At 65.7% G+C, this 55,857-nt stretch carries 56 protein-coding genes (1 of these 56 only partly in view); 28 read left to right on the forward strand and 28 right to left on the reverse strand.

Translation table 11 applies throughout. The features are described 5' to 3' along the window. Positions 1 to 46: 46 nt before the first annotated feature. Genes Rhe02_RS34570 through Rhe02_RS34605 form a run of 8 tightly spaced genes read right to left on the reverse strand, consistent with a single transcriptional unit; the run spans position 47 to position 7,940 of the window. Entirely contained in the window at positions 47 to 973 is a 927-nt protein-coding gene (locus tag Rhe02_RS34570) for a type II secretion system F family protein (RefSeq protein WP_203912661.1), read from the reverse strand. A 1-nt stretch (position 974) separates the two neighbouring features. Next, positions 975 to 2,861: a type II secretion system F family protein gene (locus Rhe02_RS34575; RefSeq protein ID WP_203912662.1), complete on the reverse strand. Its 1,887-nt coding sequence runs from the start codon at positions 2,859 to 2,861 to the stop codon at positions 975 to 977. Further along, positions 2,858 to 4,258 carry a TadA family conjugal transfer-associated ATPase gene (locus Rhe02_RS34580; RefSeq protein WP_203912663.1) on the reverse strand — a complete coding sequence of 467 codons (1,401 nt, stop codon included), beginning with the start codon at positions 4,256 to 4,258 and terminating at the stop codon, positions 2,858 to 2,860. The genes Rhe02_RS34575 and Rhe02_RS34580 overlap by 4 nt, the downstream gene beginning before the upstream one ends. Further along, positions 4,255 to 5,445 carry a CpaE/TadZ family protein gene (locus Rhe02_RS34585; RefSeq protein WP_203912664.1) on the reverse strand — a complete coding sequence of 397 codons (1,191 nt, stop codon included), beginning with the start codon at positions 5,443 to 5,445 and terminating at the stop codon, positions 4,255 to 4,257. Before Rhe02_RS34585 ends, Rhe02_RS34580 begins: the two co-directional genes overlap by 4 nt. Positions 5,446 to 5,457: 12 nt before the next feature. Beyond that, entirely contained in the window at positions 5,458 to 6,192 is a 735-nt protein-coding gene (gene cpaB / locus Rhe02_RS34590; RefSeq protein ID WP_203912665.1) for a Flp pilus assembly protein CpaB, read from the reverse strand. Positions 6,193 to 6,202: 10 nt separating this feature from the next. Further along, on the reverse strand, positions 6,203 to 7,312 hold the full coding sequence (locus Rhe02_RS34595) for a pilus assembly protein TadG-related protein (RefSeq protein ID WP_203912666.1): 1,110 nt from the start codon (positions 7,310 to 7,312) through the stop codon (positions 6,203 to 6,205). Beyond that, a complete protein-coding gene (locus Rhe02_RS34600) occupies positions 7,300 to 7,704 on the reverse strand; it encodes a TadE/TadG family type IV pilus assembly protein (RefSeq protein WP_203912667.1) in 405 nt (134 codons plus the stop codon). The genes Rhe02_RS34595 and Rhe02_RS34600 overlap by 13 nt, the downstream gene beginning before the upstream one ends. Before the next feature lie 26 nt (positions 7,705 to 7,730). Further along, entirely contained in the window at positions 7,731 to 7,940 is a 210-nt protein-coding gene (locus Rhe02_RS34605) for a Flp family type IVb pilin (RefSeq protein WP_203912668.1), read from the reverse strand. Positions 7,941 to 8,318: 378 nt separating this feature from the next. Between Rhe02_RS34605 and Rhe02_RS34610 the strand changes: the two genes are divergently transcribed. The 3 genes from Rhe02_RS34610 to Rhe02_RS34620 all read left to right on the forward strand — a co-directional run bounded on the left by Rhe02_RS34610 (position 8,319) and on the right by Rhe02_RS34620 (position 10,835). Beyond that, a complete protein-coding gene (locus Rhe02_RS34610) occupies positions 8,319 to 8,762 on the forward strand; it encodes an LppU/SCO3897 family protein (protein WP_203912669.1) in 444 nt (147 codons plus the stop codon). Positions 8,763 to 8,772: 10 nt separating this feature from the next. Next, positions 8,773 to 9,255, forward strand: a complete 483-nt coding sequence (locus Rhe02_RS34615) for a DoxX family protein (protein ID WP_203912670.1) — start codon at positions 8,773 to 8,775, stop codon at positions 9,253 to 9,255. Positions 9,256 to 9,416: 161 nt separating this feature from the next. After that, positions 9,417 to 10,835, forward strand: a complete 1,419-nt coding sequence (locus tag Rhe02_RS34620; protein WP_203912671.1) for a glycosyltransferase 87 family protein — start codon at positions 9,417 to 9,419, stop codon at positions 10,833 to 10,835. Here the strand turns inward: Rhe02_RS34620 and Rhe02_RS34625 are convergent. The 5 genes from Rhe02_RS34625 to moaC are packed head-to-tail and all read right to left on the reverse strand — an operon-like array spanning position 10,770 to position 14,024. Beyond that, positions 10,770 to 11,516 (reverse strand): SDR family NAD(P)-dependent oxidoreductase, encoded by a 747-nt coding sequence (locus Rhe02_RS34625; RefSeq protein ID WP_203912672.1) that lies wholly within the window; start codon positions 11,514 to 11,516, stop codon positions 10,770 to 10,772. The genes Rhe02_RS34620 and Rhe02_RS34625 overlap by 66 nt on opposite strands. A gap of 18 nt (positions 11,517 to 11,534) precedes the next feature. Continuing rightward, positions 11,535 to 11,942, reverse strand: coding sequence for a molybdenum cofactor biosynthesis protein MoaE (locus Rhe02_RS34630; protein WP_203912673.1), 408 nt, complete (start codon positions 11,940 to 11,942; stop codon positions 11,535 to 11,537). Next, positions 11,939 to 13,114 (reverse strand): molybdopterin molybdotransferase MoeA, encoded by a 1,176-nt coding sequence (locus tag Rhe02_RS34635; RefSeq protein WP_203912674.1) that lies wholly within the window; start codon positions 13,112 to 13,114, stop codon positions 11,939 to 11,941. The genes Rhe02_RS34630 and Rhe02_RS34635 overlap by 4 nt, the downstream gene beginning before the upstream one ends. Next, on the reverse strand, positions 13,111 to 13,575 hold the full coding sequence (locus Rhe02_RS34640) for a MogA/MoaB family molybdenum cofactor biosynthesis protein (protein WP_203912675.1): 465 nt from the start codon (positions 13,573 to 13,575) through the stop codon (positions 13,111 to 13,113). The genes Rhe02_RS34635 and Rhe02_RS34640 overlap by 4 nt, the downstream gene beginning before the upstream one ends. After that, positions 13,572 to 14,024 (reverse strand): cyclic pyranopterin monophosphate synthase MoaC, encoded by a 453-nt coding sequence (moaC, locus tag Rhe02_RS34645; RefSeq protein ID WP_275412668.1) that lies wholly within the window; start codon positions 14,022 to 14,024, stop codon positions 13,572 to 13,574. The genes Rhe02_RS34640 and moaC overlap by 4 nt, the downstream gene beginning before the upstream one ends. 301 nt (positions 14,025 to 14,325) lie before the next feature. Here moaC and Rhe02_RS34650 point away from each other — a divergent pair, with 301 nt between their 5' ends. Continuing rightward, positions 14,326 to 16,839, forward strand: coding sequence for a putative bifunctional diguanylate cyclase/phosphodiesterase (locus tag Rhe02_RS34650; RefSeq protein WP_239124243.1), 2,514 nt, complete (start codon positions 14,326 to 14,328; stop codon positions 16,837 to 16,839). Next, positions 16,836 to 17,987, forward strand: a complete 1,152-nt coding sequence (locus Rhe02_RS34655; RefSeq protein ID WP_239124244.1) for a glycosyltransferase family 87 protein — start codon at positions 16,836 to 16,838, stop codon at positions 17,985 to 17,987. Before Rhe02_RS34650 ends, Rhe02_RS34655 begins: the two co-directional genes overlap by 4 nt. Here Rhe02_RS34655 and crcB (Rhe02_RS34660) read toward each other — a convergent pair. Together crcB (Rhe02_RS34660) and crcB (Rhe02_RS34665) are read right to left on the reverse strand one after the other, a co-directional pair. After that, entirely contained in the window at positions 17,955 to 18,320 is a 366-nt protein-coding gene (gene crcB, locus Rhe02_RS34660) for a fluoride efflux transporter CrcB (RefSeq protein WP_203912676.1), read from the reverse strand. The genes Rhe02_RS34655 and crcB (Rhe02_RS34660) overlap by 33 nt on opposite strands. Continuing rightward, positions 18,317 to 18,682, reverse strand: coding sequence for a fluoride efflux transporter CrcB (crcB, locus tag Rhe02_RS34665; RefSeq protein ID WP_239124245.1), 366 nt, complete (start codon positions 18,680 to 18,682; stop codon positions 18,317 to 18,319). Before crcB (Rhe02_RS34665) ends, crcB (Rhe02_RS34660) begins: the two co-directional genes overlap by 4 nt. 75 nt (positions 18,683 to 18,757) lie before the next feature. On the opposite strand from crcB (Rhe02_RS34665), the gene Rhe02_RS34670 reads away from it, so the two are divergent. Genes Rhe02_RS34670 through Rhe02_RS34680 form a run of 3 tightly spaced genes read left to right on the forward strand, consistent with a single transcriptional unit; the run spans position 18,758 to position 19,919 of the window. Next, positions 18,758 to 19,318, forward strand: coding sequence for a DUF2975 domain-containing protein (locus Rhe02_RS34670; RefSeq protein WP_203912677.1), 561 nt, complete (start codon positions 18,758 to 18,760; stop codon positions 19,316 to 19,318). Then, positions 19,318 to 19,536, forward strand: a complete 219-nt coding sequence (locus Rhe02_RS34675) for a helix-turn-helix domain-containing protein (protein WP_203912678.1) — start codon at positions 19,318 to 19,320, stop codon at positions 19,534 to 19,536. The genes Rhe02_RS34670 and Rhe02_RS34675 overlap by 1 nt, the downstream gene beginning before the upstream one ends. Positions 19,537 to 19,553: 17 nt before the next feature. Continuing rightward, positions 19,554 to 19,919 (forward strand): hypothetical protein, encoded by a 366-nt coding sequence (locus tag Rhe02_RS34680; RefSeq protein WP_203912679.1) that lies wholly within the window; start codon positions 19,554 to 19,556, stop codon positions 19,917 to 19,919. Between the two features lie 166 nt (positions 19,920 to 20,085). Here Rhe02_RS34680 and dnaB read toward each other — a convergent pair whose 3' ends face one another. After that, positions 20,086 to 21,453: a replicative DNA helicase gene (dnaB, locus tag Rhe02_RS34685; RefSeq protein WP_203912680.1), complete on the reverse strand. Its 1,368-nt coding sequence runs from the start codon at positions 21,451 to 21,453 to the stop codon at positions 20,086 to 20,088. Between the two features lie 324 nt (positions 21,454 to 21,777). Here dnaB and Rhe02_RS34690 point away from each other — a divergent pair, with 324 nt between their 5' ends. Both Rhe02_RS34690 and Rhe02_RS34695 read left to right on the forward strand, forming a co-directional pair. Then, a complete protein-coding gene (locus tag Rhe02_RS34690) occupies positions 21,778 to 22,326 on the forward strand; it encodes a hypothetical protein (protein ID WP_203912681.1) in 549 nt (182 codons plus the stop codon). 126 nt (positions 22,327 to 22,452) lie between these two features. Next, positions 22,453 to 23,847: a vWA domain-containing protein gene (locus tag Rhe02_RS34695; protein WP_203912682.1), complete on the forward strand. Its 1,395-nt coding sequence runs from the start codon at positions 22,453 to 22,455 to the stop codon at positions 23,845 to 23,847. 50 nt (positions 23,848 to 23,897) lie between these two features. Here Rhe02_RS34695 and rplI read toward each other — a convergent pair whose 3' ends face one another. The 5 genes from rplI to Rhe02_RS34720 all read right to left on the reverse strand — a co-directional run bounded on the left by rplI (position 23,898) and on the right by Rhe02_RS34720 (position 26,499). After that, positions 23,898 to 24,347 (reverse strand): 50S ribosomal protein L9, encoded by a 450-nt coding sequence (gene rplI, locus Rhe02_RS34700; protein ID WP_203912683.1) that lies wholly within the window; start codon positions 24,345 to 24,347, stop codon positions 23,898 to 23,900. Positions 24,348 to 24,360: 13 nt separating this feature from the next. After that, on the reverse strand, positions 24,361 to 24,600 hold the full coding sequence (rpsR, locus tag Rhe02_RS34705; protein WP_203912684.1) for a 30S ribosomal protein S18: 240 nt from the start codon (positions 24,598 to 24,600) through the stop codon (positions 24,361 to 24,363). A gap of 17 nt (positions 24,601 to 24,617) precedes the next feature. After that, the gene (locus Rhe02_RS34710) at positions 24,618 to 25,145 is read right to left on the reverse strand and encodes a single-stranded DNA-binding protein (RefSeq protein ID WP_203912685.1); all 528 of its coding nucleotides are present in this window, start codon (positions 25,143 to 25,145) and stop codon (positions 24,618 to 24,620) included. Between the two features lie 98 nt (positions 25,146 to 25,243). Beyond that, complete coding sequence (gene rpsF / locus Rhe02_RS34715; protein WP_203912686.1) at positions 25,244 to 25,534, reverse strand: 30S ribosomal protein S6; 291 nt, start codon at positions 25,532 to 25,534, stop codon at positions 25,244 to 25,246. A 206-nt stretch (positions 25,535 to 25,740) separates the two neighbouring features. Beyond that, positions 25,741 to 26,499, reverse strand: coding sequence for a hypothetical protein (locus Rhe02_RS34720; RefSeq protein WP_203912687.1), 759 nt, complete (start codon positions 26,497 to 26,499; stop codon positions 25,741 to 25,743). A 63-nt stretch (positions 26,500 to 26,562) separates the two neighbouring features. Between Rhe02_RS34720 and Rhe02_RS34725 the strand changes: the two genes are divergently transcribed. Beyond that, positions 26,563 to 27,333 (forward strand): deoxyribonuclease IV, encoded by a 771-nt coding sequence (locus Rhe02_RS34725; protein WP_203912688.1) that lies wholly within the window; start codon positions 26,563 to 26,565, stop codon positions 27,331 to 27,333. Between the two features lie 6 nt (positions 27,334 to 27,339). Then, on the forward strand, positions 27,340 to 29,142 hold the full coding sequence (locus tag Rhe02_RS34730) for a hypothetical protein (protein WP_203912689.1): 1,803 nt from the start codon (positions 27,340 to 27,342) through the stop codon (positions 29,140 to 29,142). Here the strand turns inward: Rhe02_RS34730 and Rhe02_RS34735 are convergent. The 4 genes from Rhe02_RS34735 to Rhe02_RS34750 all read right to left on the reverse strand — a co-directional run bounded on the left by Rhe02_RS34735 (position 29,058) and on the right by Rhe02_RS34750 (position 36,265). Continuing rightward, the gene (locus tag Rhe02_RS34735; RefSeq protein ID WP_203912690.1) at positions 29,058 to 30,521 is read right to left on the reverse strand and encodes a glycosyltransferase family 87 protein; all 1,464 of its coding nucleotides are present in this window, start codon (positions 30,519 to 30,521) and stop codon (positions 29,058 to 29,060) included. The two genes, Rhe02_RS34730 and Rhe02_RS34735, sit on opposite strands and share 85 nt — an antisense overlap. Before the next feature lie 22 nt (positions 30,522 to 30,543). Further along, positions 30,544 to 32,964, reverse strand: a complete 2,421-nt coding sequence (locus Rhe02_RS34740) for a transglycosylase domain-containing protein (protein WP_203912691.1) — start codon at positions 32,962 to 32,964, stop codon at positions 30,544 to 30,546. A gap of 70 nt (positions 32,965 to 33,034) precedes the next feature. Further along, entirely contained in the window at positions 33,035 to 35,788 is a 2,754-nt protein-coding gene (locus Rhe02_RS34745) for a transglycosylase domain-containing protein (RefSeq protein ID WP_203912692.1), read from the reverse strand. 3 nt (positions 35,789 to 35,791) lie between these two features. Continuing rightward, positions 35,792 to 36,265 carry a DUF5318 family protein gene (locus tag Rhe02_RS34750; RefSeq protein WP_203912693.1) on the reverse strand — a complete coding sequence of 158 codons (474 nt, stop codon included), beginning with the start codon at positions 36,263 to 36,265 and terminating at the stop codon, positions 35,792 to 35,794. A gap of 155 nt (positions 36,266 to 36,420) precedes the next feature. On the opposite strand from Rhe02_RS34750, the gene Rhe02_RS34755 reads away from it, so the two are divergent. The 7 genes from Rhe02_RS34755 (at position 36,421) to Rhe02_RS34785 (ending at position 42,689) form a co-directional block, all read left to right on the forward strand. Continuing rightward, positions 36,421 to 37,002, forward strand: coding sequence for a PadR family transcriptional regulator (locus tag Rhe02_RS34755; protein WP_203912694.1), 582 nt, complete (start codon positions 36,421 to 36,423; stop codon positions 37,000 to 37,002). Between the two features lie 20 nt (positions 37,003 to 37,022). Continuing rightward, entirely contained in the window at positions 37,023 to 38,102 is a 1,080-nt protein-coding gene (locus Rhe02_RS34760) for an inositol-3-phosphate synthase (protein WP_203912695.1), read from the forward strand. A gap of 73 nt (positions 38,103 to 38,175) precedes the next feature. Beyond that, positions 38,176 to 38,646 (forward strand): DUF6584 family protein, encoded by a 471-nt coding sequence (locus tag Rhe02_RS34765; protein WP_203912696.1) that lies wholly within the window; start codon positions 38,176 to 38,178, stop codon positions 38,644 to 38,646. 93 nt (positions 38,647 to 38,739) lie between these two features. Continuing rightward, entirely contained in the window at positions 38,740 to 39,237 is a 498-nt protein-coding gene (locus Rhe02_RS34770; protein WP_203912697.1) for a DUF6584 family protein, read from the forward strand. Positions 39,238 to 39,303: 66 nt separating this feature from the next. Further along, on the forward strand, positions 39,304 to 39,798 hold the full coding sequence (locus tag Rhe02_RS34775) for an NfeD C-terminal domain-containing protein (protein ID WP_373320751.1): 495 nt from the start codon (positions 39,304 to 39,306) through the stop codon (positions 39,796 to 39,798). A gap of 3 nt (positions 39,799 to 39,801) precedes the next feature. Beyond that, on the forward strand, positions 39,802 to 41,310 hold the full coding sequence (locus Rhe02_RS34780; RefSeq protein ID WP_203912698.1) for a flotillin family protein: 1,509 nt from the start codon (positions 39,802 to 39,804) through the stop codon (positions 41,308 to 41,310). A 41-nt stretch (positions 41,311 to 41,351) separates the two neighbouring features. Beyond that, positions 41,352 to 42,689, forward strand: coding sequence for an MFS transporter (locus Rhe02_RS34785; RefSeq protein WP_203912699.1), 1,338 nt, complete (start codon positions 41,352 to 41,354; stop codon positions 42,687 to 42,689). Here Rhe02_RS34785 and Rhe02_RS34790 read toward each other — a convergent pair. Continuing rightward, the gene (locus Rhe02_RS34790) at positions 42,634 to 44,064 is read right to left on the reverse strand and encodes a CCA tRNA nucleotidyltransferase (protein ID WP_203912700.1); all 1,431 of its coding nucleotides are present in this window, start codon (positions 44,062 to 44,064) and stop codon (positions 42,634 to 42,636) included. The two genes, Rhe02_RS34785 and Rhe02_RS34790, sit on opposite strands and share 56 nt — an antisense overlap. A 35-nt stretch (positions 44,065 to 44,099) precedes the next feature. On the opposite strand from Rhe02_RS34790, the gene murJ reads away from it, so the two are divergent. After that, positions 44,100 to 45,836, forward strand: a complete 1,737-nt coding sequence (gene murJ, locus Rhe02_RS34795) for a murein biosynthesis integral membrane protein MurJ (protein ID WP_203912701.1) — start codon at positions 44,100 to 44,102, stop codon at positions 45,834 to 45,836. On the opposite strand, the gene Rhe02_RS34800 is transcribed toward murJ, so the two are convergent. After that, entirely contained in the window at positions 45,833 to 47,338 is a 1,506-nt protein-coding gene (locus tag Rhe02_RS34800) for a helicase HerA-like domain-containing protein (protein WP_203912702.1), read from the reverse strand. The two genes, murJ and Rhe02_RS34800, sit on opposite strands and share 4 nt — an antisense overlap. Before the next feature lie 143 nt (positions 47,339 to 47,481). On the opposite strand from Rhe02_RS34800, the gene Rhe02_RS34805 reads away from it, so the two are divergent. The 6 genes from Rhe02_RS34805 (at position 47,482) to Rhe02_RS34830 (ending at position 53,032) form a co-directional block, all read left to right on the forward strand. Then, the gene (locus Rhe02_RS34805) at positions 47,482 to 48,951 is read left to right on the forward strand and encodes a protein kinase family protein (RefSeq protein WP_239124246.1); all 1,470 of its coding nucleotides are present in this window, start codon (positions 47,482 to 47,484) and stop codon (positions 48,949 to 48,951) included. Further along, positions 48,948 to 49,580, forward strand: coding sequence for an RNA polymerase sigma factor SigM (gene sigM, locus Rhe02_RS34810; RefSeq protein WP_275412667.1), 633 nt, complete (start codon positions 48,948 to 48,950; stop codon positions 49,578 to 49,580). The genes Rhe02_RS34805 and sigM overlap by 4 nt, the downstream gene beginning before the upstream one ends. After that, positions 49,577 to 50,434, forward strand: coding sequence for a hypothetical protein (locus Rhe02_RS34815; RefSeq protein ID WP_203912703.1), 858 nt, complete (start codon positions 49,577 to 49,579; stop codon positions 50,432 to 50,434). Before sigM ends, Rhe02_RS34815 begins: the two co-directional genes overlap by 4 nt. An 84-nt stretch (positions 50,435 to 50,518) precedes the next feature. Further along, on the forward strand, positions 50,519 to 51,442 hold the full coding sequence (gene trxB / locus Rhe02_RS34820; RefSeq protein WP_203912704.1) for a thioredoxin-disulfide reductase: 924 nt from the start codon (positions 50,519 to 50,521) through the stop codon (positions 51,440 to 51,442). 31 nt (positions 51,443 to 51,473) lie between these two features. Further along, positions 51,474 to 51,797 (forward strand): thioredoxin, encoded by a 324-nt coding sequence (gene trxA / locus Rhe02_RS34825; protein WP_203912705.1) that lies wholly within the window; start codon positions 51,474 to 51,476, stop codon positions 51,795 to 51,797. 92 nt (positions 51,798 to 51,889) lie between these two features. After that, complete coding sequence (locus tag Rhe02_RS34830) at positions 51,890 to 53,032, forward strand: N-acetylmuramoyl-L-alanine amidase (RefSeq protein WP_203912706.1); 1,143 nt, start codon at positions 51,890 to 51,892, stop codon at positions 53,030 to 53,032. On the opposite strand, the gene Rhe02_RS34835 is transcribed toward Rhe02_RS34830, so the two are convergent. Then, on the reverse strand, positions 53,021 to 53,689 hold the full coding sequence (locus Rhe02_RS34835; RefSeq protein WP_203912707.1) for a GNAT family N-acetyltransferase: 669 nt from the start codon (positions 53,687 to 53,689) through the stop codon (positions 53,021 to 53,023). The two genes, Rhe02_RS34830 and Rhe02_RS34835, sit on opposite strands and share 12 nt — an antisense overlap. Positions 53,690 to 53,819: 130 nt before the next feature. Between Rhe02_RS34835 and Rhe02_RS34840 the strand changes: the two genes are divergently transcribed. Together Rhe02_RS34840 and Rhe02_RS34845 are read left to right on the forward strand one after the other, a co-directional pair. Further along, positions 53,820 to 55,049, forward strand: coding sequence for an aminotransferase-like domain-containing protein (locus tag Rhe02_RS34840; RefSeq protein WP_203912716.1), 1,230 nt, complete (start codon positions 53,820 to 53,822; stop codon positions 55,047 to 55,049). Next, positions 55,046 to 55,857 carry the 5' portion of a D-alanine--D-alanine ligase family protein gene (locus tag Rhe02_RS34845; protein WP_203912708.1) on the forward strand. 127 nt of this gene lie beyond the right edge of the window, so only the first 812 of its 939 coding nucleotides appear in the window; its start codon is at positions 55,046 to 55,048; the stop codon falls past the right edge of the window. Before Rhe02_RS34840 ends, Rhe02_RS34845 begins: the two co-directional genes overlap by 4 nt.

Raw genomic sequence — 55,857 nt, forward strand, 5'->3', positions numbered from 1 at the left:
TGGCTCTCGAGCGGCGCTGCCGCGCGTTGCTTTGCACGCGCCAGAATCATCGCGTTAGCGCGTCCATGATGTTTATTGCTCCGGGGCCGATGATCAGGATGAATAGCACCGGAAAGAGGCAGAGGATCAGCGGGAAGATCACCTTTACCGGGAGTTTGCGTGCCTCTTCCTCGGCTCGCTGACGGCGCTTCACCCGCATCTGGCGCGCCTGTTCGCGCAGCACCTGCGCGGTCGGTACGCCGAGTTCGCCGGCCTGGACGAGGGAGCTGGCCACCGCGCGCAGTTCGAGCACATTGGTACGGGCGGCCAGCGCCCTGAGCGCCTCGCCGCGCTGCTGACCCATCTGCATCCCGTGCAGCAGGCGGGCGAACTCGCGCGACAGCGCCCCCGGCATCGTCACGACGACCTGGGCGGTGGCCGCGTCGAAGCCGAGACCGGCTTCCACGGAAAGGGTGAGCAGGTCGAGCACGTCCGGCAGTTGCCGCCGCACCTGGTCCTGCCGCCGGACCGCCACGTTGTAGACGACGAGGAACGGCAGCCAGAATCCAAAGATCGCCCCCACGACGACGGACACCAGGATGGCCGCGACGGACAGTCCTAACACGAATCCGTAAATACCGCCGAGGATGGCGAAGAGCAGCAATCCCTGGCCCTGCATCTCCATTACCCGCGACGGCGGCCACGCGGGCGGGTTGCCCGCATAGTCGAGCCAGCGGCCCAGCCAGGCGGTGGCACCCTTGGGCGTCAACGACTTGCCCAGGGTGGTGACCTGCTGGACGGCCGGGCTCATTCGGTGCCGCAGGCCTTCTTCGGAGGGGTTGGCGCTGCCGGGCGCGTAGTCACGATCGATCGAGGCCAGCGCTCTGGCGACTCCACGGCGGCCGATGCTTCCGGAGATGAAAATGAAGGCGGCGATGGCGATCGCCACGAATATCAAGCCCGCTCCGACGAGGAGCACCTTGTCTGCCGGCATCTCAGACCTCGACCTTCACCAGTCGGCTTAGCCAGAATCCGCCCAGCGCCACCAGTGCCACTCCCACGATGCTCATCATGATTCCGATCGGATGGGTGTAGAGCGGCCGGACGTATTCGCCGCGGAACCAGAACATGAGGGTGCCGACGATCGCCGGCAGAGCGAGCAGCACCCACGCGGTGAGCCGGCCTTCGGCCGATAGCGCTTGTACATGGCGGCGCACCGATTCCCGGTCGCGGATCGTGTCCACCGTGTTGGAAAGCACCTCGGCGAGATTGCCTCCCACCTCCTGCTGCACGCGGATGGCGACCACCGCCCAGGAGAGGTCCCGGTTGCGGACCCGGGCCGCCATCCGGTCAAGGGCATCCTCGAGATCCATGCCGAGCCGTGTCTCGCCCAGCGCCCGCCCGAAGTCGGTGGCGATCGGGTCCGGCAGCTCGCGAACCATCGCGTCGACCGCCTGGTGCAGCGAGAAACCCGCCCGCAGCGAACCGATGATCAGCTGGAGCGCGTCGGGTAGCAGCTCGCTGAAAGCGTTGGCCCGCTTGGTGGCGCGATTGCGGTGGTAGAGCGAGGTGATGGCCACCCCGAGCACGCCACCGAGCACAAACCCGCCGATCGGGTGTATCAGGATCGCCAGCAGCACCGCCAGGCCCAGCGAGACGACGGCCCGAAGCAGCACCCACTCGTGTGGACGCAGGCGGATTCCGGCCCGGTCCAGCTGTTGCGTGATCCTGCCCTCGGCGTTCGCCGATTTGACGACCTGTGCCGAGAAGGCCAACGCGGCCTGTGCCACCTGATTGGTGTGGTCCATGTCGGAAATGGAGGGCCGCTTGGGTTTCGGCGCGGTGAAGTGGGTGACCTGAGCGAGCCTGCGCCTATGCTCCGCACGGGTGAAGATCGGTGTGACCACGCTCAGGCCGAGCACCAGCAGGGCAACGAAGGCCAGGCCCCCGATCAGCAAAAGGTTGGTCGGGCTGGGCGGAGGCGCGTCGCGGCTGGGCAGCGGTCCACCGCCGCGCATGTCGAGTGCGAACTTCACCGGCACTTCGGTTTTCATCTCGCCGAGGGCGATCTGAAGCTTGCTCTGCTTGCCACTGAATTCCGGGGGGACCGAAACCTGTACCAGCAGCAGCGGACTGAACGACTCCGCCGCCTTGGCGAAGATGTTGTTCAGCGCCGGGGCGGCGGCGGTCGTGTAGATCCGGCCGCCGGTCTGAGTGGCCAGAGCGCCCAGCGGAGCCAGGACTCCTTCGGTTGTCCGGTAGGCGATGAGGTCCAACGGGATGTTCGCGGTGCGGGTGGACTTTGTCAGCACATCATCGGTGGCATCGGAGGCGGTGTCCTCGCCGCCGGCAAGCACGACCACTCGGCGCTGGCTCCAGTTGCCGACGGCCATCATCGAAGTCGCGCTCAGAATGGCATCGTGGACAGACGTTTCGCCCGCGGTGGTGAGCTCTTTGACCTTCTTGATGGCGATGGCGCGGTCGTTGGTCAGCGGCTGCACCACCTGGGGCGGCTGCCCAGCCGACACCACTGCGACAGTGACATCCGACGGCAGCTGGGAAAGATAGGCCACCGCAGCGGTTTTGACCTCCGCCATGGGGTCACCGGCCATCAACGCCGAGGTGTCCAGCACGACGACCGCGGCCCGACCCGGATTGCTGTTGGTGTTGCTGGACTTCCGTTCGGTCTTCACCTCGAGCGCGCGGCCTTCGACCGAGACCGTGATCTGTTCGATCTTCCCGCTGGCCGGAGGATCCTGCGCCGAGACGTAGAACTCCACGAGTCCGGCTTCCTCGCGCAACCCGGAGACGGCCAGGCTCGGCTCCGCAGCCATGTTCGGCGTGGCCAGTACGGCCACGACCATCATTACCGCTTTGATCATCGGCCCCGGCCAAACAGCTCCACCGGCAGCGTGATCCCGTGGTCAGCGAAGGTTTCCATGAACCTGGGCCGCAACCCGGTGCTGCGCAACATCCCCTGGTGCCGTCCCATCTGATCATGGCCGGCCCGCAGGTCGAAGGTGAACAGGTCCTGCATGGTGATCACATCCCCCTCCATCCCGGTGACTTCGGTGATGTGGGTGATGCGGCGGGAGCCATCGCGGAGCCGGGCCAGCTGGATGATGAGGTCGACCGCGCTGGCCACCTGCTCGCGGATCGCCCGCACCGGCAGGTCCATGCCGGCCATGAGCACCATTGTTTCCAGACGGGCCAGCGAGTCACGCGGGGTGTTCGCGTGCACGGTCGTCAGCGAGCCATCGTGGCCGGTATTCATGGCCTGCAACATGTCCAGGGCCGCGCCGTCGCGGACCTCGCCGACCACGATGCGGTCGGGGCGCATCCGAAGCGCGTTGCGGACCAGGTCGCGGATCGTGATTTCGCCCTTGCCCTCGATGTTCGGCGGCCTGTACTCCATGCGCAGCACATGTTCCTGAGCCAGACGAAGCTCAGCCGAGTCCTCAATGGTGATGATGCGGTCGTCGGCCGGAAGGAAGGAAGAAATAACATTCAAAAGCGTTGTCTTCCCGGTACCGGTGCCGCCTGAAACGACGATGTCGAGCCGGCCCTGCACACACGCCTCGAGAAGCTGGGCGACCTGTGGCGGGAAGGTGCCAAGTTTGATCAGGTCGGCGACGGTGAACGGCTCGGCGGCGAACTTACGAACAGTCAGCGCCGCCCCGTCCAAGGCGATCGGCGGAACGACAGCGTTGACCCGGCTGCCGTCGGGCATCCGGGCGTCCACCATCGGCGACGCCTCGTCGACCCGCCGCCCCACCCGGGACACGATCTTGTCGATCACACGACGCAGGTGAGCCTCGTCCATGAAGGCGGCGTCGACCGGATGGATGTGGCCGTAGCGCTCAACGTAGATGCGGTCCCAGGCGTTCACCATGATCTCGGTGACCTCCGGGTCGCGCAGCAGCGGCTCGATCGGGCCGTGTCCGAGGACTTCGTCCAGGATCTGGCGATAGGCCAAGGCGCGGTCGGTGGCGGTGAGCGGGGTTTCCTCGGCGTTGAGAACCCCGGGCAACGCCTCGCGAACCCGCTTGTCCAATTCGGTGTCGCTGTCGACGGTCTCGTAGAGCTGCGGGCCGAGCAACTCCAGCAACGCTTGGTGGGCACGCTTTCGCACCGCGGCGAGCGGATCGTAGGCGCGGCGGCTGTTGCGCCGGCCGACCCCGAGACCGTTGATGGGTACAGAGGAAATCGGCATCGGCAGGGGGCTCACCGAGGGGCCCTCGGGCGCCCCGGTCAGTCCCAGTCGTTCCTGAAGACTCATCGCCCTTTTCCACCTCGCGAGAAGAAGCCGCGTTTGGCGCGCTTGCCGTCGGGCACGAGTCGCTTCTTGGCAAGGTCTTTGATCGCTGCGCTCACGGGATGGTTCGGATGCGAGACCATCAGCGGCACCCCGTTGTTGGCCGACAGCGGAACATCGCGGCTGCTCGGAATGTGCCCGGCGATCGGGACGCGCAGCACCTTCTCGATGTCGGCCATGGTGAGGCCCACTTTGGAGTCCGACCGGTTGAGCACCACCGTGCGTGCCTCGCGCCGATAGTCGAGCAGCTCGAAGGTGTCCAGGGTGACCCGAAGGTTCTTCAGCGAAGGCAACTCGGGCGTGGCCACCAGGACGTAGTGGTGGGTGACGTCCAGCGCGGCGAGAATCTGCTCGCTGAAAGCACTGGCAGTGTCGATCACCACGTAGTCGAACGAGGTGCGGGCCATCTGAATGATCTCAGTGACCAGATCGCGCCCGATCCGTTCCGCGGCCATCGGCTGCACCGGCGCCATCAGCACCTCGATCCCCGGCCGGTACGAAGTGAGCAGCATCCGGAAACCGATGTCGTCCAACCGGTCGGCGACCCCGATGGCATCGGCGATGGTCCGCTCCGGAGCGAGCTGGAGCATGATGGCGACGTCGCCGAAAGCAAGATCTAGATCGATCAGACAGACCCGCCGCTTGCCGCCCTCGGCCAGCGCCACCGCCAGGTTGGTGGCGATGGTCGTCTTGCCACAGCCACCCTTTGCGGAGAAGACCGTGATCACCTGGCCTTCGATCATCACCTGCGGCCCCGAAGCGGCGTCCCCGGATTCGTTGGCGGTAAGAAGTGCCTGGCGCACGATCAGCTGCCGCGAGATGTCCTGCGAGCGCGCACAGGCAGCCAGGATCGCCGGATGGTCACCCGTGCGCACCACCTCACGGATCCCGGCGCGCAGCGCATCGGTCATCAGCTCGACATCGACCTCGTCGCGCAGCAGCACCACGCCGAGCATGGGCCGGCGAATCCGGCACTGATCGGCGAAGCCCAGCGCGTCCTCGATGGAGATGTTGGGGCCGAGCACCACCAGTATTTCTTCGGGGTCGGCATTCACCCGCTCCACCAACGACTCCGGTGTATCCACCAGAACCGCCTCGCCGAGCAGGACAGCTAGATGCTCGCCTTCCAGCATCTCAAAGATGATCGTCATTGCCTTTGTCCTTTACCGCAGCAGGGTAGGCAGGTCCACTCCGGCTCCGGGGCGCACCTCTGAGGTGTCGGTGAGAAGCGCGAGATACAGCTCCCCGACACGGATCGCGTGAATCAACCGCTCCGCGTCGGCCTGGTTTACCGCGACGGTGACCAGCAGGGTCACCGTCCCGTTCGCGAGCGACTCGTCATCGTTCTGGGTCGAGGTGGCGGCGTCCTGCCCGTAGGCCCCGACGGCCAGGGTTTCCACTCGCGGCAGGAGCAGCTTGGTGACCTGTTCCTTGCCGTCGGGCTCAAGCGTGACGAAGATGGCCACCTGGGAGCCGGGCCGGACGAACCCGCCGACCTCCTCCTCCACCGCTGTCTTGATGCTCACCGCGAGCATCTTCTCCGGCAGCGCGACGCCGCCGGAAAGCTTGGTGGCCGCGCCGAACATGCCCTTGAGCAACAGTTGCCGGGGCTGCACGTCGTGGGTCAGGACCAGCTTGTCCAGGTCGCCCGCGACCGCGGTCAGCGAGTCAGCCGGAACCGTGGCCGCGGGCACCACCAGCTCCTCGACGAAACCCTTGGTCTTGATGGACTCGCCCGAGGTGCCGGCCGGAATCCGCTGGGTCGCGACCAGCACGGTGACCGCGGCCTGGCCGTCGACCACCGATTTCCTGGTCTCGTTGACGTAGAACAGCACGGCGCCCGTGCCTATGACGGCAAGGACGAGGGCGAGCAACACGCCGATAATGCGCCGGGTCATCGAGGGTTCCTTATCCGATTGTCTTAATTGCCAAGAGCCCGAGGTCGATGCCGGGGTCAGGTCCCACTTCGCCCGGGAGGAAGTCGAGGTCGATGAAGTAGCCGAAGATGCAGACCTCGTGCGGATCGAGTGGATCGCAGTCCCCGAAGCCTGAGCTCACCGTGGAAGGCGCATGAAATCCGTGCATCGAGTACCCGGTGACCACGAATGCGGCCAGCCGGTACAGGTGATAGCGAGTGCTCGATCCGCTTCCCCGCTCGCCGTCGATGACGGGCAGGGCGATGACTTGACGGCTGGAACGCAACTGGGCCAACCGGTTGCGGCATTCGAGGGACGGCAGATGGGTGTCGTTCCCGTCGTAGGTCAGGTCGGCCTCGACTTGGGTGAAGCACCTTCCGTCGGTGTTGTCGAACATGCCCACGTCGTTTGGCCAGCCCCAGCCGGCAGGCGGCGGCGCCGCACCGCAAAAGTGGGCCGTGTGATCGTGGTCGCCCAGCTGCACCTCGCGGTGCGCGGGCGGATCCGGCGGCCAGGGCGGGCCGGCGACGGTGTTGCCGCGCGTGCGCTCGTACTCGCAGGCCGAAATCGTGAGGCCCAGCTCGAGCCGCGGTGGCCCGTAGGCCACCCGCGAGCACGCCCCGACCGTGGCGCCTTCGCCGATCCCGGCCATGCTCTGCGCAAAGGCGAAGGGCAGCACGAATTCGTCGGTGGCGACCTCTGTCCGGGTGCGCACCTGGACGTAGTTCACGCCGGCGCGGACGTTTCCGATGCAGTCGGCCAGATTGACGGTGCCGTCCGGCAGGCAGGTCGGCACGGTCCATCGGTTGTCCCGGCCACAGAGCTCTTCGATGTTGGCCCGCCCGTCACCAGCGTTGGCGTCGGCCACGTTCTCCGCTTTGGCCAGGGCCTGGGTGGTGCACGCCGAGCGCCGTTTGACGCAGTCCAGCGCCACGGTCATCGCCGCCGAGTCGGCCCCCGACTGCAGTTCCTCGCGTTCGGCGTAAAGCTGGCCGACGTCGACGACCATCGCGGTCATGCCGAGAAGGACCCCGGTCGCCATCAACATCACGACGATCGAGGAGACCGCCCCGCGGTCGCCGTCGGCGCTCAAGCGCGGCATGGCATGACCCCTGTGGCATAGACGTCGACGCTGTCGCCCCACGAACCGCCGCCGAGCATGGACACCAGGCCGCCCAGCGGGGTGAGGAACTCGTACTCGTAGGTCACCACGATCACCGCGTTGTCACCCGGCGCGGGATTCGCGCCGCAGCCGTGGCTGTCCGCGGCGACGATGTTGTAGCTGGAGTCGAAGAGGCGGACTCGGTCCCGCGCGGCGGAAGCGCTGGGGTCGACGGTCGCGGCCCGAGCACCTTCGCGTGCCGCTTCGGTGACACCGATCTGAGCGGTCAGCAACAGCCCGAACTCGATGATCCCGAAAATGAGCATGAGCAGGAGAGGCAAGAGGAGGGCCATCTCAACCGCGGCAGCACCGCGGTCACGCCTATCCGTCATGGCCCCTCCCCTCCAATCGCCGCGAATCAGCAGCTGTTCCCGGACTTGGCGGTCTTGGACGCGATCTTGTCGCACGTTTCGTCGAACATCGCGCTGATCTCGCTGCCCAGGGTCACCACGACTGCGAAGATCACGGCGGCAACCAGGGCGATAATCAGGCCGTATTCCGCGGCTGTCGCGCCGCGGTCCTTGACGATGGCCAGGCGGACCTGGGCCATGGTGAAGAGCTTGAGCATTGTGCGGGTGCACCCCCTGTGACAGCCGGCGCGAGAAACGCGACCGGTCCACGGCAGAATCCGGCCGACTGGCCGACGTTTTCCGAGCTTGCCGACCTAGCGCTGTCCCGTCACTCAGATGTCATGACATGCTGGCGCTTCACTTGACGAGATGATCTAACCGGGCGGAGAGATCAATTGACGTCGCCGCGACACGGTCCGTGACATGTTGATCGCCCGATCAGCCGATGACAGGTGCCCTCAAGAGCGATCAATTCGGGCAATGTCGAGCTGCCGCCGGGCGCAAGAATCGGGGCACAAGCCAATTGATCACGTCAAGTCGCCTTACCGACAACACCCCGCTTGGAGATCGCGACGACGCGCTACGGTGCTACCACCATGGCAGATCAGGATTTTGACCCACCCCGCCCACGCCTCGGTGGCGCCGGGCCCGCCATTCTCGGCATCGTCGGCTTCGTGGCCGCGTTGCTGATTTTCTCCTTGGTACTGGTGCTGCTCGACGTGTTGCCCAACCCGCTGAGTAAGAGCAGCCGGGCCGAGCCTCAGCCCGTCGCGCCGGCCACCTCCGGCCCGGCCAAGCTTGCCCAGTCGGCCCGGTTCGCCAAGCCCGGTGAGTGCGTGCTCAACCAGGGGACGGACACCAAGCCCGACCTGATCATGGTCAAGTGTGAGCCCGGCTCGCTCGAGGTGCTCGAGCGCAAGGAGGGCACCACCAACGTCGAGGAATGCCGCAGCGTTCCGGGGTACCGATATCACTATTTTTATGACAGCGATCTCGGGGACAGTTTCGATTTTGTCCTGTGTATGCGGAAACGCCCCTGATAATGGCTGAATGAGACCTGTTCGAGGCCTGGCTCGGGCCTTGCTCGGCGGCTTGTTCGTCGCGGCCGGTGCGCACGCGATACTTCATGCCAAGCGATACGCAGCCCAGGCTGAGCCCCTGGCCGACCAGGTGGCGCCGCTTCTGAAGAGCATCGACTCCCGCCTGCCCACCGAGGCGAAGTCGCTGGTGCAGATCAACGGGGTGGTCCAGGTCGGCGCCGGCCTGATGCTCGCCACCGGAACGGCCCCTCGCCCGGCGGCCGCGGTCCTGGCCGGCACCCTCATTCCGGCCACGGTCGTGAACTATCCATTTTGGACGATGTCTAACGGCACGGCCCGGCGTGAGGCACAGCTGCATTTCGCGAAGAATCTCGGATTGCTCGGAGGTTTACTGCTCGCCGCCGCGGATACAGCTGGTTCACCGAGTTTGAGCTGGCGCACCCAGCGGGCTCTCAGGAATGCCAAGAAGAAGGTCACTACCAGCGAAAATTAGCGGATGCCCCAATTGGCCCGACGCCGTTAACCAGTTAGAAATGTCGCAAATCAGTGTGGGATGAGACACGGTCGGGTAACACGGGACCTAACCATCTGCCGGGCAGATCTAGGCTGGTTGGCAGAAGTGATCGGGACAAGTTAGACGGAGGTATCGGCTCCATGCCGGTGATCGGCGGGCGCAGAACTTCCAGCCCATTGCGAATGTTTGCCCGGCTCGGCATCGTAGCCGTGGCCTGTTACGCCGCCTGGCTGGCGGTCAAGGCTTTCGGGCGGCCGTATGACTTCTTCGACATGAAGATTTATCACGGCGCAATGGCCTGGTGGACACAGGGCGGCGAGCTCTACGAGTACATCGCTCCTCGCACGACACTCGGCTTTACCTACCCTCCATTCGCGGCGCTGACCATGCTGCCGATGGCCGCGTTCACCACCATCGACGCGGCGTGGCTTAACGTCGTTTTTGGACTGGCGACGCTCGTCTTCGTGTGCGCGGCTTTGTTGCGCCCCTTGGCCACCCGGCTTCGCTGGCCGAGCTGGTGGGTCGTGGCGCTGGCCGTGCCCGCGCTGGCCGCCATCGAGCCGGTACGCGAAAGCCTCGGCTTCGGCCAGGTGAACCTTCTCCTCTTCGGCCTGATCATCGCCGATCTCATAGCGTTGCGGCGTGGCTGGCGCTGGGCCGGCATCGGCATCGGGCTGGCCACCGCCATCAAGCTCACGCCCGCGCTGTTCATCATCTATCTGCTGGTGAGCAAGCAGTGGCGCACCTCGCTCACCGCGGGCGCGACCGCCCTGGGTGCGACGGTCTTTACCCATTTCGTGGTACCAGAGGAGTCCGCCACCTATTGGGGAAGCGTGATCTGGCAGACCGAGCGGGTGGGCGTCGCCGACATGACGCCGAACCAGTCGCTCGCGGGCGTGCTCGCGCGGCTGCACGACACCGCCCACGCCCCCGGTTTGCTGTGGATCAGCTTCACCCTGGTGCTGCTCGCGATCGGCCTGTCCCGTGCCCGCGCCTCGCACGCGGAAGGCGATGAGCTGACGGCCTTCACCCTGGTCGGGCTGACCTCCAATGTGGTCAGTCCGATCTCCTGGTCACACCATCTGGTCTGGGTCATCCCGGCGATGATCGCCCTTCTCGATCAGGCGATCCGCCGGCGCAGCGCCAGCCGTGGCATCATCGCCCGCGGCAGCGCGACGCCGGGCTTGCGGGAGCCCATCTGGTTCCCCGCGCTGACCGGTGCCCGGCATGCCGCCGGTGCGCTTGCGCTCTATGTCCTTTTCCTGGTCTCGCCCATCTGGCCCTACGAGCACCAGTTCCCGGCGGTCTCGCACTACGCCGACGGCATGTTCGGCGTGATCATGGAGAATTCGTTCGCGATCGCGCTGATCGTCCTGGTGGTCGTCCTGCCCTACCGGCCCGGAGCCGACCCCGCGTTCGGCCCCCAGCTGGCGCTGCAGATTCCGGGAACCCGCCGCACCCCGATTCCCCGCCGGGTGGTCAACCTGCCCCCGCTAATCCAGCATCGCCCCGCAGGAGATGTTGACAAAGGTTCCGGTCAGGGTGCGTCCCTGGTCTGAAACGACGAAGGCGGCCACGTTGCCCACGTCGGCCAGGCTGGCCGTGCGCTTGAGCAGCGTGTCGCCTTCCAGGGTGGCGGCGATCTCCTCCCGGCTGGCCAGGTCAGCCGGGATCGTCTCGGGGATGCCACCCGTCTTGAGGGTGATCACCCGGACGCCGTGCTGGCCAAGCTCGACAGCCCACTGTCTGCGCAGGCTCTCCATGGCATCCAGCGACACCTTGAAGCCGCCCATGTTGGCGATGGTCTGGGTGCCGCCTCCGCCGAAGGTGAGGATCACCCCGGCGCCCTGACGGATCATGTGGCGTGAGGCGGCTCGGGTGGTCAGGAACTGCGACCGCAGCGCAATCGTGATCGGCTGAAGGAAGTCGTCCACCGAAATGTTGATCAGCGGCTGCTGAACGTCTTCCACCCCGATAACGCAGAAAGAGACGTCGAGCCGGCCCGCTTGGTCAACGATCGAATCGACGCAGCGATCGACCGACTGCTCGTCAAGCGCATCAACGGTAATCGTCTCGATCGAGCCACCGTCGGAGCGGATCTGTTCGGCTAGGCTGTCGAGCTTGCTCTGGGTGCGGCCGGCCACAAAGACGGTCGCCCCCTCACGCGTGAACGCGCGGGCCACCGCGCCACCGATCGGGCCGCCGCCGTAGATCGCTGCGACTTTCTTTTCGAGCAACATGACCCATTCCTACCCCTATCAGGGGCAGTTGACCCACTCTTCCGTCCCATCCGCGAATACCTGGTGCTTCCAGATGGGCAGCCGCTGCTTGACCGTGTCCACCAGGCGGGCGCACGCGGCGAAGGCGGCGGCGCGATGGGCGGTCGACACCGCCGCGGCGAGCGCGACCTCCCCAATCCCCAGCGGCCCGTACCGATGCGAGACCGCGATCTCGTACACGTCCGGGTCGAGCGCGATCTCGGCGACCACTTCGCGCAGCACCTTTTCGGCGGAGGGATGCGCCTCGTAGGTCAGCGAGCTCACCGAGCGCCCATGGTCGTGGTCGCGTACCACTCCGGCGAAGCTCACCACCGCCCCCGCACGCGGGTCAGCGACGGCCGCCTCGTGCGCGGCGATGTCCAGCGGATCGGTGGTCACGACGATCATGGCAACTCCAGATAATCGACCTGATGGTCGGGCAGTCCCTGGCTGTGCGGCGGGATGACCGCGAACCCGCTGGCACCGGCCAGCCCGCGCAGCATCGACGACCCGACGTGGACGGCCGGGAACCAGGAGTCGTGCTGCCTGCGGACCAGCGCCAGATGCGTGTAGTCGCCGCGCCCAGGAACCGGCGCGGCCAAGGTGATGGGATGCGGCGTCGGCTCGTCAGCACCGGTCATTCCGGCCAGCAGCGGCACGACGAGGGAGACCAGCGCGACCACCGCCGATTGCGGGTTGCCGGGAAGCCCGGCGAGGAAGACGGTGCGCTCGCCGCGGGTGATCGCCGCGACCAGCATCGGGAACCCCGGTCTGACCGCCACGGTGTTGACTACGTACTTCGCGCCCAGCCGCGCCAGTGCCGGATGCAGGTGATCCACCGGCCCGTGCATGGTGCCGCCGGTGGTGCAGATGAGGTCGGCCTCAAGCGCCTCTTCGATCGCGGAAACGTGCGCGTCGAGGGTGTCTTCGATCGGCCCGACCCGGTGCACGCACTGTGCTCCGAGTCGCTCCAGATAACTCGGCATCACCGGGCCCAGCGCATCACGGATCCGGCCGGCCCCTGCCTGGCCCTCGGTAAGCAGCTCGTCTCCGAACACCAGCAGGGCGGCGCGTGGCTGGCGGGTCACGCTCAGCTCATCCAGCCCGCAGGCGGCGGCGAGCCCGATCAGCCCTGGCGTGACCGGAGTGCCGGCCGCGAACAGCTCCTCCTGCGCCTGCGCCTCTTCGCCCGGCTCGCGCCACTCCTTGGTGGATCTGGGCTCTCCCGACACCAGGCCGTCGCGCTCGGTCGACTCCTCCACCCGCAGGATGGCCGTTGTCCCGGCGGGAACCATGGCACCGGTGGCGATCTCCATCGCGGTGCCGTCCTCGTTCAGCGCCGGCGCTTCCTGGCCCGCGAGCACCCTTCCGGCTATCCGCCAGGGACCGGCGGCGCGCACGGCCCAGCCGTCAATGCTGGAGGTCGGGAACGCGGGCAGGTGGGTGCGCGAACGCAACGGCTCGGCGAGCACTCGGCCGTCCGCTTCGGACAGTGGCACGACCACCTTCGGCAGCTGCGCCGATCGCCCCGCCGCATAGACCAGCTTGCGCGCTTCGCGCCAGTCGATCGGGTGACTCATCGATGATCGCCGCCTTTTAGTTGCTCTACCGCATGCGGCAGTAAGTCTGCCAGCACCAAGAGTCCATCGCGCACTCCACCGGTCGACCCGGGCAAGTTCACGATCAGTGTTCGGCCCGCTACTCCCGCCAATCCTCTCGACAGCGCGGCCAGCGGAGTGGCACCCCTGCGGCGGATGGCGTCAGCTATACCCGGCACTTCATAGTCGAGTAAAGCGCGGGTTACCTCGGGTGTTTTGTCGGTGGGGCTGATCCCTGTCCCACCGGTGGTCACAATGACGTCCGGTTTGGAGTCCAATGCCGAGACCAATGCCTGCCGCACGGGCTCCCCATCCGGGACGACTACGACTTCGTCGACCTCACAGCCGATCTCCTCGAGTCCGCGCTTCAGAATCGGCCCACCCGTGTCTTCGTACACCCCAGTGGCCGCCCGGGTGGAGGCCACGATCACGCGCGCCTTCATGGTCTGACCCACAATCCCGTTTTCCCGCCCTCTTTCCTCAGCACTCGAACATTCTCGATGCTCGCCGCCGGGTCCACCGCCTTGATCATGTCAATCAGGGTCAGCCCTGCCACCGCCACACAGGTCAAGGCTTCCATCTCGACGCCGGTCCGGTCGGCCGTTCGCACCTGCGCTTCTATGCCAATCCCTCCCTCGATCACGGTGAGCTCCACGGTCACGCCATGGATGGCGATCGGGTGGCAAAGTGGCACAAGATCCGGAGTGCGCTTGGCCGCCATGATGCCTGCCAGCCGCGCTACGGCGAGGGCGTCTCCTTTGGGTATAGAGCCGGTGTGCAACAGATCGAGCACCTCCGTAGTCGTTCGCACCTCACCAGCGGCTATCGCGACACGGGCAGAAATAGGCTTGCCCGATACATCGACCATCTTCGCTTTACCGGTATTGTCCACATGGCTAAGTCGTCTATGGCTGTTCGGCTCGGATGCTGTGTTAGGCACGATATGAGCCTAGTTGCCAGCGAGGAGACACTAAATGTGGGCACGGTCCGTAGGCGAACGGTCACATTGGGTGACAAATCGCCATTCTCGTCTGTAATGCATATTCTTCTATCTAAATCGCCGTGGCGAAATTACGCTTCTTCTCAGAAGTTCGCAAGGGGGATGAGAGGGAGGCAGAAATGCAAACCTGGCAGTGGGAGTGAAGATGCCCTAGGCTGACGAGCGCCTAACCGTTGACGACGGAGAAGCCACTGTGGGGTCAGCCTCAGCAACGCATGACGAGACCGAGACCGATCGAGCCCTTTCCCGGCTTGTCGGTCTCGTCGTCGTTACCGCCTCCGTAGTTCTGGGCTACATGGGCTTTAGGTTCATAGGCGAGAGTCTCGACACCAAAAGAGCACTCATCGTCGCCGCGCTCGTCATGCTCGTCACGGTCTCCAGCCTCACCTCGGTCAGGGTCCGCGTCCGGTCCACCATGGTGGGCACCAGCTGGACAGAGGTGGCCATCCTCGTTTCGGTCGTAGTCGTTCCTGAGCCGTTCGCGGTGGCCAGCGTCTTCGCCGGATCTTTGATCACCAAGCTGATCCGGCGCACGCAACCGATGAAGGTGGCGTTCGGCGCCGCCAAGGACACCATCACCTCTTTCTGCGCCGCGATGGTGCTCGCCGCGACCGGCATGCCGGATATCAAGGCGCCGCGTGACCTTATTCCTTACGCGCTCGCATTCCTGGCCATCATGGTGGCCGACGACCTGATTTCCATTCCGGTGGTGGCTCTCGCCACGCGCACCAGCATCAGGGAAATCTTCTCGTCTGATTTGGACATCAGGCTGCTGTTCAACCTTGTCCGCTTTGCCATCTCGGTGCTCGCCCTGTTCGTGCTGCAGCGGGAGCCGCTGCTGGTGATCGCGATCGCGCCTCTCGCGTTGAGCCTGCACCTGACCTATCAGGGCCGCACCCGAGCCCGCGCGGAGCGCATGGCGTGGCAGCAGCTCGCGGAGTCAACAGACTCCTTCAACTCGGTCCATATGGAGACCGTCCTCAACACGGCCGTCAACAAGGGATCCAGGCTCTTCTCGGCCGACCAGATCGAGGTGGAAACCTGGGTGGATGGCGCCAACCTCGTCATTCGCGGTAACAGCAAGGAGATTGCCTACCTCGGGCCGCCGGACAGAAAGGGCTACGACCCGACGACCACGGCCATCGTTCCGCTGATCGTCGACGCCGACGGGTCGCGCATCGGCGAGCTGCGGCTGCGCTTCCGAGCCCCGGTCAAGCTTTCCGAGCGGGAGCAGTTCACGCTCCGCGCCTTCGCCGGCGCGCTCTGCACCGCCATCCGCAACGCGGCGTCGTTCACCCAGCTCGGGGTGCTTGCGGACAAACACGAGCACGATGCCATGCACGACCCGCTGACCGGCCTGCCGAACAGGCGGCTGCTCGCGGTCGAGGCGGCGTCCGCTTTGGAGGGTCGCGAGGAGAAGAGCGGCATCCCCGCGTTGCTTCTGCTCGACCTGAACCATTTCAAGGACATCAACGACGCGCTCGGCCACTCCGCGGGTGACCAGGTGCTGGTGGCGATCGCGTCTCGGCTCAGGGCCGCGGCGGGCGGAGACGCGCTGGTGACCCGGCTCGGTGGCGACGAGTTCGCCGTGCTCTACCGCGATCTGCCGGCTCCGGCGCTGGCGATGCACCGCTCGGCCGCGTTGCTCGCGGTGCTTCGGGAGCCGGTCGAGGTGGACGGGATGCCGCTGACCGTCTCGGCGAGCGCAGGCGTGGCAACGGCTCCGACCATCGGCGGGTTCGTGGAGCTCATGCGGCGGGCCGACATCGCCATGTACCAAGCAAAGCGCACCAGAAGCCCGGTAACCGCCTACGAACCCGAGAGCGACACGGCCGACCGGGCCGGGCTCACGGTCGCCGGCATGCTCCCGCGGGCGGTGGCAGAGAAGGAGTTCACGCTGGAGTTCCAGCCCATCGTGAACCTCATCGACGGCAAGCCGATCGGTGCCGAAGCGCTCGCCCGCTGGCAGCATCCCGACCGTGGCAGCGTCGACCCGAGGAGCTTCCTCGATCCGATCGAGAAATCCGGTCTGCTGACGGCATTCACCGACGCCGTGCTCGACCAGGCGCTCGATGCCGCGAAGCAGTGGAAGGAAGCCGGGTTCAACTGGCCGGTCGCGGTGAACATCTCGCCGCGCAGCCTGCTCGACCGCCGGCTCCCGCTGCTCGTGTCGGCCCGCCTCAGCGACCACGGGCTCACCGGCGCCGACCTCATGCTGGAGATCACGGAAGCGCAGACGCTGAGCCAGCTCGATATCGTCGACAAGGTGCTCGCGGAGCTTCGCGAGCTTGGCTGCGCCCTGGCGCTCGACGACTTCGGCACGGGCTTCTCGTCGATTTCGGTGCTGCCGAGAGTCCCGATGATCCAGGAGATCAAGATCGACCGCTCGTTCGTCAACGAGATGGAGCACACGCCGAAGGCGGCCGCGGTGGTCCGCGGAACAGTCGAACTGGCCCGTGGCCTCGAGTTGCTCGTGGTGGCCGAGGGTGTCGAAAGGGAGAGTCAGCGCCGGATGCTGTGGGAGCTTGGCTGCACGGCCGGGCAGGGTCACCTGTTCGCGAAGCCGATGCCGCTATCGAAGATCATGAGGTTGCCCGCGACCCTGGCCGAGCCGTTGCACGATCCCGGCTCGGTAGTGCAAATGCCCACCCAGCGCCGCCCCGGCCGTTCCGCGAGGCCGGGCCGGGTGTCAGACTCAAACCCGTGATCGCCCTCGTCCTAGACTTCGCGCTTTACGCGCTGTCTGCCCTTTTCGCCGAGGTCACCGCGAACACCTCCACCCTTGCCCCGCACCGATCCTGGGGGGCGATCGCCTTCTGGGGTTATGCGGCCGCCGCGCTTCTGGTCTTCCTCCTGCCCAAGCACAGGCTCAGGCTCACCGCCGGCGCCTGGGTGGCCGTCGCCTGGATCCCGATGGTGGTGCTGGCCTGGCGCGGAGCCGCACAGGAAGAGGTCTTGGTCGTCGAGGAGTCTGCGCGGCGGTTGCTCCAGACCGGCTCGCCCTATCTCGATCGCGCTTCGATCGCGCTCCTGCCGGATCCTCTCCTTGGTTACACCCCTTACCAGCCGGGGATGGCGATCTTCGGGCTGCCTCGCGCCGTCATCGGCGACTTCTGGTGGACCGACGCACGGATCTACTTCGGCCTGGTGACCGCGGCTGTCCTCTATGGAGCGGTCAAACTCCTTTGGCCCCACCCACACCTGACCAGAGCCCTGCAAATGGCGACGGTCCTGCCGCTGTGCGCGCTGACCCTGGCCACCGGCGGCGACGACATCCCGGTGCTCGCGCTCTGCCTTTTCGCCTTCGCGCTCGCCGCCCGCGACCGCTTCGGCTGGGCGGGGGTGGCGATCGGCGTCGCGTGTGCGATGAAGCTGTTCGCTTGGCCGGTGGCTCTGGTCATCGGCGTCTACGCGGTCAGCCGCCGCTACACCATTGGCGCGGTTGGCATTCCCGTCGCGGCCATGCTGCCCGCCCTGATAATCAACAGCCAGGCGTTCCTTGAGAACGTCATCCGCTTTCCGACCGGGCATGGTCTGGTGACTTCGCCGGCCGCTTCGCCTCTGATCGGGTACCAGATCGCGAAACACGTGCCCAGTGGTCGCTACATCGCGCTGGCTCTGCTTGTCGCGGCAGGGTTTGTGATCGCCGCCTACCTCGCCAGCAACCCTCCCCGCGACATGGGCAAGGTCGCCTGGGTGTGTGCGGTAGGTCTGCTTGCCGCGATCCTGCTATTGCCGTCAACGCGTTTCGGCTATCTGCTCTACCCGGTCGCGTTCGCGTTCTGGGCGCCCTGTCTGCGGGCCCAGCCCGCGCTTGACCCGTTAGCCAAGGACGCGCGCTACCAGCAGGCCTAGATAGACCGCGGCCAAGCCAGCGGCAACACTGCCCAGGGCGTTGAGCAGCGCACGAGACCGGGAGCCATGCCGCGCCAGAAGCAGGGTCTGGTAGGCGAACGTGGAGTATGTCGTGAACGCGCCGCAGAATCCGGTACCAAATAAGGCTATTAATGGTTTTGAAGTGGCCATGGCCGACGCGGCGATCAGGCCGAGCAGAAAACTGCCGGTGACGTTGACGGTAAAGGTGCCCCACGGAAAGGCCGTCCCGCGCCAGGCCTGGATGGCGCGGTCGACCAGAAACCGGGCTGGCGCACCGAGCGCGGCCCCGGCGAGGACAAGCAGCAGCGTCATCGGGCGAACACCGCCCGGGCCACCAGGTCTCCAGTTTGGACAGCCAGCAACGCGGCCACGAGCGTGCCGAAGAGGTAGAGCAGGGCCAGGTCCACGCGCGCGGCGGAGATGAGGCGCTGGAAGTCGAGCGCGTAGGCGGAGAAAGTGGTGTAGCCGCCGAGAACTCCGGTGCCGAGAAAGAGCCGAGCCAGCGTCGGCGGCTGAAGCGCCATCAGAAAGCCGATGAGCAGGCAACCGGAAACGTTGACCGCGAAGATGGCCCATGGAAAGCCCCCCTCGGGCGTTGGCCAGATGGCGGCGAGCCCATAGCGGGCGGCCGCGCCGAGGGCGCCCCCCACGGCGATCACGGCGAGCTGCTTCACGATCTCATCTTGACAGACCGCCGTTTCTTATCGATTATCGAGATATCGTTTTTCGATAACCATCGGGAGCTTCCTGTGCGAGAACATCTCAAAGCCCTCCACATGCTGGTGCTCATAGTGCTGGTCGGCACCTCGCTGGCCACGGCCATCGGGGTCTGGCAGCTGATCGTCGCCGCGCCCATACACACCACCGTATTCGTCGACGCCGACGCCGCCTGGCCGGTGGAAGGCGTGAGCGCAGACCAGTCCGGTGAGGTGGGCGTCGAGATCAGGTCGCCGACCGGCCGCCAGCGTCTCCTCTACGGCCTGACCAAAGCACCCACCGCGTTCCTGTTGCTGGCCGTGCTGGCGATGCTGGCGGCACTGCTGCGGAGGGCGCGCCGAACCGACCCGTTCACCCCGCACACGGTGCGCAGCCTGCGCCTGATGGGTGCCGCCCTGGCCACCGGGGTCGTCGCCGTCGCCGTGCAGGGGGCAGCACAGCTACTCCTGAGCGAAACCATTACCCCGAAACGGATCGCGGCGGTCATGGATGTTCCGTTCGGATGGCTGCTGGGTGGCTTCGTCTGCTTCGCCATCGCCGAGGTCATCAACCGCGGCTGCGCGATGCGCGACGAACTGGCCACGGTGATCTGATGCCGCCCGAGGAAGAACACCGCGTCCAAGTGCACCTCGACAAACTGCTTGCGGCGCGCGGAATCACGCTCACCGAACTGGCCGATCAGGTGGGCATCACCTTGGCCAACCTGTCCATCCTGAAAAATGGGCGCGCCCGCGCCATCCGCTTCTCCACGCTCACCGCGCTCTGTCACGCGCTGGACTGCCAACCGGGCGACCTGTTCACCGTCCAATGACGACTTACCATGGCGGGATGCGCAAGCCCCTCGTCTTGGCAGCATTCGCCCTCGTGTCCGCCGCCGGCGCGGTCATCGTCGCGCTCCCCGACTCGGGTCCACGGCTCGAGATAAGCCAAGCCCACGGCCCAGGCATCGTCGACCTTGCCGGAATCGCCTTACTGCTCAGCGGTTCCGGCATCCTTTGGTGGTACCTGTGGACCGCCCGCGCATCCCTGAGCCGCTCCCCCGCCCGCCTGCAACACGCCTGGATCTTCGGCACCGGCCTCGGCGCGGGCCTGATCCTCGCCTCGGTAGCGAACGACTTCGCCGGCTGGTGGGCGATAGGCGCCACCGCCCTGCTGGCCGTGCAACTGAGCCTCTTCGCGACCGCGAAGCCCTAGCTCGCGCCGCTCTCCGTCGCGAGGGCCTCGCTCGCCTTGCCTTCTTCGCGAGGGCGAAGGCTTAGCTTGCGTCACTCTCATCGCGAGGGCGAAGGCCTAGCTTGCGTCACTCTCATCGCGAGGACGAGGGCCTAGCTTGCGTCACTCTCATCGCGAGGGCCAAGGCCTAGCCGACGGCCATGTCCACGAAGCGCGACAGGTGAAGCTGGGCCGCCACCGTGATGGTGTCGGTAGGCCCGTTACGGTGCTTGGCCACGATGAAGTCGGCCTCACCAGCCCTGGGCGACTCCTTGTCGTAGTAATCATCGCGATGCAGCAAGATAACTACGTCAGCGTCCTGCTCGATTGATCCACTTTCGCGAAGATCAGAAAGCTGGGGGCGCTTGTCGGTGCGCTGCTCCGGGCCACGGTTCAGCTGGCTGACCGCGATCACCGGACACTCCACCTCCTTCGCGAGCAGCTTCAAGCCACGCGAAAGATCGGCGACCTCCTGCTGACGGCTCTCTGTGCGCTTGGGGGAGGTCATCAGCTGGAGATAGTCAACGACGATGAGCTTGAGGTCGTGGCGCTGCTTGAGCCGCCGCGCCTTGGCCCGGATCTCCATCAGGTTCATATTCGGCGTGTCGTCGACGAAGATGGGCGCCTCGGAGATCTCGCCCATGCGCCGGGCGAGCTTCGTCCAGTCGTCGTCGGAAAGCTGGCCCGACCGAAGCACATTGAGCGGAACGCGCGCCTCGGCCGACAACAGACGCATCACAATCTCCACTTTGGACATTTCCAGAGAGAAGATAGCGCTCGCCAAATTGTGCCGCACCGCAGCGTGGCGGGCAAAGTCCATAGATGCCGTTGACTTTCCTAAACCAGGCCTCCCTGCCACCACAATCAGCTGGCCGGCCTGCAGGCCGTTGAGAAGGCGGTCGAGGTCGGTGAAGCCCGTGGGCACCCCGGTCATCAGGCCACCCTGGGCGCCGACCGCCTCGATCTCGTCGAGCGTGGGCTGGAGCATGTCGGCCAGGATGGCGAAGTCTTCGCTGACGCGTTTCTCGGTCACGTCATAGATGGCTTGCTGGGCGAGGTCGACGATGTCGTCGACGTCGTGCCCGGCTCCGTTTCCGTAACCGAGCTGAACGATCTTCGTGCCGGCCTCCACGAGGCGGCGCAGCACGGCGCGCTCGCTGACGATGCGGGCGTAGTAGGAGGCGTTGGCCGCGGTGGGCACGGCCGAAATCAGCGTGTGCAGGTAGGGGCCGCCGCCGATGCGTCCCAGCTCGCCCGCGCTTTCGAGGGCGGCGGCGACGGTGATGGCATCGGCCGGCTCGCCTCGGCCGTAGAGGTCGAGGATGGCGTTGAAGACGGTGGCGTGCACGGGCCGGTAGAAGTCGCCGACACGAAGGATTTCCACGACATCGGCGATGGCGTCCTTGGAGAGCATCATGCCGCCGAGGACGCACTGCTCCGCCGCGACGTCTTGCGGTGGCGCCTTCTCGTAGGAGGACGGGGGTGGCGCGGTGGACGACAACTCCTCGATCGTCATGACGCCCCCTCTCCTAATAGCACTATCGCCGGTGGGTACGACAACAGAACGATGACGCTACGAGTCGGTCGTGGCCCAAGCAAACACACCGGTGGACAAGTCTCGGGACAGACCTGTGGAGAACCGCCCTAGCTCTGTGGGAAACCTGTGCACAGCCTGTGGACAACCGCCATCCACACCCTGTGGATAACCCTTCTACCTGCATGAACTCTCCACACAGGCTGTGGACAGAAGATTTTCACCGACTTTCTTTCATCGTGGACTGACGATTCTCATCGGTTCGGAGGATTGCGCAGGTCACCCCGGTCGGACGACGCTTCGGCCGTGGAGACTCCTGACCGGTCTCGGCACCACCTGCCGAACGACTCCGCGGGGCGCTATGGGCCCCCGGAGGATCCGGGCTACCCAGGTTTCCACACCTACGCGACGAGCGACCTCTACGACACCAACGGCGAGGGCGAGCGCTGGCCCGACAATTGGGCTTCGCCGCAGCACGACGACGACCTCGACGAAGAGGAGATGGAAGACGGGTTCGAGGCCGCAGCTCGCCGCGACTACTGGTCGGTCCTGATGTGGACCTTCGGGTGGTACGCGGTCCCCATCATCGTGCTGGTGTTGCGAGCGCTGTTCCTGCCGAGCCAGCCCGACGCGGCCTGTCTGGCGGCCAACCTCAACGGCTGCTCGTCTCCCCGCGCTGACGCGCTCGCCGAGCTGTTCGCCAACGCCCCGCTGTGGTGCTTCGCGCTCGTCGGCGCGCTGACCCTGGCCCTGGTGCTGCGCTGGGCAAGTGACTCCTGGCGGGCCGCCACGATCGGCTTCTGCGCCGCGGTCGTTTCCGGCGGAGCCGTCACCGTGCTCTACCGCATCTGGTAACAGCTCGCATACGAAGCGGTCACGGCTGATTCCCGTTCGGTGTCGGCTGGGACACGGCCGCGTCTTTTGTGGTCCCCCGACTGTCGCATAAAGACAGTGAGAAAATCTCGTCACGGAGGAGTCCCGATGCGACTGCGAATTCCTTTGCTGCTCGTGGTGACAGCGCTTGTCATCACCGGATGCGGCGCCGAAAAGGACAGCTCGGCGCCGACCAAGACGAGGGAAGACAACGCGTCGACCTTCGCTTTGGACGTCGACACGGCTTCCTATACGTTCGCGGCACGGCAGCTCAACGACGGCGCGTGGCCCGATGCGTCGACGGTCCGGCCTGAGGAGTTCCTCAACGCCTTCGACCACCACTACGCCCAGCCGCGGGGAGATGGCTTCGCCATGCACGTCGACGGCGCCAGGCTGCCCGAGGCGCACACCGGCTCGTCCTCGAGTCGGTTGCTGCGTATCGGGTTGCAGACCAAGTCCGAGTCCAGCTCGGAGCGGCGTGACGCCAACCTGACCTTCGTGATCGACGTTTCGGGGTCGATGGCCGAGGCGGGCAAGCTGGACCTGGTCCAGGACGCGCTTCACTATCTGGTCGATCAGTTGCAGCCCAGCGACGCGGTGGCGATTGTGGCCTTCAATGACAAGGCCAGCGTCATCCGCGAGATGACCCGGGTCTCTGACAAAGCGCGCCTGCACGAGGCGATCGATCGGCTAAAGGCGGCCGGCAGCACCAACCTGGGTGCCGGGCTCACCTCCGGGTACGGGCTCGCGCGGGAAAGTTTCCGGGAGCGGGCGACCAACCGGGTGATCATCCTCTCCGACGGCTTGGCCAACACCGGCACTACCAACGCGTCGACGCTGGTGAACCGGATTCAGGAGGAGGCCGCCAAGGAGATCAGCTTGCTCGGGGTCGGGGTGGGCAGCGACTACGGCGACAAGCTGATGGAGGAGCTGGCGGACAAGGGCGACGGGTTCGTCGTCTACATCTCCGAGCAGAAGCAGGCGCGGGAACTGTTCGTGCGCAAGCTTCCCGCCGCCTTGACGGTACGGGCCTATGACGCCAAGGCACAGGTCGTCTTCGACCGGTCGGCGGTGGACACGTACCAGCTGATCGGCTACGAGGACCGCAGGCTGGAGGACAACGAGTTCCGCGACGACACGGTCGACGGCGGCGAGATCGGCCCGGGCCATTCGGTGACCGCGCTTTACCTCGTCAAGTTGCGCGCCAACGCCTCCGGCCGGGTGGCTCAGGTCAAAGTGCGCTGGCTGGATCCGAAGACCCGCGACGCCTCGGAGAGCTACGAGACGGTCAACGTCGACGACATCGATGGCACTTTCGCCCGCAGCGACGCGGATCTGAAGGTCTGCTATGCCGCCGCGTATTTCGCCGAGGCGCTGCGGCAGCGGACAGCACCCTCCTTCGACGAGCTGGCGAAGATCGCCGACGACGCCAACGAGGAGCTCGACGATCCCAAGGTCGGCGAGCTTGCCACGCTCATCCGGAAAGCCGCTCAAAGACGTTGACGCATAACAAAAGGGCGCTCCCACGGGAGCGCCCTTTTGTTATGAACCGCTTACTTGGCGGCGACCACGTTCAGGTTGAACTTGGCCGTCACGTCCGAGTGCAGCTTGATCTGGACCTGGTAACCACCGGTGGTCTTGATCGGGCCGGAAAGCTCGATCTTGCGCTTGTCGAGCACCGGGCCACCGGCCGCCTTGACCGCATCGGCGATCTCGGTCGCGGTGACCGAGCCGAAGAGCCGCCCGCCCTGGCCGGCCCGCGCCGACAGGGTGACCTTCAAGCCCTCAAGCTTGCCCTTGACCTCGTTGGCGTGCCCGAGGTCGCGGATCTCGCGGCCGGCACGCGCCCGCTTGATCGTCTCGACCTGCTTCTCAGCACCCTTGGTCCAGCCGATGGCGAAGCCTTGGGGGAGCAGGTAGTTGCGGCCGTAGCCGTCCTTGACCTCGACAACATCGCCGGGAGCGCCAAGGTTGGGCACCTCATTGGTAAGGATGATCTTCATGAAGCGCCTCCTCTCAGCGACCTGTGGTGGTGTACGGCAGGAGCGCCATCTCACGGGCGTTCTTGACCGCACGGGCTATCTGACGCTGCTGCTGCGTGGTCACGCCGGTCACCCGCCGAGCGCGGATCTTGCCGCGGTCGGAGATGAACTTGCGCAGCAGCGCGGTGTCCTTGTAATCGATGTAGGCGACACCCTCCTTCTCCAGAGGGTTCACCTTCTTCTTCGGTTTGCGCAGGGCCGGAGCCTTTGCCATTGCTCTTCCTCAGTCTGTTAGAACGGTGGTTCTTCGTCGAAGTTGTTGCCACCACCGGGACCGCCGACCGGCGCCGCGGTTGCCCACGGGTCGTCGGCGTAGCCGCCTTGGCTGGGAGCACCGGAGTTGCCTCCGCCGCCGCTGCCGAACCCTCCACCACTTCCACCGCCGCCACCGGAACGCGACATCTTCTGGACCTTCGCTGTGGCGTACCGCAGCGACGGACCGATTTCGTCGACCTCCAGCTCCATGACGGTGCGCTTCTCTCCCTCGCGGGTCTCGTAAGACCGCTGCCGCAACCGTCCAGAGACGATCACACGCGCACCGCGGTGTAGCGACTCGGCGACGTTCTCCGCCACCTGACGCCACACGTTGCACTGCAAGAAGAGTGGCTCGCCGTCTTTCCATTCGCCGGAGGCGCGGTCGAGGGTCCGCGGCGTGGAAGCGACGCGGAACTTGGCGACCGCAGCACCCGACGGGGTGAAGCGCAGCTCAGGATCGTCGGTTAGGTTACCGATGACCGTAATGGTGGTTTCTCCAGCCATAACTCAGCTCCTCGTATCACACTTGTCTGTTGCTCAGGCTCCCATAGCCGTGAGACAGCTTGTGTGAGGGGCGGGCCCAGGGGATTAGCCCGGAATCGTCAGCGGACGTCCGGACGGATGACCTTGGTACGCAGCACGGACTCGTTCAGCTTCAGCTGCCGGTCCAGCTCGGCTACGGCTGCAGGGGTGGCCTGCAGGTCGATAACCGCGTAGATGCCCTCGGCCTTTTTGTTGATCTCGAATGAGAGCCGGCGACGGCCCCACACATCGAGCTTTTCGACCGAACCACCCGACGTGCGGATCACGTTGAGATACGTGTCGAGCGACGGGGCAACGGTGCGCTCCTCGAGACTGGGGTCGAGGATCACCATGATTTCGTAATGACGCAAGACTTTCTCACCTCCTATGGGCTTGGCGGCTACGGCGGATCCGTAGCAGGAGGTCTAGCGACCGTGGAAGTGTACAGGGACCGGATCGAGTTAGACAAAAAGGACCGCGGGGCGCTCTTTCCGACTGCTGGGTGGGACCTGGGGAGGAACGACCACACCGACGAGAATGGAAAGGAACGCCCCGCGGAGTCTATGTTTTTGTCTAGTTAGGCGAACTCAACCCGAGTTGCCCGCTGTGTGATGATAGCGCGTATTGCGCCCGCTGTAACACCTACGACACACACTGTGGCGACAATTGCTAAAAGTCCGATTGGACCTTTATCGAGTGGCGTGTTCGAAGCCAGTCGTGGAGTCTGGCCATTCCCACCAGCGCCAACGACGACCGCCGGAGGAGAGTTAAGCGTATCGCCCTGCGGCCCAGGAGTGCCAGCACCGGCCACGTTGGCCGGGTCGTCGGGGAACAGGGGATCACCCGGAAGCGGTGGTAGCGAAGCAGCCGTGGTCTGCTGCGGGTTGGTCCCGGCCGGTGGCTTCGTGCTCTGCTGCGGCTGGGCAACCGGTGGCGCCGGCCGCGTCGGGCTGGGTTGCACCACGGGCGGCGGGACAGCGGTCACCGCCACGGTCAGCGCCTTGGTGTCCGAGGGGAGCAGGCATGACTGAGCCATCGTGATCGAGACCGGGCCGCGATGGAACTGAACCTCGACCGTTTCACCGTCCGCGACTGTGGCGCTTGGCGAGCCATCGATATTCAGCTGCGCTGCGGCGCCCAGGCCGTTGGTCAGACGGATCCTGGTCTCGGCACCGACGGTGACGCTCGGGGTGCTTGGCTTCGAATCGCACAGCAGCCCCGCCACCCCGGACGAGGTGAAGGTCACGTCCGCGCCGGGCGCGGCCGAAGCGGTGCTGGCCATGGGCAACCCGGCAAAGGCGCCAAGGGCGGCCATCGTTGCCAATCGTTTGAGCATCTCTCTACTCCCGGGGGCAGGCGTTGCGGGACACTCGGTCTAACGGAGTACTAGGCTGGCGAGATGCGCATCGGAGCCCACGTAGACCCAGCCGACCCCCTGGCCGAGGCCGCGGCACGCAAGGCGGACGTCGTGCAGTTCTTCCTCGCCGACCCCCAGGGCTGGAAGAACCCGCTGCCGCGGGCGGACGCCCAAGCACTGAAGGACAGCGATCTTCAGGTCTTCATTCACGCCCCCTACATCGTTAACGTCGCGAGCCCGAACAACCGCATTCGCATCCCGAGCCGCAAGCTGATGCAGGTCCACGCCGAAGCCGCCGCGACGGTCGGGGCCAGTGGCCTGATCGTGCACGGCGGGCACGTCGACAAGGGTGATCTCGCCGACGGCTTCGCCAACTGGCGTAAGGCACTGGAGCAGCACAAGGACACCGGGGTGCCGATCCTGATCGAGAACACGGCCGGCGGCGACAACGCCTGCGCCCGCAAGTTCGACGCGCTTGCCCAGCTCTGGGACACCGTCGGCGACCTGAACGTCGGGTTCTGCCTGGACACGTGCCACGCGCACGCCGGTGGGGAGGATCTCCTCAACATTGTCGACCGGGTTAAGGCCATCACCGGGCGCATCGACCTCGTTCACGCCAACGGCTCAAAAGACGGATTCGACTCCGGGCGCGATCGGCATGACAATCTCTTCGGCGGTGGCTCGCCCGGAACCCTCGACGCTGAGCTGGTGGCCGCGGTGGTGCGAGCCGCCGGGGCGCCGGTCGTGGTGGAGACGCCGGGAGGGGCCGACGGCCAAGGGGCGGATATCGCCTACCTGCGCGCACACCTGTGAGGGTCGATGGAAACCGAGACACCCGTGATCCAAGAAGAGGACGCCTTCGCCAAGTTCGGCCCGGGCGAAGAAGATGCCCCTTCCTGGGCGGGAAGAACAGCGCGCCGCATAGGCGACTTCTTCTCACACGAGTGGACGCTGGCCGCGCTCGCCGCGCTGGTGCTGGCGGCGATCATGACCTGGCCCACGCTGCGCTATCCGGCTTACCAGATCCCGCAGGACATCTGGGATCCAACGCTTGAAGCCTGGATGATCTCGTGGGGCGGGCATGCCATGCTCACCGATCCCAGCAACCTCTGGAACGCCAACGCCTTCTTCCCCAACACCTACAGCTATGCCTTCACCGACACGCTGCTCGGCTACTTTCCGCTCGGCATGATCGGGTCTGGCTTCACGGCGGCTGTGGTCAGGTACAACATAATCTTTGTTTTGTTGCATGCTCTGGCGTTTTTCGGCGCCTACATGCTGGTGCGCCAGCTTGGGTCGGGCAAGACCGGTGCAGCGGTGGCGGGGGCGGCTTTCGCTTACGCGCCATGGCGGCTCGCGCAGGGCGGGCACATGCACGTGCTGTCGACCGGCGGCATAGCGCTCAGCTTGGCGATGCTGGCTCGCGGGCACGGCTTCTCGCTGCGCCACGGCTATCGCCCGGAGAAGGCCAAGCCCGGCTGGGCGCTCGCGGGCTGGCTGACCGCCGCGTGGCAGATCAGCCTCGGCTTCGGCATCGGTCTTCCCTTCGGCTATGTGCTCGCGGTCATCACGGTGGTGGCCTTGATTGGCTTGATAGTGCGCCGTTTCCGCTCGGGCCCGTTCGTCTTCAGCTGGAAACTCATCACCGCCGATGTGGTGGGGGGTGTGGCCTTCGGCGCGGTGACCATTCTTATGGCGCTGCCCTACCTCCAGGTGGCCGAGTTGCATCCCTACGCGGTGCGGCAGGAAGCTGAGGTAGCGCTCTTCTCGCCGCCGCTGTTCGGGTTCTTCGTCAGTCCGGCCGAGTCGCAGCTCTGGGGCGAGGCGCACAAGGTGGCGCGGGAATCACTGCCGTGGCATCCGGAAATGACGATGCTGCCAGGCTTTGTCCTTTATGGACTCGCGTGTGCCGGCTTGATCTTCTCCATCTGGACGGTACGGCAACGCCTGCTGCTCCTGGCCGGGGTAGCGCTGAGCATCTTCCTCGCGATGGGCTCGCGTGCCCCGGGCGGCGGACGCCCCGGATACCTGACCCTGTACGACATCCTGCCCGGCTGGGACGCGCTGCGGACCTCCGGACGGCTTGTCATCTGGACCACCCTGCTGCTCGGCATCCTCGCGGCCGGTGCCGTGAGCGCCTTCGTCGAGCAGGCCAAAGAGCTTTCGCTGCCCCGGGTCACCTCACGAATGCCGGTATGGCTGCGCCTGGCCACGTTCATTCCCGTATTGCTGGTGCTGGTGGAAGGCCAGAACCTCACGCCGCACCCGACCGTGCCCAGGCCGCCGGCCGCGCTGGAGCTGGCGGCCTCGCCCATGCTCGTGCTGCCCAGCGATCAGCTGCGAGACGAGCACGTGATGCTGTGGCTGACCGACAAATACCAGCCGATCGTCAACGGCGGCAGCGGCTTCACGCCCAACAAGACGCAGGAGGTGCGGGAGCTGACCAAGTCCTTCCCGGACCAGGCCAGCGTCGACCTGCTGCGTTCGCTGGGCGTCAAGAGCGTGGTGGTGCTCCGGGAGCAAGTGCGGGGAACGCCCTATGAAGGGGCGCTCAACGCCTCCGGCGAGGACTTCGGGGTGAAGCGTGAAGACCGCTCCGACGCGGTCATCTTCACGCTGTAGCCGTCGTCCGGGTCGCCGCCGTAGGTGCGGCGCACCACGTCGAGCTCCGGATTGAGAATCTCCCTGACCACCAGCACGATCAGGGTGATCACCGATGCCGTCCGGGCGACCGAGGCCAGAACGAAGACCCCTTCGGGAATGACCGACCGGCCCGAGGCGCCCAGCAGCTCACCGTAGAAGGCGAGGAAGTAGGCCACCTCGGTGATCTGCCAGAACAGGAACGCTCCCCATTTGGGCCTGGCCAGCACGATCAGGGGAAGCAGCCAGAGCGTGAACTGCTGCGACCAGACCTTGCTGGTGACCAGGAACAGGGCGATCACCAGGAAAGCCAGCTGGGCGACGCGCGGCGGCGTCTTGGCCATCAACCCGAGGGCGAGAACTCCGGCGCAGCCGATGAGGAACAGCAGCAGCGCCAGGTTGGTGATCAAGGGGATGTCGCCCCAGAAGGCGGGGACGGAGCCGCCGAACAGCTCGGTGTCCAGGTGCCGCCCCACGTACCAGATCGTGCCCCAGTCGATGGGCCGGGTGGTGTTCAGCTCCATGAACCTGTACCAGTCCCGCCAGCTCAGCAGCATGACGGGCACGTTGATCACAGCCCAGGTCAGCACGCTCGCGATGACCGTCTTGATCAGCGGTGCATAGTCGCGTCGCCGGATGCAGACGATCAGCAGGGGACCGATCAGGAAAAGTGGCCAGAGCTTCGCCGACGTGCCCAGCCCGAGCATGATCCCGGCCAGCCAGGGCCGGCGTTTCCCCCACGCCCACAGCCCGCCGATCCCCAGCACGATGACGAGGAAGTCCCAGTTCACCGTGGCCGTGACGAGCAAGGCGGGGGAGAGGGCGAACAGAGCGGCGTCCCATGGCCTTCGCCGTCGCAACGACAGGATCATGGCGACGGTGGCCACCGCGAACGCCGACAGGAACAGCGCGTTGAGATCGTAGAAGGCCTGTCCCTGGTTCAGGTCCGGAAGCTTTTCCCCGATGGCGTGCACCGGCAGACCGAGCAGACCCATGAACGCGCCGGTGAGAACCGGGTACTCCACCTGATGGTCGTCCGGGATCGGCGACTCGGGAACATAAGGGATCTTGCCTTGATTCAGCCCCTCGGCGTAATAGAGGGCAAGCACGTCGGTGTAACAGAAGTTGGTGTACTGCTTGAGGTCGGCCCACGCGCCATCGCGACAGGGCGACTTCTGCACCCAATGCAAGGCAAGCGTGAGGCAGGTCAGCGCCAGCACGATGCGTGCGGCTGTCCAGATCCGGCCACCTCTGTTCGGTGTCTCCGTCACAGCGTGTTCGCCGCGCGGACCACCGATGGCCTCACTCAAACCCCGGACAAATGGATCTTCCTTGGCGGGAGAAACCACGACCTCACTCATGGAGAGCCATCTTGCCCTACCGCTAGCCCGGTTTGCGAGTAGGCAGTGTCGGGAGCACGGTCGGAGGTGGCGGTGTCGTCGGCTGCTTCGTCGGTTTCGGGCTGTCGCTGGGCTTCGGCGACTGCGTCGGCTCGGGCTGCGGAACAGGGCTCGGGCTCGGCGATTCGCCTGTGCCGCCGTCCGTCAGACCCATGCCCGTGATCGAGGGCAGCTTCGTCGCCGGAAGGTTGAGCTCCTTATGGACCTGGTCCATGAACTTCTTCCACAACCCGCGCGGGTAGGACGAGCCGATGTTGGCCCCACCCGGGGTCTTGATCGGCGTCTTGTTGTAGTCGTTGCTGCCGATCCAGAAGGTGGCGACCACCTGCGTCGTGAACCCGGTAAACCAAGCGTGCGCGTTGGTGCCGTCGTAGACCGGAGTCACGCCATCAGCCTTTTTAAGACCGTTTTCCCAGGTACCAGTCTTGCCTGCCGACTCCCGGCCGGAGCCTGCAACCGAGTCGCCCTTGGGGATCTGCTTGAGCACCCCGGTCACCTCGTCGGCCACTGGGCGCGGGATGGTCTGCTTCGGCGCAAGCTTCTCGTCGCCGATCTCCAGGTGTTCCCACTTGCCGTTGGCCCTGTTCTTGCGCTCCACCTTCAACACGAAATGGGGCTCGTTGTAGATGCCGTGGTTGGCGATGGTCGCTGTGCCGGTCGCGTGATCGAGCACCGTGATCGGGTACTGGCCGATGCCGGCGTAGTAGTCGAACGGCTTGCGGCCGGCGGGCGCGCCCTTGGTCAGATCGATCGCCTGTTCCGGGGAGTCTGTGGTCCACGCCGTGCGCACACCCGCGTTCGCGGCCATCTGCATCACCTTCTGCGGGCCGATCTTCTGGGTGAGCTCGAAGAACGGCACGTTGAAGGAGTCGATCGTCATCTGCTCGAGCGTGCAAGAGGCCACACAGGTCGGGCTGCCTTCACGGTTGGCGTTGTCGAGGTCGACGATGTCGCCCTTGGACTTCTCCAGCTTGCGAGAGTCCCACAGCGACTTGACCGAGATCTTCTCGTTGACCCCCGCCGCCAAGGTATAGATCTTGAAGGAGGAGGCCGGTGGGTGCGGCGCCTGTTTCCCGGCCCAGTCGGTGTTGGTGCCGCTGTTGGTGCCGCCGTAGTAGGCAAGCACGCGGCCTGTTCCCGGCTCCAGCGCGACGCCAGCGCCGATGATGTTCGGGGCCTGCGTGCTCAGCGCCGATTTGGGCAGCTCGCGGTTGAGCTGAGCCTCCATCGCGTTCTGCACCCGCTGGTCGATGGTCGTGGTGATCCGCAGCCCGGCGTTCTTCCAGTTGCCCAGCTTGTTTTCATTCAGGTACTTGACCACGCCGCGCTTGGTGAGCTCCTCCTCCACATAGCGGATCACGTAACCCGTGCCGCGGTCGGTGTAGCCCCATGCACCCGTGTTAGTGGCGCCCTCGAACGTCAGGACCTTCGGGTACTGCAAGGCGGATCTCTCGGAGGTACTCAGCCACTTCATCTCGACCATGTTGTTGAGCACGTAGTTCCAGCGATCCGTGGCCGCCTGCGGATCGTTCTGCGGGTCGTAGCCCTTCGCGCTGCCATCGGGTTCAGGCTGGCGCAGCACAGCGCCAAGGACGGCGGCCTGCTCCACCTTCAGCGTCTCAATCTTGTCCGGTGGGATTCCGAAGTAGACCTCGGCCGCTGCGCCTATGCCGTAGGCGCCACGTCCAAAGTAGACGGTGTTGAGGTAGAACCCCATGATGTCGATCTTCTGGTACTGGTCTTCGAGCTTGCGGGCCATCACCGCCTCGCGCAGCTTGCGGCCGTAGCTGACCTCCAGGTCATTGGCGGCGATCCGTGCATATTGCTGGGTGATGGTCGACGCGCCCTGGGTGGCGCCGCCGGTGAGGTTGTTCCACGCGGCGCGGCCAATGCCCCACAGGTCGATGCCGTGGTGCTTGTAGAAGTTCTTGTCCTCGCCCGCGATCAGCGCGTTTCTTACCTGCTCCGGAAGCTTGTCCACGGCGACTTCGGAACGGTTCTTGGATCCGAGCTTGGCAATCTGAGTCTTGCCGTCCGAGCCGAACACCTCGGTGCTGTTCTCCAGCGTCAGCTGATCGGGGGTGATGACCTGATCGTAGAAATAGGTGCCCGCGATGAGGCCGACCCCGCTGAACATGATGAGCAAGGCCAACCCGGCGATGATCCACCGGCGGCGCTTGTCCTTCTTCAGCCTGGCTTCCTTGTCGGCGACCCTGGGGACCGCCGAAGGAGCCGCGCTGGGCGGGATCGAGGCCACGCCGACCGTGCGGGAGGGCACGCTCGTCGGCATGGCCGCGGTGACCGGCGGCGGCTCGGGAACCATCGGTCGTGGCGCGGGAACACTTGCCCGGCCGGTGTAGGACTTCTCGCCGTCGGGTTGAGACTCATCGCCGTGAGAGGTCATCTATCCATCCACCGTCCAGATAAGGGATGCGGGGAGCCCGCGTCCCGCGAACTCCCCGGATCCGATCGTCTTACCGGGGTTTTGGCGTGACCGTTGCGGTCGGCCTTGGCCAGCCGCCACCACCGTTGCCGCCGCCGCCACCGCCGCCACCGCCAGGCCCAGTGGTCGGGCACAGCAGCGGGAACATGCACGGCGGCGCTGCGGGGGTGGGTGACTTACCATCGCCGCGCTGCGGATTACCGATACCCGTGGAGTTGGGAAGGCTAACCGCCTTCAGCGCAAGGTTCTTGTGAGCAAGGTTCATGAACTGCTCAAATATCTCGCCAGGAAGTCCGGACCCGCCGATCTTCTCGCCCTGAGCGTAGTTCAGCTTGCCGTTCTTGCCGGTGACGGGTGGTTTCGTGCGCAAAGGCAACTCTTGATCCTTATTGCCCACCCAGACCGCGGCTGCCAACTGGTCGGTGTACCCGACGAACCACGCATGCGCGTTCTCGCTCGGGAACGTCTCCGGGTTCGCCTCCCAGGTCCCGGTCTTGCCGGCGGTCTCGCGCTTGCCGTTGTCCAGCGCGTGGGTCTTCGAGATCTGCTTGAGCACCGAGGTCACCTCGTCGGCGATCTGCGGCTTGATCCGCGACTCGCCCTTGAGCACCTCACCGACACCGGGCACGATATCGAACTTGCCGTTCTTGTTGTTCTTCTTCTCGACCTTCATCACGAAGTGCGGCTTGAAGTAGGTGCCGTGGTTGGCGAGGGTCGCCGCACCACTCGTGTGATCAAGAACGGTGATCGGGTATTTGCCGAAGCCCACGTATGCGTCGAACTTGTTCTTCCCGTTGGGGTCGCCGACAAGGTCGTATGACTTGTCGCTGTCGATCGCCCACATTCGGGTGACCCCGGCCCGCGCCGCGGTATCGATGACCTTGTTCGCACCGATCTCCGCCGCGATCTTGTAGAACGGCACGTTATAGGACTTGACGGTCATCTCTTCGAGCGTGCAGTACTCGCCACAAGGGAGGTCACCGGGGTCACGGTTGGCGTTGCCCAGCGTGATCGGGTCGGTGCCGCCGTCTGCCTTGCTCTTCAGTGGCGTCGGGTTGACCATCGACTTGATCGAATAACCGCTTTCGAGCGCGGCTGTCAGCGTGTAGATCTTGAACGACGAGGCCGGGCGGTGCCCACCCTTGATCACGCCACCTTCGTTGTAGGTGCCCGCGAAGTCGGGCCCGGTGCCGTTGGTGCCGCCGTAATAGGCCATCACCCGGCCGGTCTTGGGATCGATGGCGGTGGCAGCCGCCATCATCGACTCCGGCATGGTGCTCATCAAGGAGCCCGCGATACTTCGCTGGATGTACTTCTGCAGCGCGTCCTGCACCCGCCAGTCGATCGACACGGTGACCCGGATGCCGCTGTCACGCCAGCTCTTGTATCCCTCGGCGTTGAGCTTCTTGATGTAGCCCTGCTGCTCCAGCTCGGCACGCACATAGTTGATCACGTGGCCGGTCCCTGAGTCGGTGTAACCCCACTCGCCGGTGTTCTTCGACGCGTCGAACGGAACCAGCTGGTCCTCGGGGAACTTCATCTGGTCGCGCTTGGCCTTGTCGAGCCAGCCCTTCTCCACCATGTTGTTGAGCACATAGGCCCAGCGGTCCTTGGCGGCGGCCATGTCGTTCTGCGGGTCGTAACCCTTTTCGGTGCCGTCGGGCTCGGGCTGCCGGAGGATGGCACCCAGGAGGGCGGCCTGCTCGACGGTCATCGTCTCGGCCGAGACCTTGTCACCGAAGAAGGCTTTCGCTGCCGCACCAACGCCGTCGGCACCGCGTCCAAAGTAGACGGTGTTCAGGTAGAAGCCGAGGATCTCGTGCTTCTCGTACTGGTCCTCAAGCTTTCGGGCCATCACGGCCTCGCGGAGCTTACGGCCGTAGGTCACATCCATGTCGTTGGCGGCGTGACGCGCGTATTGCTGCGTGATCGTCGACGCACCCTGGGTCTCGCCACCGGTCAGGTTGTTCCACGCGGCCCGGCCGATACCCCACAGGTCGATACCGTCGTGCTCGAAGAAGCTCTTGTCTTCGCCGGCGACGAGCGCATATTGAATCTGCTTGGGCAGCTTGCCTTCGCCATCAACCTTGTCGACGACAACGGGGATGCGGTTCTTCTTGCCCATCCTGGCGATCTGTTTGCCGTCAGCCGTCCACACCTCGGTGCTCAGGTCGAGGGTGAGCTCATCGGGCCGCTTCACGGTGTCGTAGAAGTAGGTGCCGGCGATGAGGCCACCACCGGTGAGCAGGATCATCAGCGCGACACCCGCGACGACCCACTTCTGCCACTTGGCGAAGCGGCGCTTGGAGGATTTGCGCTTCGGCCTCGGCTCGTCGTCGAACTCGTCCGGGCCTGCCGGACGAACGGCGGCCCGGCCGCTGGGCGCGGGCGCGGAAGGCGTGAGGACGGCGGCGCGGCCGCCGACCACCGGCACGCTGGCGCGGCCGCTGGCGCTCGGGTTCGGGGCACGGCCCGGCGCGGGCGCGTAATAGTTCGGGTCAGGCTGGTAACCCGCGCCATCGGCGTAGCCGCCGTGCTCGTGGTAGCCGTTGGGGTCTACGTACCCGTTGTATCCCGGGTAGGCGTTCTGGCCCTGGTAGTCGTTATATCCACCCTGCTCCGGGTAGCCGTAGCCGTTGTTGTCGACGTAACCGCCGTTCTGCTCCGGATATCCATACGCGCCCGGGGCGGGAGGTGGCGGCGGAACCTGAGCACGCCCGGCGCTCGGGGGGTAGTAACCGTCGTCGTACTCGGAGCCGGCGTGGGGGTCGCCGTACGAAGTCATCTGTCACACCGTTCCGGTCGGGGCTGTCTTTGGCCGCGTTAGGGGGTCGCGGCCGGAAACAGGAGCACTGGCCACTGAACTTCCCAAAAGATACTGCTCCACGAGGTGGTTCCAGTTGCAGCTGGTGCACACCTCGACCACAAACACTTGAAACTCACCGAGAGTATCGGCTAGAACCGCCAGCTCAGCACGCTTGCGTGCCTGGCCGGCCGAGTGTTTGAGCTGATCACCATAGATGTAATGGACGTAGGTGACAAATTCCTTGCGGCAGATCGGACACCGCTGCTCGGTGCTTTCACCGTGAAACCGTGCGGCGCTCTTGAGATAAGGCGACGCATCGCACACCTCACCGGTGCCCATCCTCCCCGCGTAAACCTCACGTAGCAGCGCTCGCCGTTGAAGCGAATAGTCGATCACCCCCGGGCCAGGCCGGGGAGCGGCCTTGGGCGCAGGGGAGGGCTGGCGCTGCGAACGCATGCAATGCAGGGTAACGGGTTCGAAAGCAGTCCGCGATGTCCGTCACGCAGCGTGATCGAGCTCATCCTCTACGCGGGATTGCGCAAGACTCGAGTCTCGTTCTAACGTAACGATGTATCGGGCCGATACATCGGCCAACCAGAAGGGGGTGACTCATGCTCGACCTGGCCATCCTCGGTCTCCTGCACGAGTCGCCCATGCATGGCTACGAGCTGCGCAAACAGCTCAACACCAAGCTTGGCGCGATCAGGGCAGCAATCAGCTATGGCGTGCTCTACCCCACACTTCGCCGCCTTCAAACACGCGGATGGATCACCGAGGCGGGGGAGACCCCAGCCGGTGACGAAGCAGTCCCACCCCTTACCAGTCGGCGCGGCAGGGTGGTTTACAAAATCACCGCCGAGGGCAAAGAGCGCTTCCAGGACCTCCTCGCGAAGGTCGGTCCCGAAACCTACGAAGACGCGGCGTTCGGGGTGCACTTCGCCTTCTTTTCCCGGACCAGCGTGGATGTCCGGTTACGCATCCTGGAAGGCCGCCGCCGCAAGATCGAAGAGCGGCGGGAGAGTTTTCGGGACGTGCTGGCCCGCGCCGCCGAGAGGCTCGACGCTTACACCCTGGAGCTGCAGAAACACGGGCTCGAGGCCGCTGACCGCGAGGTTCGCTGGCTGGAAGAGCTGATCGCCAATGAACGCAAGAACAGCCAGTCTCCGCCTGCGGACAACCCGTGGCGGCCATGATGAAAAAGGAGGCACCCGCCATGGGTTCCGTCCGTGTCGCCATTGTCGGCGTGGGTAACTGCGCTTCCTCCCTGATCCAGGGCGTGGAGTATTACCGCGACGCCGATCCGTCCCAGCGCGTGCCCGGTCTGATGCACGTTGACTTCGGCGGGTACCACGTCCGCGATGTCGAATTCGTGGCCGCTTTTGACGTAGACGCCAAGAAGGTCGGACGCGATCTGGCCGAGGCCATCGTCGCGAGCGAGAACAACACGATCAAGCTATGCGATGTGCCGCCGGTGGGCGTAACCGTCCAGCGCGGCCCGACTCTCGACGGCATCGGCCAGTACTACCGCGAGATCATCGAGGAGTCGGACGAGAGCGCGGTCGACGTCGTCAAGGCGCTCAAGGACGCCCGTGTCGATGTCGTGGTCTCCTACCTGCCGGTCGGTTCGGAAGCGGCGGACAAGTTCTACGCCCAGGCGGCGATCGACGCCGGCTGCGCGTTCGTCAACGCGCTGCCTGTCTTCATCGCTTCCGACCCCGAGTGGGCTCAGAAGTTCACCGATGCCGGCCTGCCGATCGTTGGCGACGACATCAAGAGCCAGGTGGGTGCCACCATCGTGCATCGCGCCCTGGCAAAGCTTTTCGAGGACCGCGGTGTCGAGCTGCTGCGCACGTACCAGCTCAACTTCGGCGGAAACATGGACTTCATGAACATGCTGGAGCGCAACCGCTTGGTGTCGAAGAAGATTTCCAAGACCCAATCGGTGACCTCGCAGATCCCGCACGAGGTGGCGAAGGGCGATGTCCACATCGGACCGTCCGACCACGTGCCGTGGCTCGAGGACCGCAAGTGGGCCTACATCCGCCTGGAGGGGCGCGCCTTCGGCGATGTCCCGCTCAACGCGGAGCTCAAGCTGGAGGTTTGGGACTCGCCCAACTCGGCCGGCGTCATCATCGATGCTGTTCGCGCCGCGAAAATCGCCCTCGACCGGAAAATTGGCGGACCACTACTCTCCGCGTCGAGTTACTTCATGAAATCGCCGCCGGTGCAGTACGCCGATCATGACGCTCACGAGGCGGTCGAGGCGTTCATTAAAGGGCAGCTTGATCGCTGATTGTTGATCTAAACACTACTCTCTGGCACCTGTGCCCTGGATCTGATCAATGGATCCAGGGCATAGTGAGTCCATGGCTAAGTCGAACTTGATGGACCGGGTCGCTAACGACCTGGCAAGAGGCCACACTCACCCGGCGAAGCAACGCTTACATAGTCTTATCGCGGCACATCCCAACGATTTGGACCTGAGACGGCAGTTGGCCGACGTCTACCGGAAAACGGGTGACCTGGTCGAAGCCGGTCGCTGGTCCTATCTGGAGGAAAGCGCCGATCCTATGGAGCTGCTCGCTTTCGAGCGGGCATATCCCTCGCCGGCCAGTCGCCGCGCAGCGTTGCGCTGGCCCGCCGATGCCCTCGCCCCCACCGACTGGGTCCGCCGCAAGCTCGCCGAGCTGCCGCCCGCCCCCGCGACCCAAACCCCCTCAGCTCCCCGGATGCGCATGGTTTTCCAGCTATCCTGGGCTCGCCTCAGCGCCGCCGCTGTCCTAGGTGGACTGGCCATCGTTGGCATCTATGCCATCGCAGAGCGGATAGCGGGGTGACGTCGGAGGGTAGATATGTCCGATCTGGACGTCCCTCCGAAATAGTGTGAATGATGGGTTTACTTCCGCTCACTCCTCCTTGAGGATCGTCACGTGGCGAAAGCGGACGTACTTGCTCGTGTGCGGGCCGACCTGGCGGCCGGGCATACCCATATGGCGATCCAGCGACTGCGCACGCTGCTGGCCACACTCCCCGACGACGTGGAGGTCCGGTCCCTGCTGGCCTCTGTCTACAGGCAGACCGGCAACCTCGTCGAAGCGGGTCGCTGGGGTTTTCTCACCGATGACGTCCGTCCTATTGAGCTAGTCGCCTATGCAAAAGCAAATCCCGATCCGTGGCAGCGGCTGCGGCTGTTGCAGTTTTCCGGTGACCCGGTAGGGCTTCCGGACGCGGCGGCGGATCGCCTGGTTGAGTTGGCCGATGAGGCGCAGCGTTCCGGCCCACCAACCCAGTGGGCCGGTGACTATCGCGCCCCCACCCGCAGCCGGGGTGCCACTTGGCCTTGCCTTTTCACCGCGATCGTGCTCACCGTCGTCACGGTGCTCGCCGCATTCGGCGCCATCCGCATCCTCGGCTGGGTAATCGACTAGCGCGCATTCTCGGCTGGAGAATCGACTGGCGCGCGGGAATTGCCAACACCCGCTACGTTGGCTGCCGTGAACCTGGTGACCATAATTTTCCTCGCCATCGGTGCGCTCGGCATCGTGGTCGCGGCCATAACACTCTTTGGTGGCAGCCTTTTCGACATAGGTGACGGCCTGTTCTCCACGGAGGCGGCCGCTACCTTCATCGGCGGCTTCGGCTTCGCGTCGGCCGCCGCTTACGAGCTGGCCGGGGAAACGGTCGGCGTGATCGGCTCGGCCGGCATCGGCGTGATCATTGCCGTCCCGCTGGCGTTCCTGGCGGCGCGGATGGTCGAACGCGTGGGCAACATGCCCACCGACGCCACCCCCACCGCCACGGATCTGTCCGGTGCCCGAGGTGTGGTGGTCACTCCCGTCCCAGCCGGTGGCTTCGGCGAGGTTCGCGTGCGTGTCGGTGGTCAGCCGATGAAGCTCTACGCGCGGGCGGCAAAGCCCATCGCGCTGGGCGCGGCGATCGTCGTCACGGAAGCGCTCAGTGAAACCAGCGTCGTCGTCATGGAGGACTGAAAAATGACACCCCTGATCATCGCGGGGGCGGGGGTAGCCCTGCTCTTGCTCGTCTTCGTCTTATTGGTGGTCTCCAGAATCAAGGTGGCCGGACCCAACGAGGCTTTCATCGTCACCGGCCGCAAGGGCAAGCGGATCGAGTCTGCTGACGGCCTGCGCTCCCACGACCTGTCCGGGCAGAAGGTGGTCATGGGCGCGTCCGTGTTCGTCCTGCCCGTTGTGCAAAAGCTCCAGGTCATGGATCTGTCGAGCCGCCGCATCCACGTCGAGATCACCGGCGCGGTGAGCAAGCAGGGTATCCGCGCCAACCTTCAGGGCGTCGCGATCGTCAAGGTCGGCGGCACCGAAGACGCGATCCGCGCCTCGGCCCAGCGGTTCCTGCACCAGCAGAGCGAAATCGAGGAATTCACCCGTGAGGTGCTCGCGGGCTCGCTGCGCTCGATCGTGGGCCGGCTGACCATTGAAGAGATCATCCGGGATCGGGCCGCGTTTGCCAGCAATGTCGCTGAGGAGGCCGAGCACTCCATGACCAACCAGGGTCTGGTGCTCGACACCTTCCAGCTTCAGGACATCGTCGCCGAGGGTAGCTACCTGCAGGACCTCGGCCGGCCCGAAGCGGCACGCGTGCTCAAGGATGCGTCGATCGCCGAAGCCAAGGCTCGCCAGGCGGCCGAGCAGGAAAGGCTGTTGGCCGAGGAGGCGATCGCGATCGCCCAGCGGGCACTCGAGCTCAAGAAGGCCGAGATCGCTGCCGAGATCGACGCGGCCAAGGCCCGGTCGGCCGCGGCCGGTCCGCTCGCCGAGGCCGAACGCCAGCAGGCCGTGCTCTCCGAGCAGCAGAAGGTGGCGGAGCGCAATGCGGAGCTCAAGGAACGCCAGCTGGACACCGAGGTGCGTAAGCCCGCCGACGCCGCCCGGTACAAGGTCGAGCAGGAGGCCGAAGGCGCGCGCAACGCCGCTGTGATGCAGGCCGATGCCCGCCGCCAGGCCACCATCGCGGCCGCGCAGGCTGAGGCCGAGCAGTCGCGGCTGACCGGTGAGGGCGAACGGGCCCGCCGAGCCGCCCTGGCCGAGGCGAACGCCATCGAAGGCGCCAAGGAGGGTGAAGCCGAGCAGCGGCGCAGGACAGCGATCGCCGACGCGATCGAGCGTGAGGGGCATGCCGAGGCGGCGGCCATTCTCGCCAAGGGACAGTCGGAGGCGGAAGCGCTGCAGCGCAAGGCGGAAGCCTTCGCCCACTTCAACGAGGCGGCCGTGCTCGACCTGATGGTCAGGATGCTGCCGCAGATCGTGGCGGCCGCGTCCGAGCCGATGCGCGGCATCGACAAGATGACGGTGATCTCCACCGATGGCGCGGGATCCTTGACCAAGTCGGTGGCGAGCAGCGTGGCGCAAGGGCTGCAGCTCGGGACGGATCTCACGGGGATCGATATACCCGCTCTCCTCGCGAGGTTGGGCGCCAACGGAAACAGCCAGCAAAAAGCAGTTGAAGGCCACCTCGAGAAGTCGTAGTAGAGAGGCGGACCCCACCTTCGCGACGTAAGGTGGGGTCCGTGTCGCAAACCGTGATCTCCACTACCCCCGGCTCGCGAGCCATCCTCGCCGGCTCCGGGTTTCGTCGGCTACTCACGGTGCGATTGACAAGCCAGATCTCCGATGGGCTCTTTCAGGCCGGGCTCGCCGGTTCGATCCTGTTCAATCCCAACCAGAAGAGCAGCCCGGTCGAGATCGCGATGGGCTTCGCTGTTCTGCTGCTGCCGTACTCGGTGCTCGGTCCTTATGTCGGCGTGCTGCTCGACCGGTGGGACAGGCGGGCCTCGCTGTCGGTGGCCAACCTGTCGCGGGCGGTTCTGGTGCTCCCGGCCGCGGCGCTGCTCTGGACCGGATCGCAGGGCCTCGGCTTCGGCTTGTTCGCCCTGCTCGTCATCGCGGTGAACCGCTTCTTCCTGGCCGGGCTGTCGGCGGCGCTGCCGCGCGTGGTGGAGGACGAAAAGCTGGTCCCCGCCAACGCTCTGGCGGCCACCCTCGGCACGATCTGCTACTCGATCGGGTTATTCACCGCCGCGGCGGTGATCTCGTTCCACCTGATCGGGGCCGGATCCCACGGCTACGGCGCCATCGCCGCCACGGCGTCGGTCGGCTATCTCGCCTCGGGTCTGCTGGCCCGCACGCTCTTCAAGCCCGACTCCCTTGGGCCGCTTGAACATGAGCGCCACACCGGCAAGCTCTCCCGAGCGGTCATCGAGGTGGCGCAAGGCATGGTCGCCGGTGCCGCACACCTGTTTGAGCGCCGCAAGGCGGCTCGCGCGATCGGCCTGCAGGCGATTTACCGCCTGCTTTACGGCACGCTGACCCTTGCCGTGCTGCTCCTGTTCAGCCGTTACTTCGGCGAGGAGGCCAACCGGGCCTCGCAGTCGCTGCGGGATCTCGGCCTGGTGGTCATCGCGGGCGCCGCCGGCGCGGCCGTGGCCGCTGTGGTCACCCCCATCGGCGTGCGCAAGCTCGGCCAGATCAGCTGGCTGGTCTCGCTGGTGGCGGGGGTCGGCGCGGTGGTCCTGCTCTGTGGGCTGCCCTTCAACAAGCTGTTGCTGCTGGTCGCGACGTTCCTGATCAATATTGCGTCGCAGAGTATGAAGATCATCGTTGACTCCACCATCCAGCACGAGTGCGACGACGCCTACCGCGGGCGCATCTTCAGCGTGAACGACACCGCTTTCAACCTCTGTTTCGTCGGCGGCCTCTTTATTACAGCGCTCGCGTTCCCCGCCGACGGCAAGTCGGTGGCCGGCCTGTTCAGCGTCGCGACGGGCTTTGTCGTGCTGGCGATCTGGTTCGCTATAAGTTCTCGTCAGCCCAACGCCGCAGTTCCTCCTGCGCCTGCTCAGGGCTGAGCGGGCCGCGTTCAAGGCGCAACTCCTTGAGGTACTGCCACGCCTTGCCGACGATCGGGCCAGGCGGGACACCGAGCAACTCCATGATCGCGTTTCCGTCGAGGTCGGGGCGCACTCGGGCCAGGTCCTCCTCTTCCCGGATGCGATCTATCCGCGCTTCGAGCGCGTCATAGTCCGAGGCGAGCTGGAGGGCCTTGCGGCGATTGCGGGTGGTGCAGTCGGACCGGGTCAGCTTGTGTAGCCGTGCCAGCTGTTCCTCGGCGTCGGTGACGTAGCGGCGCACCGCCGAATCGGTCCACTCGCCTCGGCCGTACCCATAAAAACGCAGGTGAAGCGAGACGAGCTTGGTCACCGCCTTCACGATGTCGTTCGGATACTTCAGAGCTTTGAGCCGCGCTTTGGCCATCCGCGCGCCCACCAGCTCGTGATGGTGGAAGCTGACCCCGCCGTCGGCGCCCACCGCCTTGGTGGCCGGCTTGCCGATGTCATGCAACAGCGCGGCCAGCCGCAGCACCAGATCCGGGCCGCCATCGGCCGTGTCGAAGCCGGCGGCGTTGCTCACCACCTTCAGCGTGTGCTCGTAGACGTCCTTGTGCTGGGCGTGCTCATCGATTTCCAGCCGAAGCCCGGCCAGCTCGGGCAGGAAGATGTCGGCCAAGCCGGTGTCCACAAGCAGCCTGAGCCCGGTCAGCGGGTCTTCGGCGAGGAGCAGCTTGGAAAATTCGTCGCGGATCCGCTCGGCGGTGATCCGGCTCAGGTCTCCGGACATCTGGGTCATCGCCTGACGCACCGCGGGATCGATCGCGAAGCGCAGCTGGGCCGCGAAGCGCGCCGCCCGCAACATCCGCAACGGATCATCGCCGAAGGAGAGGGACGGTTTTCCGGGGGTACCGATCCGGCGCGCGGCAAGATCGTCGAGACCCCCGAACGGGTCGGTGAAGCGGTGCTCCGGGAGGCTGACCGCCATCGCGTTGACGGTGAAGTCGCGCCTCAGAAGATCGTCTTCCAGCGAGGTTCCGTAGCGGACGCTCGGATTGCGGCTGACCCCGTCGTAGGCCTCGGCCCGGTAGGTCGTGACCTCCAATCGCAGCCCGTGCTTCTGCGCGCCGATCGTCCCGAACTCGCGGCCGGTCTCCCAGGTCGCCTCCGCCCACCCCTTGAGCAGGGCCAGGGTCTGGTCGGGATGGGCGTCGGTGCAGAAGTCGAGATCGTCGCCAAGCCGGCCGAGCAGGGCATCGCGTACGGAACCACCGACGAGATGAAGCTCATGTTCGGCGGCGGCAAAGCGCCTGCCCAGCTCGTCGGCGATGGGAGATACGCGCAACAGCTCGGCTACCGCGCTGCGCTGGGCTTGGTTTAGGCGTGAGGACGACATCGGAGAACCAGGGTAGCTGCATTAATGTTCTCGACATGAATCCCCCCGAGCGCTTGCCGATCGACGACCGGACAGCGCGCCTGCCGTTCGACGACCGGACGGCGGCCCTGCCGATCGACGAGGCCACCGTCGCGCTGCCCTTGATCGACCCCAGCAAGCCCGAGCCGGAGACACGCGGCACAGCCGCCAGCAATTCGGCGATGATGGCGATCGGGTCGCTGGTCAGCCGGGGCACCGGGTTCTTGCGCACCGCCGTGATGGCGATGGCGCTGGGCGGCTTCCTGGTCGGCAACGCCTACACCACAGCCCAGGTCTTCCCCGGAATGATCTACGAGCTGCTCATCGGCGGCATCATGTCCAGCGTTCTCGTGCCGATGATCGTGCGGGCACGGAAGCAGGATGCGGACCGCGGCGAGGCCTACACGCAGCGGCTGCTCACGCTCAGCCTCATCGTGCTGGGGATCACCACGGTCTTGGCGATCCTGTGTGCGCCACTGCTGGCCCTCGCCTACGCGAGTAAAGCGACAGTGGCCAGCAAGGATTTGATCACCGCGCTGTCGTACCTGATGCTGCCCACCATCTTCTTCTACGGGCTCTCCGGCCTGTGCGGAGCGATTCTCAACGCGCGGCACAGCTTCGCGGCCCCGGTGTGGACGCCGATTCTGAACAACCTGGTGGTCATCGGCACCGGCGTCTTCTACATGGTCACCTTCGGCACAGAGCTGATCTTGCCGGGCCAGATGACGCGAACCCAGGTTTTGGTGCTGGGCGGCGGTTTCCTGCTCGGCATCGTGACCCAGGCGCTGGCCCTGCTGCCCGCGCTGCGCCGAACCGGCTTCCGGTTCAAGGTGCGCACCGATTTCCGCAAGCTCGGCTTGCGCCACCTCGGCCGGGTCGGCGGCTGGATGTTCTGTTACGTGATCGTCAACCAGCTGGCCCTCATGCTGCTGTTCAACCTGCTCAACCGCAGCCCTGAAGGCAAAGCCGGAGCGCTGATCTACAACAACGTCTTCCTGCTGCTCATGATGGCGCACGGCATCTTCGCCGTCTCGATCATCACCGCGCTCCTGCCGCGAATGAGCGCGGCCGCGGTCGACGGCCGGGCGGAGGAGATCTCCCATTACCTCAGCCGCGGCATCCGAATGGTCACCGTGCTGTTGGCACCGATCGCGGTGATCTACTCGGTCTTGGCGTTGCCCATCTCGGTCGCGCTCTTCCAGGGTTTCGCGTTCACCGCGCAGGCGTCGGAGGCCAGCCGCTGGGTGCTGCTGGTCGCCGGGTTGACGCTGGTGCCGATGTCGGTGAGCCAGCTGTTCAACTTCACCTACTACTCGCTGCAGGACACCAAGACCCCGGCCCTGATCAACCTTCCGGTGGTCTCGTTGCGGCTTTCTTTCCAGCTGGCTTGGTTCGCCGCCACCACGGTCGCGGTCACCGCCGTCGGCATGATGATCGGCAACGGGCTCTCCTTCATCGTGGCCGGGCTGCTCTCGGCGATGCTGCTGCGGCGCCGGATCGGGCGCATCGGCTTGCGGGGGATCAGTGTCGCTATGGCCAAGGCGTTCGTGGCGGCCATCATTGCTGCCGTGGCCGGGCTGCTGACCGTCTACCTGCTCGACGCCAACCAGACCGCGAGCAAGGCCGATGCGTGGGTAGCGATGATCGTCGGCTCGATCGTCATCTGCGGGGTTTACGGGCTGGTGGCGCTCGCCCTTCGTACCCAGGAAGTCAATGATGTCCTTGGTCTTGTCCGCCGGAAGCTGGGGCGCTAGCGCTTTCGGGTGCCGAAGACCGATCGGATCAGCTGGGTTGCGGAAGCGGTGAGGATGCTCTTTGTGGTCTTCGAATCCAGGATCTGTTCGACAGCGCCTTTCTGGGCCTTGGGCGCCGGAGCGGCTCGCGGCTTGCGCTCCGGCGTGGGTGGCGCCTGCTCCTGAGCCATCCGGGCGGCAAGCATCTCGGAGGCCGACTCGCGATCGATCGCGTCCTTATATTTCGGGTACAGATAAGAGCCGCCGACCATGGTGGCCATGGCGTTCGCGTCGATGGCGGCCATCAGCGACTGCGGGGCGCGTAGCCGGGTCCACGCCACCGGAGTGGGCGCGCCCTTCTCGTTGAGGACCGTCACGATCGCCTCACCCGTACCAAGTTCGGTCAGCACCTCTTCCAGCTCGTAGGCAGAGTTCGGAAAGGTGGAAGCGGTCGCCTTCAACGCTTTCGCGTCGGCGGGCGTGTAGGCGCGCAGCGCGTGCTGGACCCGGTTTCCCAGTTGAGCGAGCACGTCCGGGTGCACGTCCTTGGGGGTTTGGGTGACGAAGAAGACGCCCACTCCCTTGGATCGGATCAGCCGCACGGTCTGGGTGATCGCCTCCAGAAACGGTTTGGACGCGTCACGGAACAGCAGGTGCGCCTCGTCGAAGAAGAAGACCAGCTTGGGTTTGTCGACATCGCCCACCTCGGGCAGCGACTCAAAAAGCTCGGCCAGCATCCACATGAGAAAGGACGAGAAGAGGGCCGGCTGCTGGATCACCCCGGGAAGTTCCAGCAGCGTCACCACTCCTTTGCCGTCTCCGGTCTGGCGCATCAGATCACCGATGTCGAATTCGGGCTCGCCGAAGAAGGCGTCCGCGCCCGCGTCCGAGAAGGCGATCAGGTTGCGCAGCAAGACTCCCGCGGTCTGCTTGGAGAGCCCACCGAGATCTTTGAGCTCCGCCTTGCCCTGCTCGGAAGTGAGATGCTGGATCACCGAACGCAGATCACCCAGGTCAACCAAGGGCAACCCTTTCTTGTCGGCGAAGTGGAACACCAGGTTGAGCGAGGACTGCTGGATTTCTGTCAGCCCCAATACCTTCGACAGCAGCAACGGGCCAAAATCGGTGACGGAGGCTCGCACCGGAACACCCGTTCCACGCCCGCCCAGCGTGAGAAACTCGCAGTAGTAGGCGGTTGGCGTCCAGGGCTGACCGAGTTCGGTCATGCGCTCAGTGATCTTTTCGTTCCCCTCGCCCGGGGCGGCCATGCCGCTGACGTCGCCCTTGATGTCGGCGAGGAACACAGGCACCCCATGATCGGCCAGTTGCTCCGCCAAAACCTGCAAAGTCTTTGTTTTTCCGGTACCGGTAGCGCCTGCCACCAGCCCATGCCGGTTCAGCAGCGAAAGCGGAATGCGGATCGGCGTCTCGGGATCGGCTTTACCATCGACCACAAGCGCACCCAACTCCAATGACGGCGTGGAAAACGCGTATCCTGCACGGATCGCCGCGATGTCCACCATCTGCACTCCCTTTGTCAACTTTTACCCAGATATCAGGAAGCCTAAAGGGAAGCCGGATGAGTTCTCGCGATTTCGCCTTGGGCAGGTAAGGTCAGTCAACGACAGGTGCCTGAGGCAAGGCTTTGCTCGCGAGGGAGGGACGGGTGACCCAGGTGGGCGATGGTCCGTCCGCGCCCCTCTCGGTGGCGGCTGGCGAGGTACTGGCAGAGCGATACCGCCTTGAGCGGCACATCGCCGACGACGGTGCCGGGCGACAGGTTTGGCGCGGGGTTGATGAGGTGTTGCGCCGGCCGGTGGCCATTGTGATGCGCCAACCCGGCGGGGAGTCAGCCGAGGAGATGCTCAACGCGGCGGTCGCGGCAAGCCGAGTCAACCATGGCAACCTGGTCGGGGTCTACGACGCTATCGATGAAGGCACCCGCGCGTTCGTGGTCCGGGAGTGGATCGATGGGGCCGCCCTGCGCGAACTCGTTGCAGAGGAAGGCAACTTCGACGCCGAGCGCACCACCGCCGTGCTGCACGGCGTGGCCGGCGCGGTCGCCGCGCTGCACTCCAGCGGCATGGCTCACGGCAATGTCCACCCGGGCACGGTGCTGATCGCCAACGACGGCCGGGTCGTCCTCACCGATGCGCGCGACGATGGCAACGCCAGCCTGGAGCGCGACACCCGCGCCATCGGCGCCTGCGGCTACTTCATGCTTACCGGCCACTGGCCCAAGGAGGGCGGGCGGGCCCCGTCCGTGTTGCCCGATGGGCGACGCGACAGCGCGGGCGCGCTTTCGGCGCCGCGCCAGGTGCGCGCCGGTGTGCCCACCTATCTGGACGATCTCGTGATGGATCTGCTCAACCCGGAGCTTTCGCCGCCGAGCGCGCAGGTGCTCGCCGCCGAACTGTCCAGGTTGGACATCGCCGACCAGCAGCTCTTTGGCGCCGGGCCATCCACGCTTCGCTTCGTCGAGGAAAACGAGACCGCCGAGCCGGGCCGCACACCCACACCCAAGCTGGTGGCCGTGGGCGGTGTCGCGCTTGCACTGATCATCACGGGCATGGTGCTCGGCGTGAAAGCGTTGAACGCCAACGCCGATCCGCGAAACAACGCCCAGCCCACGGCCGGCTCGAGCACCGGCTCGGTGAACCCGCGCCCGGTCACGCTGACCGCGGCCCAGGTGCGCATCGTCGATCCGAAGGGCGACCGGAAAGAGACCGAGAACGCGGCCCGGGTGGTCGATGGCGACCCCGACACCGCCTGGAAAACGAACGGCTACACCCGCGCCAACTTCGGCGGATCCAAGCCGGGCATGGGCATCCTCGTCAACCTTGGCGAGGTGCGGCATGTGGCCAGCGTCAAGGTGCAGCTCACCCTGCCCGGCGCCAGGGCCCAGCTGCGCGTGGGCGACGCGGATCCGGGTGACAGCATGATCGGCGACGGCAAGATCAATGAGACTTACGAGGCAATCGGCGACGTCCAGATCACTGCCAAGACCACCGTGTTCCCGGCGGATCTGAAGACGCAGTACGTGCTCATCTGGTTCACCGAGCTGCCCCTTGAGAACGCCAATTCGGCCAATCCGTACAAGATCGGGGTCGAGGAGATTTCGGTCGAGGTTCAGTGATCCCGTCCGACCCCCGTAGCGATGCCGATCTGCTCATGGCCCACGCCGCGGGCGACCAGAACGCCTTTGCCATCCTTTTTCACCGGCACCGGGACAGGCTCTGGGCGGTAGCCCTGCGCACGGTGGGGGACAGGGAAGACGCCGCCGACGCATTGCAGGAAGCGATGCTTTCGGCTCACCGCGCCGCTGGCCGCTTCCGGGGCGAGTCGGCGGTGACGACCTGGCTGCACCGCATCGTGGTCAACGCTTGCGTCGACCGGCTACGCCGGCGTCAGGCCCATCGCACGGTTCCGCTGCCGGGACAAGACAGCACGCAGGATGAGGAACGTTGGCACACCGGCCGCCACGAGCCCGCGACGCCGCCCATCGATCACGAGACTGCGATGGTGGTTCGGCAGGCGCTCGCCCAGTTGCCCTTTGAGCAGCGCGCTTCGCTGATCCTCGTTGACCTCGAGGGGCACTCGGTGGCCGAAGTGGCCCAGATGCTCGGCGTCGCCGAGGGCACGGTGAAGAGCCGTTGCTCACGCGGCAGGGCGAGACTTGCAACACTTTTGGGGCATCTACGCAACCCTGACAGCGCTGGATACGTCCCACCGGGCACGCATACCGCATCGGGAGGAATCCTTTGAGCGCGCAAGTAGATCATGACTTGCTCGCCGACTATGTCGGCGGCGCTCTTGACGGCACACCCGAAGCCGACCGGGTTGCCCAGCTCATCGCCAGCTCACCACAGTGGCGGTCGGCGGCCGACGAGCTCACCGCGGCTCTGCGAGCGGTCTCCGATGACCTCGGGGTGCTTCGTGAGGCCCCGGAAATTATGCCGCCAGACCTGGTGACGCGCTTTGACGAGCTGCTCGCCTCCCCGGCCATGGCCCCGACCGCGGCCCGGCCTGCGATGGATCCGCTGGCTGCGCGCCGGCCCACCCGGTCCACCAAGCAGGCCAAGCGCTTGCGCAAATGGGCGGTGCCGGTCGCCATGCTCAGCGTGGTGTTCGGTTTCCTGGCCTTCGCCAATCTTTTCCCGCCCACCGCGACGAGGAACGAATCACCCCTCAGCGCGCGTGACGAGGCGGGCGCAGCGGAGATGACCGATGCGAAAGCGCTTCCCGTGCCGACGGTGACCAGCGGGAAGCACCACAATCGGTCCAGCCTGGGCGGCAGCACCAGGATGACCTCGGAGTCGGTCCCGCCGGCCACCACCTCGAAGACCGATTCGGCGTCGCCTTCGCCCGGGATGGGCATCAACGGCGGGATTCCGCCTGAACTGATGCGTCTGACCGATCCTGTGGCGTTGCAGCGCTGTCTTGACGCCATCGCGACCGTCCTGCCCGGCATAGCCACGTTGATCGACTACGCCTACTTTGAAACGCAGCCGGCGCTCGTGATCTCCATCACGTCAATCGGTGGGAAATGGACGTTTGTCGCCGGTCCGGGGTGTGGGATCAAAGGTCCCGACGAAATCTTCCGCACGCCACATCAGTGAGCTGACGCACGGCTGCTGAGCAACTGGAATCCCGCTCCGTACGATGGCGTTTCAGCCTGGGTGACGAGCAGCGAAGGATCCAACGTGGATAACGTCCGAGACCTGATCATTATCGGCTCCGGCCCGGCCGGGTACACGGCCGCTGTCTATGCAGCTCGCGCGAACCTCAAGCCCTTGGTGATCGAGGGTGTGGAGTCCGGCGGTGCGCTGATGACCACCACCGAGGTGGAAAACTTCCCCGGCTTCGCCGACGGGATCATGGGCCCCAAGCTCATGGAGGAGATGCGTCAGCAGGCGGAACGCTTCGGCGCCGAATACGTCACCGACAACGCGAGCCGGGTCGAGCTGACCGGCGGCATCAAGCGGGTTTGGGTCGGCGACACCGAGTACCAGGCGCGCGCCGTAATCCTGAGCACCGGATCCGCGTGGCGGCCGCTGGGCGTCCCGGGCGAGCAGGAGCTGCTCGGCCACGGCGTCTCCTCCTGTGCCACCTGCGACGGCTTCTTCTTCCGCGGCCACAACATCGCGGTCATCGGCGGCGGTGACTCGGCCATGGAAGAGGCAACCTTCCTGACCAAGTTCGCGGAAAAGGTGACCATCCTCCACCGCCGTGACACCTTCCGCGCCAGCCGAATCATGGCCGAGCGCGCGCTGAGCAACCCGAAGATCGAGGTGGCCTGGAACACTGTCGTGGAAGAGGTGCTCGGCACCGACGGCAAGGTCTCCGGAATCCTGGTCCGCGACGTCAAGACCGGCGAGCAGAGGAAGATGGACGTCACCGGCGTGTTCGTGGCCATCGGGCACGACCCGCGCAGCGAGCTCTACCGCGGCCAGGTCGACCTCGACGCCGACGGCTATGTTCTCGTCGAGTCGCCCAGCACCCGCACGAGCTTGCCGGGCGTCTTCGCCGCCGGTGACCTTGTCGACCACACCTACCGCCAGGCGATCACCGCAGCCGGCACCGGCTGCGCGGCCGCCCTCGACGCCGAGCGTTTTCTAGCTCACTGAACCCCCGATTTTCGACAAAGGAGCTACCCCAATGGGAACCGCCAAGCACGTCACCGACGCTTCTTTCGTGGACGACGTCCTTCAGTCCGACAAGGTCGTCCTGGTGGACTTCTGGGCCGAGTGGTGCGGACCGTGCCGCAAGGTCGCCCCGGTCCTGGAGGAGATCGCCAACGAGATGGGCGACAAGGTCACCGTCGTCAAGCTCGACATCGACGCCAACCCGGAGACCGCTCGCGCCTATCGGGTGATGTCGGTACCCACGCTCACCATCTTCAAGCAGGGCAAGCCGGTCCATTCGGTAGCCGGTGCCAAGCCCAAGGCCGACATCGTGCGTTTAATCGAGGCGGCACTCTGACAATCGTTAAGGGCTGAGAAGCGCGCTACAAGGAGCCTCGGCACGGTAGGCTCCTGTGGCATTTGTGCGGTTTCCCACCCTGGAGGTCTGCTGTGCGTTCGATCCGGCGCGGCGAACGAGGCCCTGCTGTCGTCGAAATCAGGTCGATCCTCGTGACGCTGGGCCTGCTGGCACCGGCCGACGAGCCGATCTTCGACCCGGCTCTCGAGCATGCGGTCCGGATCTTTCAACAGCAGCGTGGGCTCTCCGTCGATGGCGAGGTGGGCGACGAGACGTGGCGCGCCCTTGACTCCGCGCGCTGGACCTTGGGTGCACGCACCCTCGACTTCAGCGTCAACAATCCTTTGCACGGCGACGACGTTCGGCACCTTCAGGAGCGCCTGCTCGAAATGGGCTACGACGTCGGGCGAACAGACGGCGTCTACGGTCCGCGCACAGCTCGGGCCGTCGCCGCATTCCAACGCGAAGTCGGCCTCTACCCGGACGGGGGATGCGGGCCGCAGACGTTGCACGCCCTTCGCCGCCTGGGCCGCAAGGTGGTCGGCGGATCACCGCTGCGCTTGCGCGAAGAGCACCATTTTCGTACCTCCGGCCCCAGCCTGGTCGGGCGTCTGATCGTCATCGACCCGGGTCACGGCGGGCAGGACCCGGGCATCGTGGTCCCCGACGGCCCGCTGCGCTGGACGGAGTCCGACATCGCGTTCGACCTCGCCAGCCGGCTGGAGGGACGCCTCGCCGCGGCCGGAATGCGGGTGCACCTGACCCGCGGGCCACTCGGCGCCGAGGCACCCTCCGATCTCGACCGGGCCTCGCTTGCCAACGACCTGCAAGCCGACCTGCTGATCTCGATCCACGTCGACGGTCACCGCAACCCGGCCGCGGACGGGGTGGCCGCCTACCACTACGGCACCGAGAACGGCGTCACCTCGACGATGGGGGAGCAGCTCGCCGGGTTGGTGCTGCGCGAAATCGTCGCCCGCACCGGGATGCGCAACTGCCAGACCCACGCCAAAACGTGGGAGTTGCTGCGTTACACCCGGATGCCCGCGGTCCGCGTCGACATCGGTTATCTGACCTCGCCCGTCGACCGCGCCCGCCTCATCGACCCGATCTTCCGGGAGCGGGTGGTGGAGGGAATCATCGCCGCCGTCCAGCGGATGTATTACCCGTCCGAAATGGACGTCAAGACCGGGATGATCGACGTCAGCCAGATCCGGCTTGCGCTATCCCAGTGAACGCGTGGCAGGGCGGGCCGGCCGCAGCAAGGTCTCCGGCGTCATCGAACCCAGCAGCTTCTCCAACGCGTACTCCACATCGGACTTCCACGACAGCGCGGTGCGCAGCTCCATCCGCAGCCTGGGGAACCTGGGATGCGGCCGCACCGTCTTGAAGCCGACGGCCAGGAAGTAGTCGGCCGGCGCCAGACACATCGTGGTGATCAGCTTGTCCTCGTCGCCGTGCTCGCCAAACTTCGCATCGCCGAAGGCTTCGATCGCGCGGATGCCGCGCTTGGTCAGATCGCGGGCGACCGACTGGATGAGCATCCGGCCGAGCCCGCCGCCGGAGAACGACGCCACCACATGAGCCGTCATCAGCTGGACGGCGTCGGGGGAGACCGGCGAGGTGGGGAAGGCGTTGCCGCGGGGGACGTACATCGGCGGGGCGTAGAGAACGAACCCGGCCGGCATCCCGTCAACATAGGCGATCTTTCCGCAGGAGCCCCATTCGAGTAGCGTCTGTGAAACCCAGGCTTCCTTCTCCAGGCCCGTGTCGCCCGCCGCACACGCCCGCTCGGCCGCCACCGGATCCAGCTCCCAGAACACGCAGCTGCGACACCCCCGAGGGAGATCCTCAAGTGTGTCCAAAGTCAGATTCACCACGCGGCGCGACAATGTGACCCCCTACCGGCGCACCCAACCTCGTCGACTCTACTCCCGACCGACGATAGGATCGAGAACCTAGCTGCCTGCTGGAGGATGATCACCCGTGGGAGACGTTGCCGGAACGACGCTCGACGACTATATGGATCGCTATGCCCGCAGGGTAATGGGCATGACCGCCTCGGAAATCCGAGCTCTTTTTGCCGTAGCGAACCGGCCCGAGGTCGTGTCACTCGCAGGGGGGATGCCCTACGTCGCGGCGCTCCCGCTCGACACCGTCGGTGCCATGATCGGCAAGCTGATCGCACAGCAGGGCGAGACCGCGCTGCAATACGGCATCGGGCAGGGCATGGTCGAGCTGCGTGAGCAGATCTGCGAGCTGATGGCCGACGTCGGCATCGACGGCTCAGTGGGTGCATCGCCCGATGATGTGGTGGTCACGATCGGGGGACAGCAAGCCCTCGACCTGGTCGCCCGGCTCTTCCTCGACCCGGGCGATGTCGTGCTCGCTGAAGGCCCCACCTATGTCGGCGCCCTCGGCGTGTTCCAAGCCGCGCAGGCGCGCGTCGTCCACGTTCAGATGGACGAAGACGGCCTCATCCCCGAGGCGCTGGCCGCCGCCATCCTCGCGCAAAGGGCTCAGGGCAACCGGATCAAGTTCCTCTACACGATTCCGACCTACCAGAACCCGGCCGGTGTCACGCTGTCCGAGTCGCGCCGTGAAGAGGTCCTCCAGATCTGTGAACGCGAAGGTCTGCTCGTCATCGAAGACGACCCCTACGGGCGTCTCGGCTTCGACGGTGAGGCGCCGCGACCCCTGCGCGCTCGCCGCCGTGACGGTGTCTTCTACCTGAGCACCTTCTCCAAAACCTTCGCCCCCGGGCTGCGCGTGGGGTGGATCCTCGCGCCGCACGCCGTGCGCGACAAGCTCGTCATGACGACCGAGGCCAACATTCTCTGCCCTAGCAACCTGGCCCAGTCGGTGATCACCACCTACCTTTCCACCCAGCCGTGGCGCGAGCAGCTCAAGATCTATCAGCAGATCTATGGGGAGCGACGCGACGCGATGCTCAGTGCCCTTTCCGATTTGATGCCGTCGGGTACGCAGTGGACGCGGCCCAATGGCGGCCTGTTCGTCTGGGCGACACTCCCCGACGACCTCGACTCGAAGGCGATGGTCCCCCGGGCGATCGCCGCCCGCGTCGCCTACGTTCCCGGGACAGGCTTCTACGCCGACGGCACCGGGCAAAAGCACATGCGGTTGAATTTCTCGTATCCGGATCCGGAGCGAATCCGGGAAGGGATACGCCGGCTAGCCGGCGTCATCGAGCAGGAAACCGCGACGCGGGCCGTATTCCATGGAGCACTGTGAACGTTCTGGTACTTGCCGGGGGTCTGTCCTACGAGCGTGATGTCTCGCTGCGCTCTGGACGCCGAGTCATGGACGCTCTGCGCACCGCCGGCATCGACGCCGAAATGCGTGACGCCGACGTGAGCCTGCTGCCGTTGCTCGCCGCCGACCCGCCCAGCGCCATCTTCATCGCACTGCACGGGTCCACCGGCGAGGACGGGTCACTGCGCGGGGTGCTGGAGCTATGCGGCGTGCCCTACCTTGGCCCCGACGCCCGCTCCGCCCGCCTCGCCTGGGACAAGCCCTCAGCCAAAGCAGTCCTTCGCGAAGCCGGAATCGCGACCCCCGACTGGGTTGCCCTGCCCCACGACCGCTTCTCCGAGCTCGGCGCCGTCGCGGTGCTCGACCGGGTCGTCGCCCGGCTCGGCCTGCCCTTGATGGTGAAGCCCGCGCACGGCGGCTCCGGCCTTGGCGCCATCGCCGTACACGAGGCGTCCGCTCTTCCGGCCGCGATGGTGGGCTGCTTCGCCTACGACCAGACCGCACTGATCGAGCGCTACGTCGAAGGCGTGGACGTCGCCGTCTCCATCCTCGATCTGGGGGACGGGGCAATCGCGATGCCGCCAGTCGAAATCGTTCCGGTCAACGGCGTCTACGACTATGCGGCCCGGTACACCGCCGGTCTCACCACATGGCATGCGCCGGCTCGCCTCAAGCCCGAGGTCCACGACGAAGTGGTGCGCATGGCGCTCGCCGCCCACCACGCGCTCGGGCTGCGCGACCTTTCCCGGGTCGATCTGATCGTCACGCAGGAGGGCGAGTGCACGGT

Origin of the sequence: Rhizocola hellebori, assembly GCF_016862955.1 — a bacterium.
In the GTDB taxonomy this organism is placed as follows: Bacteria; Actinomycetota; Actinomycetes; order Mycobacteriales; family Micromonosporaceae; genus Rhizocola; species Rhizocola hellebori.

Bases quoted from the DNA above. Each gene is read 5' to 3' on its own strand.
- Rhe02_RS34570 (WP_203912661.1), bottom strand. From the start codon at position 973: ATGCCGGCAGACAAGGTGCTCCTCGTCGGAGCGGGCTTGATATTCGTG.
- Rhe02_RS34575 (WP_203912662.1), bottom strand. From the start codon at position 2,861: ATGATCAAAGCGGTAATGATGGTCGTGGCCGTACTGGCCACGCCGAAC.
- Rhe02_RS34580 (WP_203912663.1), bottom strand. From the start codon at position 4,258: ATGAGTCTTCAGGAACGACTGGGACTGACCGGGGCGCCCGAGGGCCCC.
- Rhe02_RS34585 (WP_203912664.1), bottom strand. From the start codon at position 5,445: ATGACGATCATCTTTGAGATGCTGGAAGGCGAGCATCTAGCTGTCCTG.
- cpaB (WP_203912665.1), bottom strand. From the start codon at position 6,192: ATGACCCGGCGCATTATCGGCGTGTTGCTCGCCCTCGTCCTTGCCGTC.
- Rhe02_RS34595 (WP_203912666.1), bottom strand. From the start codon at position 7,312: ATGCCGCGCTTGAGCGCCGACGGCGACCGCGGGGCGGTCTCCTCGATC.
- Rhe02_RS34600 (WP_203912667.1), bottom strand. From the start codon at position 7,704: ATGACGGATAGGCGTGACCGCGGTGCTGCCGCGGTTGAGATGGCCCTC.
- Rhe02_RS34605 (WP_203912668.1), bottom strand. From the start codon at position 7,940: ATGCTCAAGCTCTTCACCATGGCCCAGGTCCGCCTGGCCATCGTCAAG.
- Rhe02_RS34610 (WP_203912669.1), top strand. From the start codon at position 8,319: ATGGCAGATCAGGATTTTGACCCACCCCGCCCACGCCTCGGTGGCGCC.
- Rhe02_RS34615 (WP_203912670.1), top strand. From the start codon at position 8,773: ATGAGACCTGTTCGAGGCCTGGCTCGGGCCTTGCTCGGCGGCTTGTTC.
- Rhe02_RS34620 (WP_203912671.1), top strand. From the start codon at position 9,417: ATGCCGGTGATCGGCGGGCGCAGAACTTCCAGCCCATTGCGAATGTTT.
- Rhe02_RS34625 (WP_203912672.1), bottom strand. From the start codon at position 11,516: ATGTTGCTCGAAAAGAAAGTCGCAGCGATCTACGGCGGCGGCCCGATC.
- Rhe02_RS34630 (WP_203912673.1), bottom strand. From the start codon at position 11,942: ATGATCGTCGTGACCACCGATCCGCTGGACATCGCCGCGCACGAGGCG.
- Rhe02_RS34635 (WP_203912674.1), bottom strand. From the start codon at position 13,114: ATGAGTCACCCGATCGACTGGCGCGAAGCGCGCAAGCTGGTCTATGCG.
- Rhe02_RS34640 (WP_203912675.1), bottom strand. From the start codon at position 13,575: ATGAAGGCGCGCGTGATCGTGGCCTCCACCCGGGCGGCCACTGGGGTG.
- crcB (WP_203912676.1), bottom strand. From the start codon at position 18,320: ATGACGCTGCTGCTTGTCCTCGCCGGGGCCGCGCTCGGTGCGCCAGCC.
- Rhe02_RS34675 (WP_203912678.1), top strand. From the start codon at position 19,318: ATGCCGCCCGAGGAAGAACACCGCGTCCAAGTGCACCTCGACAAACTG.
- Rhe02_RS34680 (WP_203912679.1), top strand. From the start codon at position 19,554: ATGCGCAAGCCCCTCGTCTTGGCAGCATTCGCCCTCGTGTCCGCCGCC.
- dnaB (WP_203912680.1), bottom strand. From the start codon at position 21,453: ATGACGATCGAGGAGTTGTCGTCCACCGCGCCACCCCCGTCCTCCTAC.
- Rhe02_RS34695 (WP_203912682.1), top strand. From the start codon at position 22,453: ATGCGACTGCGAATTCCTTTGCTGCTCGTGGTGACAGCGCTTGTCATC.
- rplI (WP_203912683.1), bottom strand. From the start codon at position 24,347: ATGAAGATCATCCTTACCAATGAGGTGCCCAACCTTGGCGCTCCCGGC.
- rpsR (WP_203912684.1), bottom strand. From the start codon at position 24,600: ATGGCAAAGGCTCCGGCCCTGCGCAAACCGAAGAAGAAGGTGAACCCT.
- Rhe02_RS34710 (WP_203912685.1), bottom strand. From the start codon at position 25,145: ATGGCTGGAGAAACCACCATTACGGTCATCGGTAACCTAACCGACGAT.
- Rhe02_RS34720 (WP_203912687.1), bottom strand. From the start codon at position 26,499: ATGCTCAAACGATTGGCAACGATGGCCGCCCTTGGCGCCTTTGCCGGG.
- Rhe02_RS34725 (WP_203912688.1), top strand. From the start codon at position 26,563: ATGCGCATCGGAGCCCACGTAGACCCAGCCGACCCCCTGGCCGAGGCC.
- Rhe02_RS34730 (WP_203912689.1), top strand. From the start codon at position 27,340: ATGGAAACCGAGACACCCGTGATCCAAGAAGAGGACGCCTTCGCCAAG.
- Rhe02_RS34735 (WP_203912690.1), bottom strand. From the start codon at position 30,521: ATGAGTGAGGTCGTGGTTTCTCCCGCCAAGGAAGATCCATTTGTCCGG.
- Rhe02_RS34740 (WP_203912691.1), bottom strand. From the start codon at position 32,964: ATGACCTCTCACGGCGATGAGTCTCAACCCGACGGCGAGAAGTCCTAC.
- Rhe02_RS34745 (WP_203912692.1), bottom strand. From the start codon at position 35,788: ATGACTTCGTACGGCGACCCCCACGCCGGCTCCGAGTACGACGACGGT.
- Rhe02_RS34750 (WP_203912693.1), bottom strand. From the start codon at position 36,265: ATGCGTTCGCAGCGCCAGCCCTCCCCTGCGCCCAAGGCCGCTCCCCGG.
- Rhe02_RS34755 (WP_203912694.1), top strand. From the start codon at position 36,421: ATGCTCGACCTGGCCATCCTCGGTCTCCTGCACGAGTCGCCCATGCAT.
- Rhe02_RS34760 (WP_203912695.1), top strand. From the start codon at position 37,023: ATGGGTTCCGTCCGTGTCGCCATTGTCGGCGTGGGTAACTGCGCTTCC.
- Rhe02_RS34765 (WP_203912696.1), top strand. From the start codon at position 38,176: ATGGCTAAGTCGAACTTGATGGACCGGGTCGCTAACGACCTGGCAAGA.
- Rhe02_RS34780 (WP_203912698.1), top strand. From the start codon at position 39,802: ATGACACCCCTGATCATCGCGGGGGCGGGGGTAGCCCTGCTCTTGCTC.
- Rhe02_RS34790 (WP_203912700.1), bottom strand. From the start codon at position 44,064: ATGTCGTCCTCACGCCTAAACCAAGCCCAGCGCAGCGCGGTAGCCGAG.
- murJ (WP_203912701.1), top strand. From the start codon at position 44,100: ATGAATCCCCCCGAGCGCTTGCCGATCGACGACCGGACAGCGCGCCTG.
- Rhe02_RS34800 (WP_203912702.1), bottom strand. From the start codon at position 47,338: ATGGTGGACATCGCGGCGATCCGTGCAGGATACGCGTTTTCCACGCCG.
- trxA (WP_203912705.1), top strand. From the start codon at position 51,474: ATGGGAACCGCCAAGCACGTCACCGACGCTTCTTTCGTGGACGACGTC.
- Rhe02_RS34840 (WP_203912716.1), top strand. From the start codon at position 53,820: ATGGATCGCTATGCCCGCAGGGTAATGGGCATGACCGCCTCGGAAATC.